At 59.0% G+C, this 46,725-nt stretch carries 49 protein-coding genes and 1 tRNA gene (1 of these 50 running past the window's edge); 29 read left to right on the top strand and 21 right to left on the bottom strand.

Features of this window, described 5'->3' with window-relative positions:
- Positions 1–126: 126 nt before the first annotated feature.
- Both WBK19_RS05735 and WBK19_RS05730 read right to left on the bottom strand, forming a co-directional pair.
- A complete protein-coding gene (locus tag WBK19_RS05735) occupies positions 127–1,041 on the bottom strand; it encodes a metallophosphoesterase (protein ID WP_511287782.1) in 915 nt (304 codons plus the stop codon).
- Between the two features lie 75 nt (positions 1,042–1,116).
- Positions 1,117–1,263: a hypothetical protein gene (locus tag WBK19_RS05730; protein ID WP_511287780.1), complete on the bottom strand. Its 147-nt coding sequence runs from the start codon at positions 1,261–1,263 to the stop codon at positions 1,117–1,119.
- Between the two features lie 437 nt (positions 1,264–1,700).
- Here WBK19_RS05730 and WBK19_RS05725 point away from each other — a divergent pair, with 437 nt between their 5' ends.
- From WBK19_RS05725 to WBK19_RS05705, 5 genes are all read left to right on the top strand, one after another.
- A complete protein-coding gene (locus tag WBK19_RS05725; RefSeq protein ID WP_511287779.1) occupies positions 1,701–2,729 on the top strand; it encodes a mechanosensitive ion channel family protein in 1,029 nt (342 codons plus the stop codon).
- Positions 2,726–3,775 carry a glucokinase gene (locus WBK19_RS05720; RefSeq protein ID WP_511287777.1) on the top strand — a complete coding sequence of 350 codons (1,050 nt, stop codon included), beginning with the start codon at positions 2,726–2,728 and terminating at the stop codon, positions 3,773–3,775. Before WBK19_RS05725 ends, WBK19_RS05720 begins: the two co-directional genes overlap by 4 nt.
- Positions 3,776–3,887: 112 nt before the next feature.
- The gene (locus WBK19_RS05715) at positions 3,888–6,119 is read left to right on the top strand and encodes an alpha,alpha-trehalose-phosphate synthase (UDP-forming) (RefSeq protein WP_511287775.1); all 2,232 of its coding nucleotides are present in this window, start codon (positions 3,888–3,890) and stop codon (positions 6,117–6,119) included.
- Complete coding sequence (otsB, locus tag WBK19_RS05710) at positions 6,116–6,865, top strand: trehalose-phosphatase (protein WP_511287773.1); 750 nt, start codon at positions 6,116–6,118, stop codon at positions 6,863–6,865. The genes WBK19_RS05715 and otsB overlap by 4 nt, the downstream gene beginning before the upstream one ends.
- A complete protein-coding gene (locus WBK19_RS05705) occupies positions 6,862–8,640 on the top strand; it encodes a glycoside hydrolase family 15 protein (RefSeq protein ID WP_511287772.1) in 1,779 nt (592 codons plus the stop codon). The genes otsB and WBK19_RS05705 overlap by 4 nt, the downstream gene beginning before the upstream one ends.
- A gap of 82 nt (positions 8,641–8,722) precedes the next feature.
- Here WBK19_RS05705 and mutS read toward each other — a convergent pair whose 3' ends face one another.
- Genes mutS through menD form a run of 3 tightly spaced genes read right to left on the bottom strand, consistent with a single transcriptional unit; the run spans position 8,723 to position 13,844 of the window.
- Positions 8,723–11,317, bottom strand: coding sequence for a DNA mismatch repair protein MutS (gene mutS, locus WBK19_RS05700; RefSeq protein ID WP_511287770.1), 2,595 nt, complete (start codon positions 11,315–11,317; stop codon positions 8,723–8,725).
- Between the two features lie 37 nt (positions 11,318–11,354).
- Complete coding sequence (queF, locus tag WBK19_RS05695; protein ID WP_511287768.1) at positions 11,355–12,206, bottom strand: NADPH-dependent 7-cyano-7-deazaguanine reductase QueF; 852 nt, start codon at positions 12,204–12,206, stop codon at positions 11,355–11,357.
- Between the two features lie 24 nt (positions 12,207–12,230).
- Positions 12,231–13,844 (bottom strand): 2-succinyl-5-enolpyruvyl-6-hydroxy-3-cyclohexene-1-carboxylic-acid synthase, encoded by a 1,614-nt coding sequence (menD, locus tag WBK19_RS05690; RefSeq protein WP_511287766.1) that lies wholly within the window; start codon positions 13,842–13,844, stop codon positions 12,231–12,233.
- 118 nt (positions 13,845–13,962) lie between these two features.
- Between menD and WBK19_RS05685 the strand changes: the two genes are divergently transcribed.
- Both WBK19_RS05685 and WBK19_RS05680 read left to right on the top strand, forming a co-directional pair.
- Positions 13,963–14,039, top strand: a tRNA-Asp gene (locus WBK19_RS05685).
- 142 nt (positions 14,040–14,181) lie between these two features.
- Positions 14,182–14,589, top strand: a complete 408-nt coding sequence (locus tag WBK19_RS05680; RefSeq protein ID WP_511287764.1) for an Hpt domain-containing protein — start codon at positions 14,182–14,184, stop codon at positions 14,587–14,589.
- Between the two features lie 12 nt (positions 14,590–14,601).
- Here WBK19_RS05680 and WBK19_RS05675 read toward each other — a convergent pair whose 3' ends face one another.
- Together WBK19_RS05675 and smpB are read right to left on the bottom strand one after the other, a co-directional pair.
- Positions 14,602–15,243: a response regulator gene (locus tag WBK19_RS05675; protein WP_511287762.1), complete on the bottom strand. Its 642-nt coding sequence runs from the start codon at positions 15,241–15,243 to the stop codon at positions 14,602–14,604.
- Positions 15,244–15,355: 112 nt separating this feature from the next.
- The gene (gene smpB, locus WBK19_RS05670; RefSeq protein WP_226405405.1) at positions 15,356–15,805 is read right to left on the bottom strand and encodes an SsrA-binding protein SmpB; all 450 of its coding nucleotides are present in this window, start codon (positions 15,803–15,805) and stop codon (positions 15,356–15,358) included.
- 58 nt (positions 15,806–15,863) lie between these two features.
- On the opposite strand from smpB, the gene WBK19_RS05665 reads away from it, so the two are divergent.
- Both WBK19_RS05665 and WBK19_RS05660 read left to right on the top strand, forming a co-directional pair.
- On the top strand, positions 15,864–16,307 hold the full coding sequence (locus WBK19_RS05665) for a type II toxin-antitoxin system RatA family toxin (RefSeq protein WP_511287761.1): 444 nt from the start codon (positions 15,864–15,866) through the stop codon (positions 16,305–16,307).
- A complete protein-coding gene (locus WBK19_RS05660) occupies positions 16,300–16,623 on the top strand; it encodes an RnfH family protein (RefSeq protein WP_511287759.1) in 324 nt (107 codons plus the stop codon). Before WBK19_RS05665 ends, WBK19_RS05660 begins: the two co-directional genes overlap by 8 nt.
- A 14-nt stretch (positions 16,624–16,637) precedes the next feature.
- Here the strand turns inward: WBK19_RS05660 and WBK19_RS05655 are convergent, their stop codons facing one another.
- Positions 16,638–17,078, bottom strand: coding sequence for a DUF4124 domain-containing protein (locus tag WBK19_RS05655; RefSeq protein ID WP_511287757.1), 441 nt, complete (start codon positions 17,076–17,078; stop codon positions 16,638–16,640).
- Between the two features lie 111 nt (positions 17,079–17,189).
- Here WBK19_RS05655 and guaB point away from each other — a divergent pair, with 111 nt between their 5' ends.
- A complete protein-coding gene (gene guaB, locus WBK19_RS05650; RefSeq protein WP_494648803.1) occupies positions 17,190–18,653 on the top strand; it encodes an IMP dehydrogenase in 1,464 nt (487 codons plus the stop codon).
- Positions 18,654–18,713: 60 nt separating this feature from the next.
- A complete protein-coding gene (gene guaA / locus WBK19_RS05645) occupies positions 18,714–20,348 on the top strand; it encodes a glutamine-hydrolyzing GMP synthase (RefSeq protein WP_511287756.1) in 1,635 nt (544 codons plus the stop codon).
- A 70-nt stretch (positions 20,349–20,418) separates the two neighbouring features.
- On the opposite strand, the gene WBK19_RS05640 is transcribed toward guaA, so the two are convergent.
- Genes WBK19_RS05640 through WBK19_RS05625 form a run of 4 tightly spaced genes read right to left on the bottom strand, consistent with a single transcriptional unit; the run spans position 20,419 to position 23,695 of the window.
- Positions 20,419–21,462, bottom strand: coding sequence for a COX15/CtaA family protein (locus WBK19_RS05640; protein ID WP_511287755.1), 1,044 nt, complete (start codon positions 21,460–21,462; stop codon positions 20,419–20,421).
- Between the two features lie 7 nt (positions 21,463–21,469).
- Positions 21,470–22,360, bottom strand: coding sequence for a heme o synthase (gene cyoE, locus WBK19_RS05635; protein WP_511287753.1), 891 nt, complete (start codon positions 22,358–22,360; stop codon positions 21,470–21,472).
- Between the two features lie 10 nt (positions 22,361–22,370).
- The gene (locus WBK19_RS05630) at positions 22,371–22,931 is read right to left on the bottom strand and encodes an SCO family protein (RefSeq protein ID WP_511287751.1); all 561 of its coding nucleotides are present in this window, start codon (positions 22,929–22,931) and stop codon (positions 22,371–22,373) included.
- Positions 22,928–23,695: an SURF1 family protein gene (locus WBK19_RS05625; RefSeq protein ID WP_511287749.1), complete on the bottom strand. Its 768-nt coding sequence runs from the start codon at positions 23,693–23,695 to the stop codon at positions 22,928–22,930. Before WBK19_RS05625 ends, WBK19_RS05630 begins: the two co-directional genes overlap by 4 nt.
- On the opposite strand from WBK19_RS05625, the gene WBK19_RS05620 reads away from it, so the two are divergent.
- The gene (locus tag WBK19_RS05620) at positions 23,694–23,894 is read left to right on the top strand and encodes a twin transmembrane helix small protein (protein WP_511287748.1); all 201 of its coding nucleotides are present in this window, start codon (positions 23,694–23,696) and stop codon (positions 23,892–23,894) included. The two genes, WBK19_RS05625 and WBK19_RS05620, sit on opposite strands and share 2 nt — an antisense overlap.
- On the opposite strand, the gene WBK19_RS05615 is transcribed toward WBK19_RS05620, so the two are convergent.
- The 5 genes from WBK19_RS05615 to coxB are packed head-to-tail and all read right to left on the bottom strand — an operon-like array spanning position 23,882 to position 28,222.
- Positions 23,882–24,754, bottom strand: a complete 873-nt coding sequence (locus tag WBK19_RS05615) for a cytochrome c oxidase subunit 3 (RefSeq protein WP_511287746.1) — start codon at positions 24,752–24,754, stop codon at positions 23,882–23,884. The genes WBK19_RS05620 and WBK19_RS05615 overlap by 13 nt on opposite strands.
- Complete coding sequence (locus WBK19_RS05610) at positions 24,751–25,362, bottom strand: cytochrome c oxidase assembly protein (RefSeq protein WP_511287745.1); 612 nt, start codon at positions 25,360–25,362, stop codon at positions 24,751–24,753. The genes WBK19_RS05615 and WBK19_RS05610 overlap by 4 nt, the downstream gene beginning before the upstream one ends.
- A 4-nt stretch (positions 25,363–25,366) precedes the next feature.
- Positions 25,367–25,504, bottom strand: coding sequence for a hypothetical protein (locus WBK19_RS05605; protein ID WP_511287743.1), 138 nt, complete (start codon positions 25,502–25,504; stop codon positions 25,367–25,369).
- Positions 25,501–27,096 carry a cytochrome c oxidase subunit I gene (gene ctaD / locus WBK19_RS05600; RefSeq protein ID WP_511287741.1) on the bottom strand — a complete coding sequence of 532 codons (1,596 nt, stop codon included), beginning with the start codon at positions 27,094–27,096 and terminating at the stop codon, positions 25,501–25,503. Before ctaD ends, WBK19_RS05605 begins: the two co-directional genes overlap by 4 nt.
- A 10-nt stretch (positions 27,097–27,106) precedes the next feature.
- Positions 27,107–28,222, bottom strand: a complete 1,116-nt coding sequence (coxB, locus tag WBK19_RS05595; RefSeq protein ID WP_511287739.1) for a cytochrome c oxidase subunit II — start codon at positions 28,220–28,222, stop codon at positions 27,107–27,109.
- A 175-nt stretch (positions 28,223–28,397) separates the two neighbouring features.
- Between coxB and WBK19_RS05590 the strand changes: the two genes are divergently transcribed.
- The 3 genes from WBK19_RS05590 to WBK19_RS05580 all read left to right on the top strand — a co-directional run bounded on the left by WBK19_RS05590 (position 28,398) and on the right by WBK19_RS05580 (position 30,065).
- On the top strand, positions 28,398–28,982 hold the full coding sequence (locus WBK19_RS05590) for an SCO family protein (RefSeq protein ID WP_511287737.1): 585 nt from the start codon (positions 28,398–28,400) through the stop codon (positions 28,980–28,982).
- 121 nt (positions 28,983–29,103) lie between these two features.
- Positions 29,104–29,586 (top strand): tRNA adenosine(34) deaminase TadA, encoded by a 483-nt coding sequence (gene tadA / locus WBK19_RS05585; RefSeq protein ID WP_511287735.1) that lies wholly within the window; start codon positions 29,104–29,106, stop codon positions 29,584–29,586.
- Positions 29,583–30,065 carry a L,D-transpeptidase family protein gene (locus WBK19_RS05580; RefSeq protein ID WP_511287733.1) on the top strand — a complete coding sequence of 161 codons (483 nt, stop codon included), beginning with the start codon at positions 29,583–29,585 and terminating at the stop codon, positions 30,063–30,065. The genes tadA and WBK19_RS05580 overlap by 4 nt, the downstream gene beginning before the upstream one ends.
- Here the strand turns inward: WBK19_RS05580 and WBK19_RS05575 are convergent.
- Positions 30,035–30,784: an NRDE family protein gene (locus tag WBK19_RS05575; protein ID WP_511287731.1), complete on the bottom strand. Its 750-nt coding sequence runs from the start codon at positions 30,782–30,784 to the stop codon at positions 30,035–30,037. The genes WBK19_RS05580 and WBK19_RS05575 overlap by 31 nt on opposite strands.
- A gap of 17 nt (positions 30,785–30,801) precedes the next feature.
- Positions 30,802–31,818 carry a CAF17-like 4Fe-4S cluster assembly/insertion protein YgfZ gene (ygfZ, locus tag WBK19_RS05570; RefSeq protein ID WP_511287729.1) on the bottom strand — a complete coding sequence of 339 codons (1,017 nt, stop codon included), beginning with the start codon at positions 31,816–31,818 and terminating at the stop codon, positions 30,802–30,804.
- Between the two features lie 92 nt (positions 31,819–31,910).
- On the opposite strand from ygfZ, the gene mltG reads away from it, so the two are divergent.
- From mltG to xdp1, 8 genes are all read left to right on the top strand, one after another.
- Positions 31,911–32,906 (top strand): endolytic transglycosylase MltG, encoded by a 996-nt coding sequence (mltG, locus tag WBK19_RS05565; protein ID WP_511287726.1) that lies wholly within the window; start codon positions 31,911–31,913, stop codon positions 32,904–32,906.
- Complete coding sequence (gene tmk / locus WBK19_RS05560) at positions 32,903–33,517, top strand: dTMP kinase (RefSeq protein WP_511287724.1); 615 nt, start codon at positions 32,903–32,905, stop codon at positions 33,515–33,517. The genes mltG and tmk overlap by 4 nt, the downstream gene beginning before the upstream one ends.
- The gene (holB, locus tag WBK19_RS05555; protein ID WP_511287722.1) at positions 33,514–34,533 is read left to right on the top strand and encodes a DNA polymerase III subunit delta'; all 1,020 of its coding nucleotides are present in this window, start codon (positions 33,514–33,516) and stop codon (positions 34,531–34,533) included. Before tmk ends, holB begins: the two co-directional genes overlap by 4 nt.
- 6 nt (positions 34,534–34,539) lie before the next feature.
- Positions 34,540–34,902, top strand: coding sequence for a PilZ domain-containing protein (locus tag WBK19_RS05550; RefSeq protein ID WP_511287721.1), 363 nt, complete (start codon positions 34,540–34,542; stop codon positions 34,900–34,902).
- Positions 34,903–34,911: 9 nt separating this feature from the next.
- Positions 34,912–35,685 (top strand): TatD family hydrolase, encoded by a 774-nt coding sequence (locus tag WBK19_RS05545; protein ID WP_511287719.1) that lies wholly within the window; start codon positions 34,912–34,914, stop codon positions 35,683–35,685.
- Positions 35,682–36,350 (top strand): ankyrin repeat domain-containing protein, encoded by a 669-nt coding sequence (locus WBK19_RS05540; protein WP_511287717.1) that lies wholly within the window; start codon positions 35,682–35,684, stop codon positions 36,348–36,350. Before WBK19_RS05545 ends, WBK19_RS05540 begins: the two co-directional genes overlap by 4 nt.
- Positions 36,351–36,504: 154 nt before the next feature.
- Positions 36,505–39,357: an XrtA/PEP-CTERM system TPR-repeat protein PrsT gene (prsT, locus tag WBK19_RS05535; RefSeq protein WP_511287715.1), complete on the top strand. Its 2,853-nt coding sequence runs from the start codon at positions 36,505–36,507 to the stop codon at positions 39,355–39,357.
- A 141-nt stretch (positions 39,358–39,498) separates the two neighbouring features.
- The gene (xdp1, locus tag WBK19_RS05530) at positions 39,499–40,332 is read left to right on the top strand and encodes an exosortase-dependent surface protein XDP1 (RefSeq protein ID WP_511287713.1); all 834 of its coding nucleotides are present in this window, start codon (positions 39,499–39,501) and stop codon (positions 40,330–40,332) included.
- 72 nt (positions 40,333–40,404) lie between these two features.
- Here the strand turns inward: xdp1 and WBK19_RS05525 are convergent, their stop codons facing one another.
- Positions 40,405–40,674 carry a phosphopantetheine-binding protein gene (locus WBK19_RS05525; protein WP_511287711.1) on the bottom strand — a complete coding sequence of 90 codons (270 nt, stop codon included), beginning with the start codon at positions 40,672–40,674 and terminating at the stop codon, positions 40,405–40,407.
- A 2-nt stretch (positions 40,675–40,676) separates the two neighbouring features.
- On the bottom strand, positions 40,677–42,440 hold the full coding sequence (locus WBK19_RS05520) for a serine hydrolase domain-containing protein (protein ID WP_511287709.1): 1,764 nt from the start codon (positions 42,438–42,440) through the stop codon (positions 40,677–40,679).
- Positions 42,441–42,570: 130 nt separating this feature from the next.
- On the opposite strand from WBK19_RS05520, the gene cysE reads away from it, so the two are divergent.
- The 6 genes in view from cysE to iscA are tightly spaced (at most 57 nt apart) and all read left to right on the top strand, a layout consistent with a single transcriptional unit that may run on beyond the window.
- Positions 42,571–43,326 (top strand): serine O-acetyltransferase, encoded by a 756-nt coding sequence (gene cysE / locus WBK19_RS05515; protein ID WP_511287707.1) that lies wholly within the window; start codon positions 42,571–42,573, stop codon positions 43,324–43,326.
- A 57-nt stretch (positions 43,327–43,383) separates the two neighbouring features.
- Positions 43,384–43,887, top strand: a complete 504-nt coding sequence (gene iscR, locus WBK19_RS05510; protein WP_511287705.1) for a Fe-S cluster assembly transcriptional regulator IscR — start codon at positions 43,384–43,386, stop codon at positions 43,885–43,887.
- 10 nt (positions 43,888–43,897) lie between these two features.
- Positions 43,898–45,058, top strand: coding sequence for a cysteine desulfurase family protein (locus WBK19_RS05505; protein WP_511287787.1), 1,161 nt, complete (start codon positions 43,898–43,900; stop codon positions 45,056–45,058).
- Positions 45,059–45,092: 34 nt separating this feature from the next.
- Positions 45,093–46,304 (top strand): IscS subfamily cysteine desulfurase, encoded by a 1,212-nt coding sequence (locus WBK19_RS05500; protein WP_511287703.1) that lies wholly within the window; start codon positions 45,093–45,095, stop codon positions 46,302–46,304.
- Between the two features lie 21 nt (positions 46,305–46,325).
- Positions 46,326–46,709 carry a Fe-S cluster assembly scaffold IscU gene (iscU, locus tag WBK19_RS05495; protein WP_226405456.1) on the top strand — a complete coding sequence of 128 codons (384 nt, stop codon included), beginning with the start codon at positions 46,326–46,328 and terminating at the stop codon, positions 46,707–46,709.
- Positions 46,710–46,711: 2 nt separating this feature from the next.
- Positions 46,712–46,725, top strand: the 5' end (the start) of a protein-coding gene (iscA, locus tag WBK19_RS05490) for an iron-sulfur cluster assembly protein IscA (protein ID WP_226405457.1). 310 nt of this gene lie beyond the right edge of the window; only the first 14 of its 324 coding nucleotides appear in the window; it begins with the start codon at positions 46,712–46,714; the stop codon falls past the right edge of the window.

Here is a 46,725-nt window from a genome sequence, read left to right as displayed (position 1 = left end):
GATCGTTGTGGGCTGGTGTCGCTGCTCGATACGACGCGACGACTCCAGTGCCTTACATGAACCGCCGTATGCGGAACCGCACGTACGGTGGTGTGAGAGGGCGACGGGGGCAACCCCGTCCCCTACTCAATGCTGTTTGGGCGGCCAGGGATGGGTTTCGAACCGGAAGAGAGCAGGCGATTTTGTGTCGATGATGCCGCGCGTCCAGCCCATGATCGGGTAGCCGTGGGTTTCGACCCGCGTGAAATTGCCCATCGGCCGGCCTTGCTTGTCCCGAAGAGGATGATCTATCCGGCTGATATGCGAGTCGCCATGGACGACGACGACCTGTCCAGTGAATTGCGACGTTTCGTGGCGTAGCAACTCCAGAAGTTCCAGGTAACCATGGTGGCCAAATCCCTGGTTGAAGTGTGTGAAGCCTGGGTTGGCCTGAAAAAGCAGGACGATACCGGTCAGCTTATCGCGTCGGGCCAGTGCGAAATTTTCCTTGAGCCATTCAATGGCGACCGGATTGCGGTTCAGAAATTCCGCACTCGGTTGGCCGGTCATCCCCCAATTATTGTTGCCACCTGGCAGATTTACGGTCACGAACAGTACCGGACCAAGACGAAAGCGGGCGTGTTCCGGATAGTTGCCGGGCTGTTGCTCAAGCGTCATTTTTTTCTGGCCGAGGGATAGGCCATCGCGCCAGAACAGGCTGCGCAGCTTGGTCAGGCGCTCCAGAGGGGCGTAGCTGCCATTCGACACGCGATCGCAGTCGGACCACTCGTTATCGCCAGGAACAAAAACAAACGGCACGCGCGAGGTGTTGAAGACGCCATGGCGATCAGCGAATAGGCTGTCGTCGCAGCGATCCTTGCCGGACTTGATGTCACCGATATGGGCCACGAATTCGACCTGATTGTCGGCGATGGCCTCGAGCATTTTCGGTAGTTCGGCCCGCTCGTAGTCGGAATAGGGCGTGTCGCCAATGACGGCAAAGCGCCAGACATCAGCTTGGGCCTGGGATATCGCGCCGATGAACAGCAGCGCCCATTTCATTTTTGGCCAAAATTTCCGGTTGACCGTGGAATCCACTACTTATCCTTTCAATGGCGTGAATGCATCAACGCAATTTTACGTATCGAGCGCTTTGCGGGGGAGGGCTGTCAGGAAGACGGTTTTTAGCATGTCGTGGCACCGCCTGACGCCGCCCGGGACGCAGCTTACCGCAAAGCCAAAATCCATTGCCGCAATGCGCCAGATCAAACGCTGTTTCTCCATGGGGAACTCCCGGTCGTCGCTTCTGTCCAGTAAATATCAGTCTTGAAAAAACGACAAGCATTTGGAAGGCGTGTTCCGGTGTGTGAGTTAACTGCATGTTATTAAATATGAAATTGGTCAATTTTAAGCATGGGTTTTCAAGTCTGACGGGTATGTCATTGGTTTTTGTTATGGACTTTCTTGCTGTAGGATGATCCGCTCTGTCTTTAGTCGAGCGAATTGCATGGACTTGAAGACACTCTTGAGTTGCCATCGTTTTCCCTGCCATTCCAACGGAACCGGCAATCCTGGCAGCAGTCCGAAAAGCGGAACCTGTACCTGAACAACAGGCTGCAATCCGCCTGGAACTATTCCTGGAGGAAACCAAACCGGTGCCGAACTGGCTGGAATTTCCCGTAACAATTGCAAATCCATGGTTGGAGCTGGGGGGAGCGTGCGTGCTGGCGGCGCTGCTTGGATTGCTCCTCCATTCCGCTCTGCATCGTCTGGCACGTCGTCTGGCAAGCGGGTTCGTGATGATCAGCAGTCTCGTCACCTACGCCCGGCATCCCATGCAATTGCTACTGCCGCTGCTCTTTGTTCACGTCGTGGTCGGTGGCGCCCCGGATTCGCTTTTCCTGATCAAACCGTTGCGCCATGTGCTTAATATCGTGCTGATCGCCAACCTGACTTTCCTCTGTATTCGTCTGGTCAAGGCGGTGGCCGAGGCCGTCATCAGCATGCATCCAGCCGATGTCGCCGACAATCTGCGGGCACGCAGTGTGCAGACGCAGAGCCGGGTCTTTTCGCGCGTCGTCATGACGCTGGTTGGCCTGATCGGCGTCGCGTCGATTTTGATGACCTTTCCCGGTGTCCGCCAGATCGGGGCCAGCCTGCTTGCCTCGGCCGGTGTTGCCGGTCTGGTTGCCGGTATCGCCGCCCGGCCGGTGTTGGGCAACCTGATTGCCGGCCTGCAGATTGCCTTGACCCAGCCGATACGGATCGACGATGTACTGATCGTCAAAGGCGAGTGGGGACGCGTCGAGGAAATCACCGGCAGCTACGTCGTGGTGCGCATCTGGGATGATCGCCGCATGATCGTGCCACTCGAATGGTTCATCCAGAATCCATTTGAGAACTGGACGCGAGCCGCGTCGCAAATTACCGGCTCGGTCTTTCTCTGGGTCGACTACGCCATGCCGCTCGAGCCGCTACGTCAGGAGCTTGAACGCATCTGCCACGCCGCCCCGGAGTGGGATGGTCGGGTCTGCGGACTGCAGGTGACCGAGTCCAGTGAAAGGGCGATGCAGCTACGCATCCTGGTCAGCGCCGGCGATGCCGGTAAAACCTGGGATTTGCGCTGCCGGGTTCGCGAGGGGCTGGTGCACTTCATTCAGCAAAATTATGCCGCCTATCTGCCGCAGTTGCGGGCTTCAGTCGACAACATTTCGGCATTCTCCGATGCCTTGCCGGAGGTCGCTCGATGACCAGTCTGGCGCCTACAGCGCTCCTGACTGCAGACATCGGCGGCACCTTCGGGCGCTTCTGCCTGTTCCAGGCGGGCCGACCGATCAGTGAAGTGCACACTCTGCAGCGGCAGAGTGCCAGCGATCTTGCCGCACTCTGCACTCAGGCCCTGCACGACTTCGGACAGCCCGTCTCGGGAGCCGCAATTGCCGTTGCCGCCCCCTTGAGCGCCGGCCATGCCCGGATGACCAACGCCGGTTGGGAGGTGGACGAGCAACAACTGGCCCAGGCCCTCGGCCTTGACCGCCTGCTCCTGATCAACGATTTCGCCGCTCTTGCCTGGTCGCTGACGGCGCTCGAGCCGACCGACGTATTGACTGTTCCCGCAGTCACCGAGCGCATCCCGAGCGATTCACAGGAAGAATCCGACCGTGCGCCGCGTGTCGTTTTCGGACCGGGAACCGGGCTCGGCGTAGCGGCGCTGGTGTATCACGACGGTCGACCACAGCCCATCGTTAGCGAAGGCGGTCATATCGGTTTTGCCCCGGCCGACGAATTCGAGCAGCGTGTACTCGAATTCGCCCAAACCCGCTTTGCCCGGGTTTCATGGGAGCGCATCCTGTCCGGCCCAGGGCTGGAACTCATCGATGAAGTCAGCTGCCTGCAACTCGGCGTAGCCGGCCCAAATCGTTCCGCCGCACAAATAGTAGCCGCCGCCCAGGCTGGGAACTGTCCGGCGGCGGCACACAGCATTGCTTGTTTCGCTGGCCTGCTCGGCAGTTTTGGTGGCGATCTGGCTCTGATGTTCAGGACCAACGGCGGCGTCGTGATCGGCGGCGGCATCGCGCTGCGTATAGCCTCGCTTGTTTCTCTCGCCGAGATACGCCAGCGCTTTGCCCGGAAGGGGCGCTTCACCGGCTGGCTGGAAAATCTTCCTCTGTCCATTCTGCGCAGCCCGAATGCGGCGCTGCTTGGGGCCGCGCGCGCCTACGCCGAACATTTCCCGGAGTCTGCCACCAGCGATCATCTTGACGCAGGGAGGCGACAGCTGGCGACCGGAAATTGATTTTGTATTGAGCAACCAAAGGAGCAATAAATGAGCACGATATTCTGGAACTACCAGATCATCAGCCTTGGTTACGGTATTGGCGTTGCCGGCAGATTGCGAGCGTAACCCGATGCGTTTATCTCTCCGCTTCGTCTTGCCCCTGATCCTGGTTCTGGCCGGAATTGCCTACGCCGTCGCCCCGCTGGTCGACAAACTGACCCTGAGCTGGTTCATTCGCGATCTGGACACCCGTTCGTCACTGATCGCCAAGGCCATCGAGGGGCCCTTGCAGGAACAACTGGCGGCTGGCCAGAAAGCCAAAGTCAGTGAGTTTTTCAATCACATTACCCAGGATGAGCGGCTGTTTGCCATTGGCTACTGCACGTCAGCACAAGGAAGGCCGCTGGCAAGCCGCTCACTGCCGGTGGAAATCAATTGTGCCGACCTTGATCGTCTGGAAGAGCCTGGCGAACACCTGTTGGCGAGCTCGCGTGGCCCCCTGCATGTGGCCGTAAAACCGCTAGCCAGCGAGTTGGCGCCGGATGGTCGTCTGGTCCTGGTGCACGACATGAGCTTCGTGACGCGCCGCAGCGAGGAAACCAAGCGTTACGTTTTCTATTTCTTCATGGGGCTGGCAGCGCTCATTTCGCTGGTCACGGTGGTCATTGCCCAATTGTCGTGGCGTGGCTGGATGACCGGGATGCGCTCGCTGCTCCGCGGAGAGGGGCTGCTGCGCGAACCGTCGGTTGAGGCTGGCCCGGAACGGCCGGAATTCAAACCGATTGCTCGCGACCTGCAGCTTCTTATCCGTGAACTGGAAGCCGAGACCAGGGCGCGTGACGAGAGTCAGATTACCTGGACGGCGGACGCGCTGCGCGCCATTCTGCACGGTGAATTACGCGGCGAGGATGTGCTCGTGGTTTCCAATCGTGAGCCTTACATCCATCAGCATCGCAACAATCATATCGACGTGCAGCGCCCGGCCAGTGGCGTGGTGACGGCGCTCGAGCCGATCATGCGCGCTTGTTCGGGCACCTGGATTGCCCACGGCAGCGGCTCCGCTGATCGCGACGTGGTCGACAAAAACGACCGGGTTGCCGTGCCGCCGGAAAACCCGGCTTACCAGATCCGGCGCATATGGCTGAGCGAAGAAGAAGAGGCCGGTTATTACTATGGCTTTGCCAACGAGGGACTCTGGCCCCTTTGCCACATTGCCCATGTGCGGCCAATCTTCCGTTCGGCGGACTGGGCGCAGTACGAGGCGGTCAACCGCAAGTTTGCCGAGGCGGTGGCCAGCGAGGCGAAGACAGATGCGCCGATAGTCCTTGTCCAGGACTACCATCTGGCCCTCTTGCCGCAAATGATCCGCGAGAAATTTCCCGATGCCACGATCATCACCTTCTGGCACATTCCATGGCCCAATCCCGAGTCTTTCGCCATTTGCCCATGGCGCGACCAGGTGGTGACCGGTTTGCTCGGCAGCAGTATCGTCGGCTTTCATACCCAGTCGCACTGCAATAATTTTGTCGATACGGTCGATCGTTTTCTCGAGGCGCGTGTTGATAGGGAAGCCTTTACCGTGACGCTGGGCGGCAAACTGACCGCCGTGCGGCGCTACCCGATTTCCATTGCCTGGCCGCCAGAGCCGGAGATGTTGGCGAAGAGCGTGGCCGATTGCCGAACAGATATCCGCAAGCAGAATGATCTGCCCCCCGAACACAAGTTTGGTATTGGTGTTGATCGCCTCGACTACACCAAGGGCATCGTCGAACGTTTTCGTGCCATCGAACGTCTGCTTGAACTGAATCCGGACTGGATCGGGAACTTCACCTTTATCCAGATCGCAGCGCCGACACGCTCCGGAATCAACGAGTATCAACATCATGAACAGGAAGTGCGCGCCGCCGCCATACGCATCAACAGTCGTTTCGAACATCAAGGTGCGCCGCCCATCCTGCTCAAGGTCGAACACCATGAGCCAGCCCAGGTGTACGAATACTTCCGCGCCGCCGACCTGTGTTTCGTCAGTAGCCTGCACGACGGGATGAATCTGGTTGCCAAGGAATTCGTCGCCGCCCGCGACGACGAGCGCGGCGTACTGATTCTCTCGGAATTTACCGGCGCCGCCCGGGAACTGTCCGAAGCTCTGATCGTCAATCCTTACGATGCCGACCAGTGTGCCGCTGCCCTGCATCTGGCGCTGACCATGCCGCTCGCCGAACAGCGTGACCGCATGCGCCTGATGCGCGGCCTGATTGCAGAATTCAATGTTTTCCGCTGGGCCGGGCGCATGCTGCTCGATGCCGCAGCCATGCGTCGCCGCAGTCGTCTGACCAGCAAATCGGAGAGTGGACGTCCATGACAAAATCACGTAACCGGAGGCCACCGACGCCGGAAGCCGGCTGGGCCTATTTTCTTGATGTCGATGGCACGCTGATCGATATCGCCGAGACGCCGGACGCCGTTCTCGTCGACAAGCAACTGCTCGACTTGATCGCCCAGTTGCATCGGGCCAGTGGCGGTGCGCTGGCACTGGTCAGCGGGCGGACCATCTCCGACCTCGAAGGACTGCTCGGCATGTCCCTGCCTATGGCCGGGCTGCACGGCCTGGAGCGCAGGGATGTGGCCGGCCGTCTGTGGATCCATGCCGCCCCACCGGATGCCAAGTGCGCCATCAAGGCGGCGCTGTTGCCGATCCAGGAGCGCCACCCGGGGCTCTTGCTCGAAGACAAGGGGCTGACGCTGGCCCTGCACTACCGGCAGGCACCGACCCTGGCCGCCTATGTTCATCGCCTGATGCGTCAACTCGTACTCACAGCTGGCGAAGGGCTCGAAGTGCAGTGCGGCAAAAAGGTCGTCGAGATCAAGCCGGCCGGCATCGACAAGGGCTCGGCGGTCAGCGAATACCTCAACGAACCGCCATTTTCCCAACGTCGCCCGGTCTTTATCGGCGACGATCTCAATGACGAACACGGTTTTGCCGAGGTCAATCGTCTCGATGGCATTTCGATCAAGGTCGGTCCGGGCAAGAGTTGCGCCCGCTATCGCCTGGCCGATGTTGCTGCCGTCCGCAACTGGTTGGGCGAAGCCCTGAAAGGCCTGTCATGAGCAGCCTGGACCTGGCCCTGATCGGCAACTGCACCATCGGCGCTCTGATCGACGAACAGGCAAAGCTCGTCTGGGGCTGCTTTCCCCGGTTTGATGGCGACCCGGTTTTCTGCGCCCTGCTCAAAGAGAACGCGGAAGATGGCTTCTTTGCCATCGAACTGGCCGATTGCCAGCGTTCCGAACAGCACTATCAGGAAAATACCGCCATCCTGGTGACCCGTCTCTACGACGAGCATGGCGGCGCCGTCGAAATCACCGATTTCGCACCCCGTTTCGGCCAGTTCGGCCGAATGTTCCGGCCGATGATGCTGGTCCGCCGGGTCGTCCGCCTGAGCGGCAGCCCGCGCCTCACCGTGCGGCTGCGCCCGACCCACTCCGATGGTGCAGGCAAGCCGGAACTGACCTGGGGCAGCAACCACATCCGCTATGTCGCGCCGACCGTCACCCTGCGCCTGACCACTGATGCCTCGCTAACCGCCATCCTGCAGGAAACCTCGTTTTTCCTCGAGGACAGCATCACCTTGTTGCTGGGCGCTGATGAAACGGCGCACGAAGGCGCTGCCGAGATCGGTCGCCGCTTCCTGCACGAAACGACGCAATACTGGTACGAGTGGGTACGGTCGCTGGGCATTCCCTTCGAATGGCAGGACGTGGTGATTCGCTCGGCCATCACGCTCAAGCTCAATGCCTTCGACGATACCGGCGCCATCGTTGCCGCCATGACCACCTCCATTCCCGAGTCGGCCGGCAGCGGGCGCAACTGGGATTACCGCTACTGCTGGCTGCGTGACGGCTATTTCGTCATCAATGCGCTGAACCGTCTAGGCGCAACGCGCACCATGGAACGCTACCTCGCCTACATCGTCAATATCGCTGCCCATGCCGCCGGCGGGCCGCTGCAGCCAGTTTTCGGCATCGATGGCCGCAGCAATCTGGACGAGCGCGAAGTTCCGTCCTTGTCCGGCTATCGCGGCATGGGTCCGGTGCGCATCGGCAATCTCGCCTATCGCCAGGTCCAGCACGACGTCTATGGCTCGGCCATTCTCGCCGCCACGCACATTTTCTTCGACCAGCGCCTGACCCGCCGGGGCGACGAAGCGCTCTTCCGGCGCCTCGAGTTTCTCGGCGAGCAAGCCAGACAGTGCTACGACCAGCCCGATGCCGGGCTCTGGGAGTTGCGCGGCAGTGCCCGCGTCCATACCTTTTCAGCCGTCATGTGCTGGGCCGCCTGTGATCGCCTGGCGCTCATCGCCACCAAGCTCGAACTGGCCGAACGTGCCGTCTACTGGCGCGACCAAGCCAACCTGATTCACGCAACGATCAGCCAGCGCGCCTGGAACAAGGCGTGTTCCAGCTTTGTCTCCACCTTTGAGGGCGAGGCCATGGATGCCAGCCTGTTGCTGCTCGCCGAGGTCGGTTTTCTCGACCCGGCCGACCCGCGTTTTGCCACGACGGTGGCGGCCGTCGAAAAGGATTTGCGACGTGGCGATTTCATTTTTCGTTATGTCGAAAAGGACGACTTCGGGGAACCGGAGAACGCCTTCCTGGTGTGCACCTTCTGGTACGTCAACGCCCTGGCGACGCTGGGCCGGCGCGATGAGGCACGTGTGTTGTTCGAGAAACTCCTGGCCTGTCGCAACAAACACGGCTTGCTGGCCGAACACATCGATCTGCGGACTGGCGAGCAGTGGGGAAACTTCGTGCAGACCTACAGCATGGTTGGGCTGATCAATGCGGCGATCCGGCTGTCAGTACGCTGGGATCAGGCGTTTTAGTGAGGCCGGAAATAGGGATCTTCGCAACATTTCATTTTTGGCCAAAATTTCCGGTTGACCGTGGGAATCGCCGGCTAGCCGCTCAACGGAGCAAACCCTTCAGGGCATAGAGCGCATCGAGGGCTTCGCGCGGTGTCAGGCTGTCCGGGTCGATGGCGGCGAGGTGGTCGAGGGCCGGGTGCGGTGCCGCTTCGGCTGGCTCGGGCGCTTCTGGCGAAAAATCCTGGGCGAAGAGGTCGGGTTGCAGCGGATCGACCGTGGCCCGTTGCTCGAATTCGCGCAGCTGCTTGCGGGCGGCGCGGACGACGGCGGTGGGGATGCCGGCTAGTGCGGCGACCTGAATCCCGTAGCTCTGGTTGGCCGGGCCTTCTTCGACGGCGTGCATGAAGACGATGCGGTCGTTGTGCTCGACGGCGCCGAGGTGGACGTTGGCCAGTTCGGTGTATTCGTGCGACAGCCGGGTCATTTCGAAATAGTGCGTGGCGAACAGCGTCAGGCAGCGGTTCTTGTCGATCAGATGGCGCAGGATGGCGAAGGCCAGGGCCATGCCGTCGAAGGTCGAGGTGCCGCGGCCGATTTCGTCCATCAGGACAAGGCTGTTGGCCGTCGCGTGGTGCAGGATGGCGGCAGCTTCGGTCATTTCGACCATGAAGGTCGAACGGCCGGAAGCCAAGTCGTCGGAAGCCCCGATGCGGGTGAAGATGCGGTCGAGCGGGCCGAGCACGCAGCGGTCGGCCGGCGTGTAGCAGCCGATGTGGGCGAGCAGGGCGATCAGCGCCACCTGCCGCATGTAGGTCGATTTACCGCCCATGTTCGGGCCGGTGATGAGCAGCAGGCGGCGGTTTTCAGCTAGCAGGCAGTCGTTGGCGATGAAGGTTTCGGCATTGTTGGCCAGTTCACCCTCGACCACCGGATGGCGGCCGCCTTCCACGGTCAACCCGATTTCTTCGGCAAATTCGGGCTTGCACCAGTTGCGCTTGAGGGCCGTTTCGGCGAAGCCGGCCAGCAGATCGAGATGGGCGACGGCGCGGGCGATGATTTGCAGTGTCGGAATGACCGGTTGCAGTTCGTCGAGAATGGCTTCGTATAGCAGCTTTTCGCGGGCTAGCGCCCGTTCCTGCGCCGACAGCGCCTTGTCCTCGAAAGCCTTGAGTTCAGGCGTGATGTAGCGCTCGGCATTCTTGAGCGTTTGCCGGCGGCGGTAGTCTTCCGGGATTTTCTCGGTATTGGCGTGCGTGACTTCAATGTAGAAGCCATGCACCTTGTTGTACTCGACCTTGAGGCTGCTGATGCCGGTGCGCTCGCGTTCGCGGGCTTCCATGTCGACCAGGTAGGCGCCGCAGTTTTCGTTCAGCGAGCGGTATTCGTCGAGGTCAGCGTCGTAGCCCGGGGCGATGACGCCGCCATCGCGAATCTGGGCGGCCGGTTCGGCACCGATGGAACGGATCAGCAGAGCTAGCGTGGCTTGTGGCGTATCGAGATCGGTAAACAGTTGCGCCACCAGCGGCGAGAAGGCGCCTGCCAGCGGGGCACGCAGGCCATCGAGGCGGGCCAGCGATTCGCGCAGACTGGCTAGATCGCGCGGACGGGCGTTGCGCAGGGCGATACGGCCGGCGATGCGCTCGATGTCGGCGATGCCACGCAGGCCGCGACGGATTTCGCCGGCGATGCGGCCGTAGTCGTCGAGCAGGAATTCGACGGCACCATGGCGAGCGGCAGGAAGATCGCGTTCGCGCAAAGGATGATGCAGCGTGTGCCGGAGCAGGCGCGAGCCCATGCTCGTCACGCAGTTGTCGAGCAGCGAGAACAGCGTCGGCGACGGCTGGCCGCGCAGGGTTTCGGTTAGTTCCAGATTGCGCCGGGTGGCCAGATCGAGGCCGAGGTAGGCGCCTTCTATTTCCACGGTCAAGCCGCGCAGATGGGTCAGTTTTCCAGCCTGCGTTGCCTGCGCGTATTGGAGCAGGGCTCCGGCCGCGGCGACGGCCGGCTTCAGGCCTTCGGCCCCGAAACCGGCGAGGGAAGCAACTTCAAACTGATCGCAGAGCAGGCGGCGGGCCGAGTCGAATTCGAAATACCAGTCCGGCTGGCGGGTGCGGGCGACGTCGAGGCCGAAATTGGGCGTCCAGCTCTCCGGGTAAAGGATTTCGGCCGGACGGATGCGCTCCAGCGCCGCCGGAATCTGGTCGGCCGAGACTTCGAGCAGCACAAATTCGCCGCTGGCCAGATTGAGCCGGGCCAGACCGGCGGTGTTGCGCAGCGTGGTGACTGCGAGTAGCCAGATATCCTGTTTGTCGTCGATCAGCGCCGCATCGGTCAGCGTGCCGGGCGTTACGATGCGCGCTACGGCGCGTTCGACCGGCCCCTTGCTGGTTGCTGGATCGCCGATCTGCTCACAGATCACGGCAGATTCGCCAAGCTTGACTAGGCGGGCGAGGTAGGGTTCGAGCGAATGGAAGGGAATGCCGCACATCTTGATCGGCACGCCGGCCGACTGGCCGCGCGTCGTCAGCGTAATGTCGAGCAGGCGCGCCGCCTTTTCTGCGTCTTCATGAAAAAGCTCGTAGAAATCGCCCATCCGGTAGAACAGTAAAGTGTTCGGGTGGCTGGCCTTGAGCGCCAGATATTGGCGCATCATCGGCGTGTGTTTGGATAGGTCGGGCGCGGCGTCTTTAGTCATGAGCTTGTCGTTTGTTATTTTTTTCAGCGGGCGAAAATTACTGGCGGATTTCGCGGATATTTTCCGGTCGACCGTAGCAATCGCCGCTGCTGCGGAAGGGATTGATGTCGAGGCCGCCGCGCCGGGTGTAGCGGGCGTGGACGGCCAGCGCCTCGGGCGCGCAATGCTTCTGGATGTCGGTGAAAATCCGCTCGACGCACTGTTCGTGGAATTCGTTGTGATTGCGGAAGGAAACGATGTAGCGCAGCAGCCCGGCCCGGTCGATGGGCTGACCACAGTAGCGGATGACAACCATCGCCCAGTCCGGCTGGCCGGTGACCAGGCAGTTGGATTTGAGCAGGTGGGAGAACAGCGTTTCTTCGACGACTTCGCCGGCTTGTGTAGTCAGCAGTTCAGGGGCTGGCTGGTAGCGGTCGCAGGCAATATCCAGATTGTCGAGACAGATGCCTTCCGGGATGCCGATCACGGCTTGCGGGCGGTCGGCGAGCGGTTCGAGTGTGACGCCGAGCGGCTTGCCGGCGGCGGCCGAGAGGTCGCGTTCAAGCGTCTTCGAGACGGCTTTTACGTCGGCGAAAGTGCTCTGGTTGAAGGAATTCAGGTAAAGCTTGAAGGACTTCGATTCGATCAGGTTCGGGCTGTCGGCCGGCACGCGGAAGGTGCCGACAGCAACCACCGGTTTGCCCTTCGGGTTGAGCCATGACAGTTCATAGGCATTCCACAAATCCTCGCCGACAAAGGGCAGGGCGCCATCGGCAATGCCTAGTTCGTTGCGCTTGAGCTGGCGCGGAATGGGGTAGAGCAACTCGGGTGTGTAGTGGCTCTGGTATTCCGTGGCCTTGCCCAAGGGCGAGGCACTGCTCGGGTCGGTTGCGTTGATCGAGAAATTCATGGGGGCCGATTTTACCGCAAGGCCTCAAGGCATCTGCAGTTCGATCAGATGCGGGCCACCGGCGGCGAGCGCCGCGCGCAGGGCCTTTCTGAATGCATCAATCGACTCGGCGCGGCCAAAGCCAAGACCGAAGGTCAGCGCCGCATGTTCGAAGCTGATTTGTTGCGGGGTACGCCAGCCACGCTCGAACTCGGGTAATTGGCGCTGGGGCAGGTGATCGAAAATGCCGCCCCCGGCGTTGTTGACCACAACAATCACCGCATTTCGACCCTGGGCCAGCGCCAGTCCGCCGAGGTCATGCTGGGTGGTCAAGTCGCCGAGCAGGGCAACGACATTGCCATGAACTGCGGCAATCCCCATGGCAGTCGATATGTTGCCGTCAATGCCGCTGGCACCACGGTTGCCGTAAAAGTGGATGGCTTTTTCGCCGCAGCCTGACAGGCTGTCCATCTGGCGGATGGCCAGCGAATTGCCGATGAAGAACGGCGTGGCATCCGGAATTTCTTCGAGCATGACTGCAATGTGGCCAGCGTCGGCCCCCTTCGCTGCGGCAGCCTCTTGGTCGACAAAATCCTGCCGCCAGCTACCGGGGGCGGCAACGAGCGATTCTGCCAACAGTGCGGTACAGAATTCGCCAGGCTCAGCGCGGAACAGATGGGTCAGCCGATGGGCGGGATCACTCCAGCCTGGCCATGGTTCGACCACGGCGTGGGTCTTCCGGATTTCGCTCACGTAGTTTTGCAGGTTGCGGGTAACCGGGAAGGCACCGAAGCGCAGGACCCATTCCGGTTGGTGCTGGTCGGCGAATGCCTGATTGCTCAGCCAGTGGTTGTAACGAACGCACAGATGCGAGCGATCAAGATCGCCGTAGCGCAGTCCGGACAGCGGTTCGGCGAGGATCGGGGCATTGAGCCGTTCGGCCAGGGCGGCAATGGCATTGCAGTTTTCGCGATGTACCGGCAATTCGCCGCAGACTATGATGCCGGGACGTCCGCTGATGCGGCTGGCGAAGTCGCGCATATCCTCCTCGACTGGCTGCAGCGCCGGGTGCGCAACGCGGATGGCTTCCGGTATTTCCGCCTCGGCGGTATCCGCCAAAGGATGCAGTGGCTCGCGGAACGGCTGGTTGATGTGGACAGGGCCTGGGTGAGGCCAGGTCGCCTGCTCATAGGCGCGGGCGGCGAGGCGGTGCAGGTAAGCCGGATCAAATCCGTCATGCGGAGTGCCAAGCGCGTGGCTGGCGCGGACGTGGGGGCCGAAAAGCCCGATCTGCTCGATGGTCTGATTGGCCCCGCAACCCTGCAGTTCCGGTGGACGGTCAGCCGAAATCAGGAGGAGCGGTACGCCGGACTGGCTAGCCTCGATCACGGCCGGCAGCCAGTTGGCCGGGGCTGTGCCGGAGGTGGCCAGGATCAGTACTGGTCGCCGGCTGGCCTTGGCGATGCCAAGCGCAAAAAAAGCCGCGCCTCGCTCGTCGATCACAACATGGCAGCGCAGTCGGGGCTGGCGCAACATGGCCAGCGCCAGCGGCGTCGAGCGCGAGCCGGGGGATATGACGGCATCGCTGGCGCCCGCAGCGACAAAGCCGGCGACCATGGCTTGCGACCAAGAGAAGTTGAGCGTACCGGTATCGGTCATCGTTTCCGTTGCACGGCTGAAAACGTCAAATTGTAGTCGTAGCCGGGCACCCGGAACCATGGCCCCGTGCTATTATTCGCCGCTCGTTGCCGCCCGCCAAAACCGGGCGCCATGATACGGAGTGGTAGTTCAGTTGGTTAGAATACCGGCCTGTCACGCCGGGGGTCGCGGGTTCGAGTCCCGTCCACTCCGCCAACTACCGTCAAGCCCGAAAGCTTCTGCTTTTCGGGCTTTTCTGTTTCTTGGGTGGCTTCCCTAGGGTAACACCGGGTTCCCTGCCTTTTTCCGCAGGCATAAGCTATGACCGAATAATACAAATAAGCCAAGGTATTCGGTAATGTCTGAGAGCGGCAGTAATCGTAACGGTAGCGACTTCTGCAATCTGGAGTATTTGCTGGTTAATCTGGGACGAAACCAGGCGGCTGCAGAACGACTGGTTAACATATTTCTTGAGAATGCCCCGACCTTATGTCGGCGGCTGGAAGACGCAGCAAAACAAGGCGATCTGCCGGCTCTGAGGGACGTGCTGCATGACATTCGCAGTAGCTGTGTGCTGTTCTCAGGGAACCAATGTCTCGATCAGGCTCGTGAGATCGAACAACTGGTTCGCCAACAACTTCTCGAAGCGCCGATTGGTAATTCCGCACCAGTAGCTGACTGGCCGTCGATGTCGGCCCCCTTGAGTCATTGCTTACAGTGCATGGCAGCAGAACTGGCTGGCTTTCTGGTAGAGAGGGAAGACTGAGTCGCTATCCGTTCAGGGGCAACTGACGATGCCTGTATGGAGCGCAAATCGTGTCAAGCCGGTTACGTCGTGGACGCCTATTTTTTCCATCAGGCGACTGCGGTGAAACTCGACGGTTTTCGGGCTGATGCCCAGTTCGCGGGCAATTTCCTTGGTGGTTCTGCCTGATGCGACATGGCGGAGAATCTCGGTTTGCCGCGTGGTCAGTCGAGAGTTCTGTCCGGAATCGTTTTCGGCTTCCGAGCGCAAGTTCATTGCACTGAGCTTTGGCGACAGGAAGCTTCCTCCATCGAGCATCATGGTCAAGGCCTGAACCAGCTCGGCAAGAACGAAGTCCTTTAGCAAATAGCCATTGACGCCAGCAGCAAGCGCCTGTTCGACAATTTCCTGGCGGTCAATGCTGGACAGCACAAGGATTCTGGTTTCCTGATCGAACTGGCGGATAGTACGCGCCACCTCAATGCCTGATGGTCCGGGCATGGCGATATCGAGCAGGACAACGTCGGGTTGGCAACTGCGGATGGCCGCGATAGTTTCATGGCCATCGGCACATTCGGCTTCAATCAGATATCCAGGAAGTGTCTCGATAATCGCGCGGATCCCGGCGCGTATCAATAACTGGTCATCTGCGAGAACAATTCGTATCGTTTTCATGGTCATCACAAGGATAAGCCAAAGTTCCGCAGCCTGGGGTGCTAAACGCCATAGTCATTTGTGCGTATGGCAATACGACGAACAAAAATGATACAGCTAAAACCGGCTGGTTTTAGTGAAGGCGTTCTTTCATGGCGCGCTGAGCTTCCCGCTTCGAGTCTTTATCCAGCGCATCGGCACGTTTGTCGTGCTGTTTCTTGCCCTTGGCCAGGCCGATTTCAAGCTTGATCCGTCCACGCACGAAATGCAGGTCGATGGGAACCAGAGTGTAACCAGCCCGCTCAACCTTGCCGATCAGCTTGCCGATTTCGTTGGCATGCAAGAGCAGCTTTCGCGTGCGTATCGGGTCATGCTGGTTGTGCGTGGAGGCGGTCGCCAGCGGGCTGATATGCATTCCAATCAAGTAGATTTCGCCACTCTTGATGATGACGTAGGATTCCTTGATATTCATTCGGCCGGCACGAATGGCCTTGACCTCCCAACCTTCGAGGGCGATCCCGGCTTCGTACTTTTCTTCGACAAAGTAGTCGTGAAAGGCTTTTTTGTTGACCGTAATGCTCATGCTACCGGCTGTTCCTTTAAAATCGCGATTCTACAGGAAACAGGAATACTGCCGCTGCATGGCCCTCGTTGAAAAGACCGTCTTGATCGAGCAATCCGCCGAACGCATGTTCGAGCTGGTGGACCGTTGCGAGGATTACCCTGCGTTCCTGCCCTGGTGCAGCCATACCGAGGTGAAGTGTCGGGATGCGGTGAAAACAGTTGCCACGTTGCACATCAATTACCATTCGGTTAAGTCCAGTTTTACGACGGAAAACGACAAGGAATTTCCTCTGCTGATGAAAATTCGCCTGGTTGATGGTCCGTTTCGTCATCTGGAGGGGTCATGGCGTTTCAGGGCGCTGGCTGAAAATGCCTGCAAGATTGAGTTCCAGTTGCACTATGAGTTTTCCAGCAAATTGTTCGAGAAGGTGATCGGCCCGGTGTTCAGCCATATTGCCAATACGTTCGTCGATGCCTTCGTGCGCCGTGCCACGCAGGTTTTTGGAGTCAGCCATGGCTGAAATGTTGAGTGTCGAAGTTTGCTACGCCCTGTCAAACAAGCAGGAACTTGTCCGCCTCAAATTAAATGACGGGGCTACCCTGCAGCAGGCGCTAGAGGCTTCCGGGTTGCTCGAGAAATATCCTGAAATTGACCTGAAGAAAAACAAGTTCGGTATCTGGAACAAGCTTTCAAAACCTGACTCTGTGCTGCGCAATCTGGATCGAGTCGAAATTTACCGGCCGCTGATCGCCGACCCCAAGGAGGTTCGGAAGCAACGCGCGGCTGAGGGCAAGGTAATGAAAAAAGGCGCCGGGGATTCCGACGCCGAGGCTTGAGTCGCGATTCCTGCTTATTTGCAGGAGTCAGCCATAACCTTGCGAGCGCGCTCGATTTCCTGATCACGCTGTGAGGTGTCCATCACCTTGCGCTCGCCGTTGTCGTCGAGGGTGCTGATCGGCTGATTTGATTCGAGTGTTGCTACACTGCGCCGGGCCCGTTCGCAGTTCTCGCGTTTTTCTGATTCAGCTGCCAGTTTGTCGGCTTTCTCCCTAGCCTCCTGCTGCCTTTTTTTGAAGTCGAGATCTTTTTCCGCCGTAGTCTTCGGCGCGTCGGCGACTTTGGGCGCGTCGCCTGTTTTTTCAGGAAGGGCCTCAGAAACAACCGCTGGTTTCATGCCGCCGATGGATCGTCGTCCCTTGGCCGTGGCCGGTGGCGGCACGTCTGAAACCACCGTCTGGCCGTTGCTGTCCTTCCACTGAAATGTTTCCGCGTGGGTGGAAAAGCTTGCCACGGTCAACGGGAAAAACAGGGCAAAAATGAAGGTAGATCTCGAGGTCATCTGGGTTTCCTTGGCTTTTCTGTATAATACGATTTTGTGACCTTGGATTAAAGGCTAAAGGCCATGCGACTGCTGCAAAAAGCACTGACTTTCGACGACGTACTGCTCGTCCCCGCACATTCCCAGATACTTCCCCGCGATGTTAGCCTGGCTACCCGGCTGACCCGCAACATTACCCTGAACCTGCCCTTGCTCTCCGCCGCCATGGATACCGTGACGGAAGGCCGCCTCGCCATTGCGATGGCGCAGGAGGGCGGAATCGGCATTATTCACAAGAATCTGTCACCCAAGGCACAGGCGGCCGAAGTGGCCAAGGTGAAGCGTTTTGAGTCTGGTATCCTCAAGGATCCGATCACCGTTTCGCCGACCATGACCGTGCGTGATGTGATCGAGATCACTCGCCAGTACAAGATTTCCGGACTGCCGGTGATCGATCGTTCAGGCAAGGTTGTTGGCATAGTCACCAATCGCGACCTGCGCTTTGAGACCAATCTCGATCAGCCGGTCAAGGCCATCATGACGCCACGCAAGCGTCTGGTTACCGTCCGGGAAGGCGCCAGCGTCGAGGATGCCAAGGAGCTGATCCGCAAGCACCGTCTTGAGCGCGTGCTGGTCATCGACGATGAATGGCATATGCGTGGTCTGATCACCGTCAAGGACATTCTGAAGTCCACTGAACATCCGCTCGCCAACAAGGATTCGTCCGGACGCCTGCGCGCCGGCGCTGCAGTCGGCGTCGGGGCTGGTACCGAAGAGCGTGTCGAATTGCTGGCCGAAGCCGGTGTTGACGTCATCGTGGTCGATACTGCCCATGGCCACTCGCAAGGCGTCCTTGATCGTGTCCAGTGGGTCAAGAAAAACTATCCGCAGATTGAAGTTATCGGCGGCAATATCGCTACCGCCGATGCAGCGCGGGCGCTGGTTGATATGGGTGCCGATGGCGTCAAGGTCGGTATTGGCCCGGGTTCGATTTGCACGACGCGAATCGTTGCCGGTGTCGGCGTGCCTCAAATCACCGCCATCCAGAACGTTTCCGATTCGCTCAAGGGTACGGGCGTACCGATGATTGCCGACGGCGGCATTCGTTACTCCGGTGACATCGCCAAGGCGATTGCAGCGGGTGCCGATACGGTCATGCTCGGTGGTCTGTTTGCCGGTACCGAAGAAGCACCGGGCGAAGTCGAACTGTTCCAGGGGCGTTCCTACAAGTCCTACCGTGGTATGGGCTCGCTGGGTGCCATGCAGGCCGGTTCGTCGGATCGCTATTTCCAGGAAACGACATCCAATGTCGACAAGTTCGTGCCAGAAGGTATCGAGGGTCGCGTTCCCTATAAGGGCTCCGTGCTTGCCGTGATCCACCAGTTGATGGGTGGCCTGCGTTCGTCGATGGGTTATCTTGGTAGCCCGACCATCGCCCACATGCATGACAATGCCTGTTTCGTCGAAATCACCTCGGCTGGCATCCGCGAATCTCACGTCCACGACGTGCAGATCACCAAGGAAGCGCCGAACTACCACCTCGACTGATCTTTTCCGTGTTACTGAGGGCGGCTCCGGGAGCCGCCCTTTTTATTCAAGGTTTTGAAAATGGCTCACCAGAAAATCCTCATTCTCGATTTCGGTTCCCAGGTCACCCAGTTGATCGCCCGGCGCGTCCGCGAAGCCAAGGTGTTCTGCGAAATTCATCCGTACGACGTTTCGGACGAGTTCATTCGCAGCTACGGCGCCCAGGGCATCATCCTGTCCGGTGGCCCTAGTTCGGTTACTGAAGGTGATACGCCGCGTGCTCCGGAAATCGTTTTCCAGCTGGGTGTTCCGGTGCTTGGCATTTGCTACGGCATGCAGACTATGGCCCAGCAACTGGGTGGCCAGGTGATGACCGCCGAAGCGGCGGGTAAGTCGCGCGAATTTGGCTATTCGGAAGTCCGTGCCCATGGTCACACGGCACTCCTTAACGATATCGCCGACTTCTACAGCCCGGAAGGCCACGGCATGCTCAAGGTCTGGATGAGCCACGGCGATTCCGTGATGGAGCTGCCGGCAGGCTTCGTCAAGATGGCGTCGACCGCTTCGTGCCCGATTGCCGCGATGGCCGACGAGAGCCGCAAGTTTTACGCCGTCCAGTTCCACCCTGAGGTGACACACACGCAGCAGGGCCGCGCCATTCTCGAACGCTTCGTGCATGGCATTTGCGGCTGTGGCACGGATTGGGTCATGGGCGACTACATCGCCGAAGCCGTCGATGCTATCCAGCGCCAGGTTGGTGATGAGGAAGTCATCCTCGGCCTGTCCGGTGGCGTCGATTCCAGCGTTGCCGCGGCGCTGATCCACAAGGCGATCGGCGACCAGCTGACCTGCGTCTTCGTCGATCACGGACTGCTGCGCCTGAACGAAGGTGACATGGTCATGGACATGTTCGCCCGCAACCTTGGCGTCAAGGTTATTCGCGTCGATGCAGTTGAGGACTTCATGGGCAAGCTGGCCGGCGTTTCCGACCCGGAGCAGAAGCGCAAGATCATCGGCAAGGAATTCGTCGAGGTGTTCCAGGCTGAATCCAAAAAATTGCCCGCAGCCAAATGGCTGGCTCAGGGCACCATCTACCCGGATGTCATTGAGTCGGCCGGCAAGGGCAAGAAGGGCGCCCATACCATCAAGAGTCACCACAACGTCGGTGGTCTGCCGGAAGACATGCATCTCAAGCTGCTCGAACCGCTGCGTGAACTGTTCAAGGACGAGGTTCGCGAACTCGGCGTGGCGCTTGGTTTGCCGCGCGAGATGGTCTATCGCCATCCGTTCCCCGGGCCGGGGCTGGGTGTCCGTATTCTTGGCGAAGTTACGCTGAAAGCCGCTCATCTGCTGCAGCGTGCCGACGCCATTTTCATCGATGAATTGCGCGCGACGCATGCTACCGAGCGTGATGTGGCTGCTGGTGCCTGTACTGCGGCCGATATCGGCAAGAGCTGGTACGACCTGACCAGTCAGGCCTTCGCCGTCTTCCTGCCGGTCAAGAGCGTTGGCGTGATGGGCGACGGGCGTACCTACGAAAACGTGGTTGCCTTGCGCGCCGTGGTGACCAGTGATTTCATGACGGCCCACTGGGCGCACCTGCCCTACGAACTGCTCGGTCGCGTCTCGAATCGGATCATCAACGAAGTCCGTGGTCTGAACCGGGTTGTGTACGACGTTTCTGGCAAGCCGCCGGCGACGATCGAGTGGGAATGAGCTAGCGCCACAGGCAGAAAAGACAGAGCCCGGTTTTTCCGGGCTTTGTCTTTTTCCAACCGGAAATCATTCAACCGGCTGCGGTCTTTGATGTGCCGCTCAGGGCTGACGCACCCGATGCCGGGAGGCGCTGGCGATAGAGGCTGATATTGAGCGTCAGCGTCGCCGTCAGCAGCAGCGCGGCGCCGAGGTTATGGGCGACGGCGATGGCCAGTGGCAGGCCGAGCAACACGTTGGCAATGCCTAGGCTGAGTTGTGCCAGCAGTAGAAGCGCCAGCAAGCCGCCCCATACTTGCCAATGTCGCCTGCCGGTTTTGAACAGGGTGAGCGCGAGCAGGCCGACCACCAGTGAAACCAAGGCAGCGCCCAGACGGTGGCTCCAGTGAATCGCCGTCAGGGCGGTGTGCGGCAGTAACTGGCCATCGGCCGTCTCGCCCAGTTCGCGGTGCAGGCTGAAGGCGTGGGCAATATCCATCTCCGGCTGCCATTGGCCCTGACAGGTCGGGAAATCCGGGCAGGCGAGAGCGGCGTAGTTGCTGCTGACCCAGCCGCCGAGGGCGATCTGGATGGCAATTGCCAGCAAGGCAGCGGCCGCTAGCAGGCGCATGCCGGGACTGACAGCGGAATCCGGCCTTGCATCGCGTCCGGCTACGCTCATGCCGACGAGGATGGAGAGCGTCGCTATGCCGCCGATCAGGTGCAGGGTAACGATGACAGGCTTGAGCAAGAGGGTGACAGTCCACATTCCCAGCGCCGCCTGCACGGCAACGATGCCGAGCAGCGCGGTCGGCAGGGCCGGCGACTGGCGGCTGCGGTATTCCTTTCGCCAAGCGAGGATGCACAGCGCCAGAATCAGCAGGCCCAGGGTGCCGGCAAGATAGCGATGGAGCATTTCCTTCCATGCCTTGCTGGTATCGAGCGGTCGGTCCGGGTAGGCTTGCGCGGCCGCTTGCTGTTCGTGGTGTGCCTCGGGGACGCCCAGCCAGTGGCCGTAGCAGCCTGGCCAGTCGGGGCAGCCGAGGCCGGCGTCGGACAGGCGGACGTAGGCGCCGAGGGCGATGACGGCGAAGGCGAGCAGGGTAGCGACGAGCAGCAGGCGGCGGTAGAGGCGCATTGGTGGATCAGAACAGGCGGTCGATGAAGAGGGCGGCGAAGAGCAGGGTCAGGTAGAGGATGGAGTAGCGGAAGGTGCGGCGGGCCAGGGCGTCGCTGTAGTTGCGGCAGAGGGCGATGGCGTAGCCGAGGAAGACGAGGTCGAGGAGGCTGATGGCGATCAGGTAGAACGTGCCGCTCATGCCGAGCGAGACCGGGATCAGGCTGGCCGCGGCGAGCATCACGGTGTACCAGAGGATGTGCTGGCAGGTGAATGTGATCCCGTGGGTGACCGGCAGCATGGGCAGGCCGGAACGGGCGTAGTCGTCGCGCCGGTAGCAGGCCAGTGCCCAGAAGTGTGGCGGGGTCCACAGGAAGATGATCAGGAAGAGAACCAGCGGTTCGGCCGAGACATGGCCGGTCATCGCCGTCCATCCGAGCAGCGGCGGCATGGCGCCGGAAGCACCGCCGATGACGATGTTCATGGGCGTCGCCGGTTTGAGGATCAGCGTGTAGATGACGGTATAGCCGACGAAGGTGGCCAGCGTCAGCCACATGGTCAGGTCGTTGATGAAGTTGTGCAGCAGCCACAGGCCGGTGGCGCCGAGGGCGGTGGCTAGCGTGATCGTTTCAAGTGGCGAGATGTCACCGCGCGCAGTGGCGCGCCAGCTGGTGCGGGCCATCTTGGCATCGACGGTCCGCTCGACCAGGCAGTTCAGTGCGGCGGCAGCGAAGGAGACCAGCGCGATGCCGAGCGAGGCGACCGTGAAGCGCAAGAGCGGCGGGAAATCCGGCGTCGCCAGGCACATGCCGATCATTGCGGTGAATACGATCAGGCTGTTGACCCGTGGTTTGCACAGGTGGCTGAAGGCGGCCAGACGCTGGCCGAGGCTCAGGGTGGGTGCTGTCGCGGTGTGCATGGAGATTCTCCTAGCCGGTCCAGGCGTATTTGAGCAGGCGCTCGAGGTCGGCGCGCATGCCTTGGGGGCTGGCGTCGGGGGGGTAGGTCATGATCACGAGCCCCTGTGGATCGATCAGCAGCACGGGATCGGATATTTCTGCCAATGTATCGGGCGAGGCGGTCAGCACCGTAAGGTCGGGCTGGCTGACGTGCAAGGCGAGCAGGGCCGGGTCGTTTGGCTGGTCGGTCAGCACGGCGCGGCTCAGGCGGCCCATGTTTTTGTAGAGGGCGACGTGGATGCGGCGCATTTCGTCGAGACGGTTCGTGCAGTCGGCGGCACAGGGGCCGCTGACATGGAGCACGAGTTTCCATTTTTCGGCATTTTTTCCGGTTGACCGTAGGATTTGCTCTGGCAGGTGCCGAGGCGGGTTGAGCAGGTGGCCGTGATGCCCAATCCGGGATGGTTGCCAGCCACCGAAGTAAAGGCCGGCGCCGATGACGAAGGGCAAGGCCAGCAAGCCGACGATCAGCGCCAGCATCAGCCGACCCTGGCGCTGGTTGGGGAGCGGATGGATGGCGACGCTGCTCATGGCCGGCGAAACAGAAAATAGCCCCAGATGCCGAGGCTGGCGATGGCAAAGCCGAACCACTGGAAGGCGTAGCTGCGGTGGCGGTCGGCCCGTTCGTCGGGGCGCGGCCAGTCACGGACATAGCCGCCCGGCGCCGTCGGGTCGAGCTGAATGATCAGGCCTTGCAGGGGATAGGGCACAGCCGAGCGGAAGCGTTCGATGTCGAGGTTCTGCCAGACCGGTGCCCAGCCGCTGGTCGGTTGCGGCGCCAGGTTGAAGAAGCGCTGGGTGGGCAGCACGGCGATGCCGCTCAGTTCGATTTCGCCGGCCGGCACCTCGGCCGCCGGCTGATGCTGATGGTCGGCTGGGGCAGGTAGCCAGCCGCGATTGACCAGCACATGCATGTTCGATCCGGCCAGTTGCAGGGGCGTGATGACGTGATAGCCGGCCTGTTCCTGATACAGGCGGTTGTCGATCAGCACCTGATGGGCGGCGTCGTAGCTGCCGCGCAGGATGACCCGGTGGTGACGCAGGGAATGAACATTGGCCAGCGTGGTCGGCATGGCAATGGCCGCATCGTGGCTGCGGGTGTTGAGTTCGCTTTGCTGCGCGGTTTTCGTCTCGGCCTTGCGCCACTGCCAGAGGCCGAGCGAAATGAAGGCCGGCAACAGGAAGGCAAGCAGCAGCCCGCCGAGGATCGCTGACTGCTTGCGGCTGGACCTTGCCGCTCGGCCCGGCCGGCGCGCATACTGAGGCACGGAAATCCGCTCGGAGGCGTCATCCATGCTCAAGCTACTGGTCGTTTTGCTGTTGTTGGCCATAGTTGGCAGCCTGTTCTCCGGGCTCTTCTATCTCTACCGCGACCAGGGGGCCGGCGAGCGGACGGTGCGGGCGCTGACCCTGCGCATCGGGCTGTCCATCGCGCTCTTTCTGGTGTTGCTGGCCGGGTTCAGGTTCGGTCTCATTCCCGGCTACACCCAGTAAACGAAGACGAAGAGGATCAGCCAGACCACATCGACGAAGTGCCAGTACCAGGCCACCGCCTCGAAGGCGAAGTGGCGCTCGGCGCTGAAATGGCCGCTCAGGCTGCGCAGCAGGATGACCGCCAGCATGATGGTGCCGAGCGTGACGTGGAAACCATGGAAACCGGTCAGCATGAAGAAGGTCGCCCCGTAGGCGCCGGCGCCCATGGTCAGACCGAGTTCGTTGTAGGCGTGGTGATATTCGTAGGCCTGAAAGCCGAGGAAAACGCTACCGAGCAGGACCGTGGCCGCGAGACCAAGGATGAGATGGCTACGCTGGTTGCGCAGCAGCCCCCAGTGCGCCCAGGTGACGGTGGCGCCGGAACTCAGCAGCAGGGCGGTATTGAGCGCCGGAATGCCCCAGGCACCCATTGGCGTGAAGGGGGCGCCTTTCGGGCCGCTGGTCGGCCAGGTCCCGGCGAATTCGGGCCACAGGCTGAAGCCGTGGGCGCCTTCCATGCCGCCCAGGGTCGGAACCGAAATGACCCGGACGTAGAACAGCGCGCCGAAGAAGGCGGCGAAGAACATCACCTCGGTGGCGATGAACCAGATCATGCCGTAGCGGAAGGATCGGTCCTCCCAGTCGCGGTAGGATCCGCTCTGCGATTCGCCGATGACCTTGCCAAACCAGCCGAACAGCACATAGAGGATGACAGCCGTACCGCCGAACATGACCCATTTGCCGGGGCCGAAATTGTTGATGAGCTGAATGAAGCCCAGGGCAAGCAGGAACATGCCGGCCGAAAGGATGACCGGGTACAGGCTGGGTTGCGGAACGAAGTAATGTTCCTCGGTTGTGGCATGGGCTGAACTGGTTTTCATCGGGGCTCCCCGCTACTGGTCAGTGTCTGGCGTTGTCCATCGATGCTGAAAAAGGCGTAGGACAGGGTGATGTGGCGGATGTTGCGGTCGACCTCTGGTTTGACGATAAAAGCCAGTGGCATTTCGCGCGCTTCACCCGGCCCCAGCGTCTGTTGCGAAAAGCAGAAACACTCGATTTTTTCGAAATGCTGGGCCGCCTGGCCGGGGGTTACGCTCGGCACGGCTTGTCCGACAATTGTGCGATTCGACGTGTTGCGCACCAGGTAGCTGACCTGCTGCAACTCACCCGGATGGATGTCGAGGCTGATCGTCAGTGGTCGCATGTCCCAAGGCAGGCCGGGCATCACGGTGCCGGTGAATTCGACACGGACGGTGCGCCCGGTATCGACCTTCGAGGCTGGGCCAGCAGCGGTTTGCAGGCCACCTACGCCGAATCCGTCGCGGATCACGCTAGGCCCGGCTGTCTTGCCATTGAAGCCCGTGGCTGCGCAAAGCACGTCATAAAGCGGCACCAGCGCGAAGGCAAAAACGAAGGCCCCGGCCACCATCAACAGCAGCTTGCCGATCAGGCGATTGTGGCTGGCTGGGGTGGGTTGGGCCTGTTCCATGGTGCTAACGCTTGATGAACAAGCCGATGAGGTAAATGACCAGAACGACGGCGCCAAGAAGCCAGCCAAGGCGGCGCGATGCGGCACGGCGGCGGGCGAGATCGGCATCGGTGAAGGCCGGGGTCATGTACTCCTCGCTCATTTGATCACCGGCTGGATTTCCCAAGTATGGTGGGGCGGCGGCGAGGGCAGCTCCCATTCCAAGCCTTCCGCCCCCTCCCAGACTTGGTTGTCGACCTTGGTCCCACCGCGCACGCAACACCAGATGTTCCAGGCAAAGAGCAACTGGCTGATGCCGAGGACAAAGGCGCCGACGGTCGATATGGCATTGAATTCGGCGAACTGCAGCGCATAGTCGGGAATGCGCCGCGGCATGCCGGCCAGGCCGAGGAAGAATTGGGGAATGAAAGTCAGGTTGAAAGAAAAGACGGTCAGCCAGAAATGCAGCTTGCCGAGCTTTTCGCTGTACATGTGGCCGGTCCATTTCGGCAGCCAGTAATAGACCCCGGTCATCACGCCCATGATGCCGCCGGCGAACAGCGCGTAATGGAAGTGGGCGACGACGAAGTAGCTGTGATGGTACTGGGCGTCGGCGGCGACGTCGGCGAGGATCAGACCAGTCAGGCCGGCGATGCCGAACAGCACGATGAAGCCGACGGCGAACAGCATCGGCGTCTCGAAAGTCATCGCCCCCTTCCACATGGTGGCGATCCAGCAGAAGAACAGCACGGCCAGTGGCAGCGAAATGGCCATGGTGCTGAACATGAAGTAGATCAGGGCTGGCACCGGCAGGCCTGCGGTGAAGAAGTGGTGCGCCCAGACCACCACCGAAAGCAGGCCGATGGCGATGAAGCTGTAGACCTGTGCCTTGTAGCCGTAGGTCGGCTTGCGCGAGAAGGTGGACAGCACGTGCGGCATCAGCCCCCAGACCGGCAGCAGCAGGATATAGACCTCGGGGTGGCCGAAGAACCAGAACAGGTGCTGGAAGAGAATGGGGTCGCCGCCACCGGCGGCATCGAAGAAATGCGTGCCGAAATGGCGGTCGGTGAGCAGCATGGTCACCGCGCCGGCCAATACCGGCAGCGTGGCGATCAGCAGGAAGGCGGTGATCAGCCAGCCCCAGGCGAAGAGCGGCAGCTTCATCATGGTCATGCCCGGCGCCCGCATGTTAAAGATGGTGACGATGATGTTGATCGAGCCCATGATCGATGAAATACCAAGGATATGCACGGCCAGGATGGCGAAATCGACGCCCATGCCGCCCTGCACTGAGAGCGGCGCGTAGAAGGTCCAGCCGGTGGCCAGCGCGCCGTCGCCGATGCCGAACAGGGCCAGTGTGAAGGGCAGGGTGAGCAGGATGGCGGCCGGCGGCAGCAGCCAGAAACCCCAATTGTTGAGACGGGGTAGCGCCATGTCGGGCGCGCCGATCATCAGCGGCAGCATCCAGTTGGCGAAGCCGGTGGCGGCCGGCATCAACGCCGCGAAGATCATCACCAGTGCGTGTACGCCAATCAGCTGGTTGAAGAATTCCGGCTTCATCAACTGCAGGCCGGGCTGGAACAGTTCGGCGCGGACGGCGAGAATCATCAAGCCGCCGACGAAGAACATGATCAGCGAGAAAGTCAGGTACATCGTGCCGATGTCCTTGTGATTCGTCGTCGTCAGCCAGCGCATCAGGCCGCCGGGGTAATGTTCGGTCGGGTGTTCGGCGGCGTGGGTGGTGGCTGTGCTCATCGCTCGTCTCCTAGCGCAGGGACTTGATCTGGGCAGGCTGGATCATGTCGCCCATCTGGTTGCCGAAACTGTTGCGTTCGTAGGTGATGACGGCCGCCAGCTCGACATCGGACAGGCTGGCGCTGAAGGCCTGCATCGCCGTGCCGGTCTTCCCGTGCAGCACCCGGTCAACATGGCTGTCCTTGATCACCTTGCCGTTCATGTCGAGCAACGGCCCGCTGACGATCTTGCTGCCGGCCAGCGCCGGGAAGGCTGGGGGCAAACCCTTGCCATCCGGCTGGTGGCAGGCGGCGCAAACCTTTTCGTAGACTGCCTTGCCCTCGGCGACCAGTTCGTCCTTGCTCCAGGTACGGTCGGCTCCGCCTGCCGCTGTTTTGGCCTCGGCTTTTTGCGCCTCGACCCAGGCGAGATACTCGGGCTCCGGCACGGCATGGACGACCACCGGCATGAAGCCGTGGTCCTTGCCGCACAGTTCGGCGCACTGGCCGCGGTAGATGCCGGGCTTTTCGATCAGCACCCAGGTTTCGCGCAGGAAGCCGGGAATGGCATCGCGTTTGACGCCGAATTGCGGCACCCACCAGGTGTGGATAACGTCAGTTGAGGTGAGCAGGATGCGCACCTTCTTGCCGACCGGCAGCACAACCGGCTTGTCGACTTCGAGCAGGTAGTGTTCGCCCTTGGCCTCGGAATTGCTGATCTGGTCGCGTGGCGTGGCCAGCGTGCTGATGAATTTGACCCCGGATTCCGGGTACTCGTACTGCCACTTCCATTGCATGCCGGTGACCTTGAGGACCATGTCGGCCTTGGTCTGGGTGTCTTCCATGTTGATGATGGCCTGCACGGCCGGGATGCCCATCAGCACGAAGTCGATGAAAAGCAGGATGGCGAAGGGGATGAATGCCCAGAACCATTGCAGCGCGCCTGTCGGCCCGGAGAACTTGGCCGGCGCGTGGCCGCTGCTCTTCCTGTGCTTGATCATCGAGTAGATCATGATGGCGAACACCACCACGAACAGGATGGTGATGATCAGCATGAACTCGTTGTGGATGTGCAGCGTTTCCCGGGCGATGGGCGTGACCGGCTCGGGGAAATTAAACTTGTACTCAGCGCTGGCTACAGCTGGCAAGAGTAGGGCGGAAGGAGGGAAAAGGCTGCGTAGCAGCCGGACAACAGAATTTACCTCTGCGCTTTGCGCAGCCTGAGTCTCAAGCGTACAACTCGCCATTCCGTTCCCTCCCCTTGTGAGAACCGACCTCTAGCCTGAGAATCAATGTTCCTGAAATAGTTCAGAAAAAATTGTCATGATGAATCGCCGTCTCTTTCTCGCGCTGTCCATGGCTGTCTTGCTCTCCTGCAAGCGGCTGCCGGTGACATTTCGAAATACCGATCTGACCGGCGCCACTTTCGGGCGTCAGCTGGCGCTGGTCGACCATCATGGTCTGCCGCGCTCGCTGACTGACTTTCAGGGCAAGGCGGCGGTGGTCTTCTTCGGCTATACCTCCTGCCCGGATATTTGTCCGACCATGCTGGCCAAGCTGGCTGATGTAATGAAGGCACTTGGCAGCGACGCCGAACGGGTGCAGGTGCTGTTCGTCACGGTCGATCCTGAGCGCGATAGCGCCGACCGGCTGAAGGATTTCGTGCCGTGGTTCAACCCGACATTTCTTGGCCTGCGTGGAGACTACGCGCAAACCACGGCTGCGACCGAAGAGTTTCGCGTCTTCGCGGCTCGTAAGCCGGTTGAAGGTGAACTGGGCTATGTCATCGATCATTCGACGGGCGCCTATGTCTTCGATCCGGCCGGTCGCTTGCGGCTCTATGTCAAGGACACGAGCAGCGTTGATGACATTACTGCCGACATCCACCTGTTGCTGCAGGGCAACTAGGGCGAGCCCACCCTGCGGCGCTATACTTGCCGGCCTTCCGAACCCCATTTTTTGGCCACAGCTTTATGAATGATCCAGTTTTTCGCCTGCCGATTTTTCCCGTTTTTGCTGGCAATTTGGCATGAGCGACGAAGCAGCACTTGGTCTCAGCGACGAGTTTTTCATGCGCGAAGCGATGTCCTTGGCGCGCGCTGCCGAGTGCCTCGGCGAGGTGCCGGTTGGCGCCGTCGTGGTCCTCAACGGCGTCATTGTCGGTCGCGGCTTCAACTCACCCATCGGCGAGAGCGACCCGACAGCCCATGCCGAAATTGCCGCCTTGCGCGATGCGGCACGCGTGCTCGGCAACTACCGTCTGCCGGGGTGCGAACTGTTTGTCACGCTGGAGCCTTGCGCCATGTGCGCCGGGGCCATCATGCATGCGCGGATCAGCCGCGTCATTTACGGTGCGCGCGACGCCAAGACCGGCGTGCACGGCAGTGTCGTGGACCTGTTTGGTGTTGAGCGGCTGAATCATCATGCAACGGTCGAAGGTGGCGTGCTGGCGGATGAATGCAGCGCCATGTTGTCCGCCTTTTTCGCTGGCCGGCGCAAGAAATCATCATGAAACTGCATATTTCGGTGGCACGCCAGGCGATGACCGTCTTCGACGATCAGGGCGAGATTCTCCGCGAGTACCCGGTTTCGACGGCCAAGGCCGGGGTCGGCGAGGTGTCCGGTAGCTACCAGACGCCGCGCGGTCGACACATCATTCGGGCAAAAATCGGTGCCGATCAGCCGGAAAATACGGTCTTCGTTCGTCGTCGCCCGACCGGCGAACTCTGGTCACCCGCGCTGGGCGAGGAATTCCCCGGTCGCGACTGGATCCTGACACGCATTCTCTGGTTGTCAGGTCGCGAAGCCGGCTGCAATCGGCTGGGCTGTGTCGATACCATGCGCCGCTATATCTACATCCACGGCAGCCCGGATTCGGCGGAAATGGGTTTGCCTGGTTCGCATGGCTGTGTTCGTATGCGCAACGCCGACATCGTCGACTTGTTCGACTTGGTGCCTTGTTATTCGGAAGTCGAGATCACCGAGGACTGAATCGGCTGGCCGTTCGGGCCAAAACTGTTTTCGTGAACCGTGATATTGCCGTCAGCGTCTTGCCAGACCAGCGTCGAGGCACGCGTGCCATAGCTTTCCGATTTGACGAAGATGGCTGACAGCAGACGTTCCCATTCGATTGGAACGCCTGTGCTCGGCAGGTTTTCATCGGCAACGATGGTTTGGTCGGCTAGCAGTTCGAAAAATGCCGACTCATCCGGCAGGCGCGGCAGGGCTTCGGCAAACCGCTGGCGGGCGGTGAGCAGTTTGGGCCAGGGGCTGTCGAGCAGGTGATTCGATAACCCGTAAATGCCCGGTGCCAGCGGACGTGGCTTGCCATCGCGATTCGAGCAATAGACGAGCGTTTTGCCGTCACCCAGCAGCAGGTTGAAGCCCGAATATTGCGTGCCATCGATATGCGCAGCGTATTCCTCCGCCGACGAGCAGGCAGTCAGGAAACCGCGCGTCAGCGCGCCGCGAGACTGCGCACCCTTGGCCATACCCGGTTCACGGACGTTGGTGACCGCTGCGAGGCGTCCGGATTCGCCGATCCCCAGCCAAGTGCCACCGGCCTCTAGATCAAGCCCGCCGATGATTTGCGGCGCATCAGGCCAGCGCGCCAGGGGCGCGGTTGGCCTGGCGTAGAACTCGTCACGATTGGCCGCGACGACCAGCGGGTAATCCGGATGAACCCGCCAGCCGACAACGATCAGGCACATTTCATTTTTGGCCGTTTTTACGGGTTGACCGCAGCAGCCTGGATGGAAGGGCCGTCCAGCGAACCAAGACGGACATTGCCAGCGAAATTGCTCTGGATGACGGCCAGTGCTTCGTAACCGCCGGCCGGTGACGGTGCAACGGTCATCACCGTGCCGCAGGACTGATCCGGGTTGTCGGGCGAATGCAGAACGTCGCCGGCCTTGAGTTCCTGCGCGCTGGTCACGCGATGCAAATGGCGTTTGACCTTGCCGAGGTACTGGGTGCGGGCCACGATTTCCTGACCCGGATAACAGCCCTTGTGGAAACTGACGCCGCCAATCTTTTCGAAATCGGCCATTTGCGGGACGAACTCTTCCTTGGTGGCCAGAGTGACGAGAGGGAAAGCGGCCTGGATATCGAGCCAGCGCCAGGCGGGGAGGCCTGCCGGGCGAGCTTTGACGGAGAGTTTTTGCCACAGCGCGGCCATCGCCGACTCGGGTGCCACGACCATGAAACGGGTAGCGTCGAGGCGAATGACGGTCGTGCCGTCGGTTGCCGAGGTGCTCATCACTTCAGCCGGGCAGGGCAGTCCCGCGTCAGCCAGTGCCTCTTCAGCCTGTGGCCCGGAAAGGCCAAGCATGATGGAAGTGTCGGTTTGCGCGGCCAGTTTTACTTTGGCCCGTAAAACAAACATTTGCAGGCGTTTTTGCGTTGCTTCCAGGAGGTCGGCGGCCAGTGCCAGGAAATAGCGCTCGCCCTGGCGCCAGACGACGAAACTCGCCTGCATGCGGCCCTTGGCGTTGCACCATCCGGAGTGCTGCGCCTGGCCATCACTCAGATGATTGATATCACTGGTGAACTGGCTGTGCAGGAAGGCCTTGGCCTCTTCACCCGTGGCTTCGACAAGGCCAAGGTGGGTGAGCGGAACGACGACGGTCTGCTGCGTTGCGGCAAGTAGTTCGCCGGCGGCATCGCCGAAGTTGAGAAGCTCGGTCGAATCGTTGTCGAAGACACCTTCGGTCGATTCCAGAAAGCTGCGCCAGTGGGGATTCATGAGGGCTCCTGAGGGGGTTTCGGATATTATATCGCTCGTTATAACGTGCTCGTTCCACACGGGCAAGACCTGCTTGCTCCCTTCGAGTTCCCGTGCGCTTCCTACTCAAGATTTCCCTCCCGATATTTTTGCTGTTGGTGGCCGCGGCCGGTGGCCTGTGGTGGTGGGCTAATCAGCCCCTGCAACTGAGCAATTCGCCGCTCGATTTTCGGGTGACAGCCGGCAGCAGCCTGCGTTCAGCCATCACCCAGATGCGCGATGCGGGCATCGCCGTCGAGCCAACTTTGCTCGCCACCCTTGCTCGTCTCAACCGCGCCGATACGGCGATCAAGGCGGGGAGTTATGCGGTTAAAACGGGGGTTACCCCCATGCAACTGCTCAACAAGCTGCTCAAAGGCAAGGTGACGCAGGGCGAACTGACCTTGGTTGAAGGCTGGACTTTCCGCCAGTGGCGCGGACGCATGGATAAGCATCCCGATCTGAGCCACGAAACGAGCGGCATGAGCGAAGCCCAAATCATTGCGCAATTGGGGCTCAGTGTCAGGAGTCTGGAAGGCCAGTTGTTTCCGGATACCTACCTTTTCGACAAGCAGTCGAGTGATTTGGAGCTACTGGCTCGGGCCAATCGGGCCATGCTGCGCAAACTCGATGCCGAGTGGGCTCAGCGTGCGGCCGGGTTGCCCTACAAGACGCCAGATGAGGCGTTGGTCATGGCCTCGATTGTCGAAAAGGAAACCGGGCGCGAAGCGGATCGGAATCTGGTCGCTGCTGTATTCGTCAATCGCCTGCGCAAGGGTATGTTGCTGCAAACCGATCCGACGGTGATCTATGGTCTGGGTGAGAGCTTCGACGGAAATCTGCGAAAGCGCGACCTGCTAACCGACACCCCGTACAATACCTACACTCGCCCCGGCCTGCCGCCGACGCCGATCTCCATGCCCGGGCAGGCTTCCTTGCGCGCAGCGCTCAATCCGGCTCAAAGCGAGGTTCTTTATTTTGTCGCACGTGGCGATGGCAGTAGCCAGTTTTCGCCGACGCTGGATGAACACAACAACGCAGTCAATAAATATCAGAGGGGTGGGAAGTGAAAGGTAAATTCATCACTTTCGAAGGCATAGATGGCGCAGGAAAAAGTAGTCATGTCGAGTGGCTGGCCCAATTCCTGCGAGCACGCGGTGTTGTCGTCCAAGTGACGCGCGAACCGGGTGGTACCGAGCTGGGCGAAAAACTGAGGGAATTGCTGCTCAACGAGCCGATGCATCTGGAGACTGAAACCCTTCTGATGTTTGCCGCCCGTCGTGAGCACCTGGCCAAATTGATCGAACCGGCGCTGGCCCGTGGCGAATGGGTAATCTGTGACCGCTTCAGCGATGCCACCTACGCCTATCAGGGCGGTGGCCGCGGGCTGGATCGCGCCAAGTTTCTGATTCTGGAGCATTGGGTGCACGAACATCTGCAACCTGATCTGACGCTATTGTTCGACCTTCCGCTCGACATTGCCCGCGAGCGGATCGTGCTGGCTAATCGGGTGCTCGACAAGTTCGAACAGGAGCGGGTCGATTTCCATGAACGTGTTCGTCAGGCTTATCTGGAAAGAGCACATGCGAGCCCGAGCAGAATGCGCGTTGTTAACGCTGATAACACCATTGAAAATATTCGCGAACAACTTGAACAAATTATTGCAGTTATTTGTTTATGAACGTTATTGATCTTCATTCGAAGGTCTGGGCAGGATTGCAGGCAAGGCGGAAGCAATTGCCGCATTCGCTGTTGCTGGTTGGCCAAAAAGGCTTGGGAAAATATGAGTTGGCGAGGCGTTTCGCGGCCAGTTTGCTCTGCGAATCGCCATCAGTCGACGGCTTGGCTTGCGGGAAATGCCTGGCGTGCAATTGGTTCGAGCAGGGCAACCATCCCGATTTTCGCTTGCTGCAGCCCGATGCGCTCGGTGAAGAAGCTGAGGTCGAGGATGGCAAGAAAAAGCCTAGCCAACAGATCACTATCGATCAGGTGCGGGGACTCGATGAATTCTTCAACATCGGTACTCACCGCGGCGGATTGCGGATCATTCTGGTCAACCCAACCGAGGCAATGAACCGCAGTACAGCAAATTCACTTCTCAAAACACTTGAAGAACCCGCTCCAGATACATTGTTTTTAATGGTTTCAAGCGAACCGATGCGTTTGCTGCCCACCATTCGCAGCCGCTGTCAGGTCGTGCCAGTGCCGGTGCCTTCAATGAAACTCGCGGAGAAGGTTTTGGTTGACGATGGTGTCGCCCAAGCTGAACGCTGGTTGGCTCTAGCGGGTGGTTCACCTGGGTTGGCACTGGAGCTTGCAGCATCCGGGCAAGGTGCGTGGCTTGAGTTGCTGACAACCCGATTGGGGGCAGGCCGCAAGGGTGACCCAATGACAACCGCAGCCGAACTCGAAAAAGCCGTCAAGGACAGCAAAGGCAAAGTGGCGTTGAAACACGTTACCGAAGCTTTGCAGAAATGGATGGTCGATTTGACGCTCGCAAGGAATGGCCTGCCTGTCCGATATTTTCTGCCGCAACAAGCCATTATTTCAGGCTTGGCTGATATGATTCCCCCTGCACGCCTGATTCAGTCCTATCGGGCCCTGATTACACGTCGCCAGGAGGCCGAGCAGCCGCTCAATGCGCGCCTCTTCCTGGAAAGCCTTTTTCTGGATTATCGAGCACTGTTTGCCAATTGATCAACGATGAGTGAAGCAAAATCCGCTCCGCAGCGCCCTAGCGTTCTCTCGCTGAACATTAATTCGAAATCCGCGCTTTACGCCGCATTCATGCCTCATTTGCGCAGCGGCGGAATCTTCATTCCGACGACTCGCAGTTACACCATCGGCGATGAAGTTTTCATGTTGTTGTCGCTGATGGATGATCCTGCCAAGTTGCCAATCGCCGGCACTGTCGTCTGGATCACCCCGGCTGGCGCCCAGAATGGCCGGGCGCAGGGAATCGGTGTGCATTTCAACAATGACGAAAGTGGCCAGGAAGCACGGCGCAAGATTGAAGGCCTGCTTGGTGGCGTCATGCAGTCGGCTCGTCCCACGCATACGCTCTGATTGACCGGCATGCTGGTCGACTCACACTGTCACCTTGATTTTCCCGATCTGGCCATTCGTATGCCGGACGTCCTGCAGCGCATGCAGGAAAACGAGGTCGGTCTGGCGGTCTGCATTGGCGTCAATCTGGAAGATTTGCCGCAGGTGATCGCCCTGGCAGAGCAGCATGTGCAGCTCTATGCCACCGTGGGTGTGCATCCCGAATATACGGATGTCGAAGAACCGGATGAGGAGAGGCTTCTGATCCTCGCCGCGCACCCGAAAGTGATTGCTATCGGCGAAACCGGGCTCGACTATTACTGGCAGAAGGATCAGCCTGAGTGGCAGCGCGACCGTTTCCGGACTCACATTCGGGCAGCCAAGCGTTGCGGCAAGCCGCTGGTGGTGCACACCCGTGATTCTGCTGCCGATACCTTGCGCGTACTGAAGGAAGAGGGCGCTGATACGGTCGGCGGTGTCATGCACTGCTTTACCGAAAACTGGGATATCGCCCGTCTGGCGCTTGATCTTGGCTTCTATCTCTCGTTTTCGGGAATCGTTACGTTCAAGAACGCTTCCGTCGTCAAGGAGGTGGCGCAGAAATGTCCGTTGGACCGCCTTCTCGTCGAAACCGATTCACCCTATCTGGCGCCGGTCCCGTATCGCGGCAAACCAAACGAGCCGGCCTATGTGCGCTATGTTGCCGAGGAAATCGCCAAGCTACGTTCGCTCACTATCGATCAAGTTCATCAGGCGACAACTGACAATTTTTTTTCGCTGTTCAAAGAGGCAAAACGGCCATGAAAATTAGCCAAAATTTCCGGTTGACCGTAGCAATTGCCCTTGCTGTTCCGGCCATCGTCGGCGCTGCTACCTACGACGATCTGATCGCCTCGGCCAAAATGGGCGACGTCAAGGAAATCGCGCAGCTTACCGCTAAGGGAGCATCTCTCGACACCACTGATATCGAAGGCAACACCCTGTTGATGCTTGCGGCCCGGGATGGACACGCCGAAACAGTCGATTTCCTGATCAAGAACCGTGCCAAACTTAACGCTCGCAATTCTGCTGGCGACACGGCGCTACGTCTGGCTGCCTTTCGCGGGCATCAGAAAGTTGTCGAGTTGTTGCTGGCGGGTGGTGCGGCAGTTAACATGCAAGGCTGGACGCCACTGGCCTACGCAGCATTCAGCGGCCATCTCGAGATTGCCAAGCTGCTCATCAAGGCTGGTGCCGATGTGAACCTAGCGTCCGAGAATGGCACGACGCCGCTAATTGCGGCGTCGCGCGGCGGGCACATTGATGTCGCCCAACTTCTGATCGCCAATAACGCTGATCTTGGCCGCGCCCTCGATAGCGGCGAAACAGCCCTTGATATCGCGCTGCGATTCAACAACACGGACATCGGAAACGTGATTCGCAAGGCAGGTGGTAAGTCAGGGAAATCAGTCAGTATAGAGGTTCGCTAGAAGCGGGGGGCGCGGCTTCATGAACCTAGACAACAAATCGCCAGGAATCCGTGAAATAAGCCCATTCGCTGCTTGGTGGAGATGGGTAGCATATTATTGGCATTTTGTTATTTTCCGGTTTTGCCAATCAATTCACTCAAGCATTCGGACCACGATGAGCCGCCAAACACGCACCAGCCTGCCTTTTGATCAATCTTCGACACGGCGACGCGTTGATCTCGCAATTCGCCTATCTGCTGCATTAGTAACGAGTATGGGGTTGGTGACCAACGGATCAGCAACACCCGAAAAGGCATCGATCTACTATGAAGACGCGCTAAAGAGATACGAAAAAAACGAAATGCCGGGCGCGGTCATTCAGTTAAAAAATGCCCTTCAGCAAGATTCAAAGATGCTTGCAGCCCACCTGCTACTCGGCAAGGCATTGCTCAGAAACGACGATCTCAAAGGTGCTGAGGCAGCATTTGAAGAGGCGCTGAAGCAGGGCGTAAACCGCGGCGAAGTTGCACTTCCTCTCGGGCAGGTTTATCTTGCCCTTGGACGACCGGAAGCAGTTATTGAAAAAATATCCGCATTGGGTTTGTCGCCAGCCTTGCAGGTCGAAGTCTTGACCATGCGCGCCAATGCCTATTTCGAGCAAGGGAAAGCCGTTCCTGCCACTCAGAGCCTTGAAAATGCACGGGCAATTGATCCTAAGTCAGCATCGCCGCTGATTGCCGAAGTGCCGATGCTGCTTGCAGCGGGCAGGCTTGATCTAGCCAAGGAAAAAGCAGCCAAGGCGCTGGAATTGGCCCCCAATAATGCCTACGCCTGGAACATGAAGGCCTCCGTGCTGCACGCCGCATTCGATGTTGGCGGTGCGCTGGCAGCCTACGACAAGGCTCTGTCCCTGCTGCCAAATCATGTCGATGCCAGAATTGCCCGCGCCGCGCTGCTGATCGACCTGAAGCGCGATGCCGAAGCTCGTAAAGATCTTGATTTTCTCCAAAAAGCAGCAGAAGACGAGCCTCGCGCCGCCTACCTGCGGGCGGTGCTGGCCGGCCATCAGGGTGATGGCCCGTTATTGTCAGCCGCGTTGACCGAGGTTACGCGAACCATCGACGCCTTGCCACCAGCGTGGCTGGCGCGCCGCGAGCAACTACTGATGGCTGCAGCCCTGGCGCACCATGGGCTAGGCAACTACCAAAAAGCCCGTGAGTACCTGGATGTTATCGTCGCCCGAAGTCCTCGCAACATAGGCGCGAAAAAGCTGCTCGCCTCAGTATATATTGAGGCAAAAGATTATGGACGTGCCCTCTCGTTACTCGAGTCGCTAAACCGGGCTACGCCAGATGACCCGCAAGTCATGTTCATGCTCGGTACTCTGCATCTGACTCAAAAACACTATGCCCAAGCCAGCGAACTACTTGAGAGAGCCGCCGCACGGACCAATTCAGCGGAAATGAAGCGGTCACTTGCCTTCAGCCAACTTGGGCTGGGACAGAACGAAAAAGGTATCGGCAACCTGGAAAAAGCCTTTGCTGCCAATCCTGGCGATACTCAGGCCGGCATGTCACTGGCCATGATCTACATGCGCCAGACGAAGACCGATAAGGCAATCAAGACAGCGGAAGCGATGGTAAAGCGTGATCCCGACAACTTGACTGCATTAAACTTCCTCGGGTCGCTAAAGGGTGCGACTGGCGATAAGGCCGGCGCCCGAACTGCATACACTCAAGTTCTGGCCAGGGATGCCGAATTCACCCCTGCAGCGATGAATCTGGCGCGGCTTGATATGGGCGAGAAACGTTTCGACGAAGCGCGGCGCAGACTCGATGCCTTGTTGAAAAAGCGCAACGATAATTACCAGGTACTCTATGAGTACGGCTTGCTCGAACAACGGGCAGGGAAACCAGTCGAAGCCATTCGCCATTTGACCAAGGCTGGTGATGTGCAGCGTACCGATCCGACACCTTTGCTGGCTTTGGTTGATCTGCACCTGAATCAGGGACAGGGCGATCTGGCGCTGAAAGTGGCTAAGGCTCTCGCCATGAACTTCGCCACTAACCTGCAAGTTCAGCTCACTTTGGCGCGAACCTATCTGGCTAATGGTGATGCAGCGAGTGCGCGAACAGTATTGGCCGGCGCCACACGATTGGCTGAATTCAATGCGAAATCCCAAGTCGCTATTGCCCGCATGCAATTGGCTGCCGGTAATCCAGATGGTGCCGCCTATAGCATCAGCAAGGCACAGCAGGATAGCCCCGGCGACCTGGCAGCTATGGTCCTGGCCGTTCAGGTAGAGACGCGACGCGGTGATGCCGTCAAGGCTGATATTGCGCTCAAGACGCTAACTGCCAAATATCCGGTATCGCTTGAGACGGCACGTGCCAGCGCCGATCTGGCGATGTCGCGTGGTCAATTTCCAATAGCCATCGCCGGCTACCGCAAAGTTCTTGCAGGTGCGGAAAATACCGGCAATGCACTGGCCCTTGTTCAAGCGCATATGGCCGCTGGTGAGGCCGGCAAGGCCGCAGCTTTTCTTGAAACCTGGGTAAAGAGCCGCCCAAATGACATTGCTGCACAAAAAGCACTTGCTGAAACTCAATTTCGTTCTGGCCAGTTGGTTGCAGCACAGCAGAGCTATCAGCGAGTGATTTCTGGCGATCCCGAGGATGCCTCGGCGCTAAACAATTACGCTAACCTGCTCCTGCAAGTGAACGATCCGGGGGCTCAGGAGGCCGCTGAAAAGGCACTTAAATTAGCCCCTACTCATCCCGCCTATGCTGATACGCTCGGTTGGATACTGGTTAGCAAGGGCCAAGTTGAAGCCGGCCTGCGTTATCTTCGCGAGGCCCGCCTGCGTAACCCGGGAAATGGCGAAATTAGATTCCACCTTGCGTATGCATTAAACAAGATCGGTCGCAAGGATGAGGCGCGTGAAGAGTTAAGCGCCGCACTTACTGGTCCGGGGCGTGTATCGAACAGTGTGACGGTTGGCCAGTTGAAGAAAGATTTGGGACTCTAAGCTGTGCGTCCGAGTGTCGGAATTTTTTACAATTTATAATTTTGATTTTACTTAACTCGTCCAACCCAATGAAATATATAGTGAAAGTTGTTTGGCCTGATTTTTGCTAATGTTGGTTAAGTATTTATTTCGGGGAAAACCATGAAATACCAATTCAAAGTATTGTTCAGCGCAGTGACGCTCGCTTTGGCGGGGCAGGTATCAGCGACGCAAACATGGAATTTGGCTGGAGCCTTATCTACAGGGGTAACAGTTAACGCCTACGCTAATACTGATGGCACGAACAATGCAACGAATGCTGCCAATAATGGAGCACTTCAAACAATTCAAAATGCAAACTGGGTTGGGCAAAGTGCTGGCTACGGTGGGGTTTCAAATGCCGATGGCTGCACGACTGGCTCCTATTGTGATCTGAATGAAGGGAGTTCCCCTGAGCACGCAATTGACAACAATCAGCGCTATGACATGGTTTTGGTCAGCTTCGCATCAGTAGTCAATTTGCAATCCTTGACCATGTCTTGGCGTAATAACGACTCTGACTTTACCGTGATGGCTTACACCGGATCGGCCACCGATCTTGCTGGCGTCAAGGCATCTTTGGTGGGCGATAAATACAACGCATTGACCGGGTGGACAGTAGTTGGAAGTTATGACGGTGCAGATCTTGGTGCAGGCGTTACCAGTACTGCTTCCACCACCTATCAGATTACTTCTGCCACCAAAACATTATCATCGTGGTGGCTGATAGGTGCCTACAACCCATTGGTTGGCGGAAGCAACACGGCTGCCGGGGTCGATAGTGGGACCGTTGCAACATATGATCACTTTAAGCTTGCATCGGTCTTTGGGTGCACTTCCACTGAAACCGGTTGCGGTGGAGGTGGTGGTGGCAAGGTTCCTGAGCCGGGTTCGCTGGCATTGATGGGGCTTGGTTTGATCGGTCTGCTTCGTATGCGTAAGGCTCAGCAAGGCTGATTGGATTCCTTCTCGTGGCAGTGGATGACGGCACCCTAGGGTGCCGTTTCTATTGGTGGGTATGGCAACGGCTTAGGTGCTCTTGCTACAGAGCTCCTCTATTAACGACGCTAACGTGGCGACTGAACGTAAGTGTAGGCGAGTTGCTTCGTCGTTGGCATCAAGCGCTACGCCGTATTTCTTCTTCAAGGCAAGTACTAGTTCAAGAGCATCAATCGAATCCAGTCCAAGGCCATCATTGGTGAAGAGTAAGGTGTCATTACCAATGTCTTCCGGCGTAGTGTCTTCGAGGCTCATCGTTTCGATGATGAAGATCTTCAGTTCCTGATGTAAGTCGCTCATTATTAATTCAGTTTTTTGCGTAATTGAATACCGGAAAAACCCAGCATGGTTTCGTCTCCTGAGTCAATCAGGTGTAGTGTATCGCCGCGGCCAGTACCGAGGCCAGCTGTTACCACTTCGCTGTCGGAGACTGCATTGAAAGCGATCTGCAAAAGGAGGTCAGGAACTTCCGGGAAATGTGCTACACCGACCAGCAGGCCGTTATCTTCCTTGAGTAGGAGGCGGTCTGGCGATGGGCCATCGATCTTGCCGATGATCTCGTAGTTGCCTAGATTTTTCCAAAACCGTTCGGGTATCGTCGTTGGTTTGAGCTTTTCGCCGAAAATCAGCGATTCGGCGCCGATTCGACCGACGATAATTTGCCGTCCGTCGACATTTGCCATCGACAGGTGAATATCTTCGAAGGCGCCAACGCGCACGGCCATCATGCCAAATAATCGGTACTTGATGGTTAGCAGCCCGTCTTCGTGCGGAACTAGCCGGAATTGATGGCCGGCTGCCTCAACGTCGATCTGGCCATTTTTTGTGCTGATTCTGGCCAGACCAACCATGGTGTCGAAATTGCCGTCGAACTGCCGCAACTCATCGGTAGTCGGGGCGCGCTCGACGGCTCGCACAGGTGGCGTGGCGTCCTGGCGAATGCCCGTCTTGGCTTCAAGCATCAGGCGGAGGGCCTCTGTCGCGATTTTCGAGACGGCGACGTGGGATGACGACGAATTGGAGAGTACAACGATACCCAGTTTGTGCTCCGGCAGGATCGCCATCATGCTGTGCGAGTCAGGAAGTGATCCGCCATGGCTGGCAACGGTACCGCCTCCCGGTACATCAATGCCGCTCATCATCCAGCCCAGGCCGACGTATTGCCCAAAGGTCATCGGGAAATTCTTGTTCTGGATGCGCACCATTTCCTGGGCTGATGCTGCCGAGAGAATCTGGTGTTGGCCAGCCTTGCCGTTGCCGAACTGCATTTTGAGGAACTGGCTGAGGTCGACTACGTTGCTCAGCAGATTGGCGGCAGGCATGTCGCGTAGTGAAAAGACCTCGATTTCCTTGTTGCGGTCGTAGGCCTTGGCGATCGGGCGCGGCACGAAACTGCTCTGCGTCATGCCCAGTGGCTGGAAGAAGCTGCGATCCATGTAGGCCTCGAAGGGCTCGCCGCTGACTTTTTGAATCGCCGCACCGAGCAGTGCCATGCCAAGGTTGGAATAGGAAAATACGTAGTTTGGCGGGAAGGCCTGGTATTCGTCGCGGATGTTGGCAACCACCGTCTCGAAACGGTCTGGTTCTCTGACAAAAAGACCTTGCAGGAAATTCGATGGCAGCCCGGAGTGATGGCACATGATGTTGCGGGGTGTCACCGGATCGGCGTTTGGAAAACGGCTTCGGATGGAAAACTCAGGCAGGGCAACGGCCAGTGGCTGGTCGATGTCAAGGTTTCCCTGTTCAGCCAACTGCATGGCCGCTGCTGCCGTAAAGACCTTGGCGATTGATCCGGCGCGATACACTGTTTCCGGTGTGGCCAATACTTTGTTTTCCAGGTCGGCATAGCCAAAGCCTTGCTGCCAGACTATTTTCTGGTCATCGACCAGGGCGATACTGATGCCGGTGATCTCGTTTTGTGCCATTTCACGGTCAACCAGCCATGAAAGGTATTTTTGGGTGTGGCTGTAATCGCCGCGCGTATTACTAGTCGCGATCGGTGCTGGCGTTGCGCAACCAGTAAGCAAAATGATGGCAATAAGTAGCGATGCAAGGCGATTGGGCATGGAGAACTAGCGAATTGCGGCAAGTGCCGGATTATAAACTTATACGATGTTACAGCCTCCGGGAAAATAGCTGACAAATTCAGTCGAGTATTCTAAAATCGCCCTCCATTCAACAGGGAGATCAGGTTTCATGTTCCGGTATTTGCGTGAGGACATCCGTGCGGTTTTTGACCGCGATCCGGCCGCCCGCTCATTCTGGGAGGTGCTTACCTGCTATCCCGGCATTCACGCCCTGATCATGCATCGCTTGGCGCACTGGCTGTGGCGGCACCGCCTTCGTTGGCTGGCCCGCTTCACGGCTCACTTGTCACGGATGCTGACGGGCATTGAAATTCACCCAGGCGCCACTATCGGTCGCCGTTTCTTCATCGATCATGGCATGGGTGTTGTGATCGGCGAAACGGCTGTGATCGGTGATGACGTCACGCTCTATCATGGCGTCACGCTCGGTGGCACCTCGTGGAACAAAGGCAAGCGTCACCCCACTCTGGAAAATGGCGTAGTTGTTGGCGCCGGAGCCATGGTGCTGGGTCCGATTACCATCAGTGCTGGCGCCAAGATTGGCTCGAATGCCGTGGTCACCAAGCCAGTGCCTGCTGGATCTACCGCAGTTGGCAACCCGGCGCGGATACTTGATAACAACGAGCAGACTCGTCAACGTGAGGCTCAGGCTGAAAAGCTGGGCTTTTCGGCTTACGCCGTTGGTCGAGATCAGGATGATCCGCTGGCCAAGGCTATCCACGCGTTGCTTGACCATGCTGCCGAGACTGATCGACGTCTGGCTTCGCTGGTCAAGGAGCTCGATGCTCAAGGCGTCAAGTGCGATCAAGAGGTGGAGCAGTCCGATGCATTCGATCCGAAATACCTGAGTAAAATAGTTGACTAAATTTGTCTGGTTTGGATATAGTTGACTACAACACTAGGTTATTAGCAGAGGTTCGGAATGCGTTTGACAACCAAAGGACGTTTCGCCGTGACGGCCATGATGGATCTCGCTATGCGAGGCGAGGACGGGCCCGTGGCGCTGGCCAGCATCAGTGAACGGCAGCAGATATCGCTGTCCTATCTGGAGCAGTTGTTTGGCAAATTGCGTCGCCACAAATTGGTCGATAGTGTACGCGGTCCTGGAGGCGGCTATTGCATTGCTCGTCCGTTCGATCAGGTTGCCGTTGCCGACATTATTCGTGCGGTCGACGAACAACTCGATGCCACCCAATGTGGTGGTCGCGAGAACTGCCATGATGAACACCGTTGCATGACGCATGATCTGTGGACAACGCTGAATACAAGAATGTTTGACTACCTTGCTTCTGTATCGCTCGCTGAACTCGTCGAGCGTGAAAAGGCAAAGCGTGCTCCCGGTGCGATCGTGCTTGAGGATAAACGCAGACTTGGTCCGCAGCCGCGTGGTCGTGCCGGGCGCGACAAGTTGCCGGCGGTTGCCTGAGCGCAATACGATGTTTAGCCCCATTTATCTCGACCACAATGCCACGACACCGCTCGACCCGACGGTGCTGGCAGCGATGTTGCCCTGGCTTGAAAGTCAGTTCGGCAACGCGTCGAGCCGCCACGAATATGGTCGGCGGGCACGACAGGCCATCGACGAAGCGCGGCAAAAGGTTGCATCGGCAGTCCATGCTCATCCGACCGAGGTGGTATTCACCAGTGGGGGCAGCGAAGCCAATAACCTGTTCCTTAAAGGGGCTGCTGCGAGCCTCAATGCAGGTCTGCTTGCAGTCAGTGCCATTGAGCATCCTTGCGTACTCAAACCGGCCGCCCAGCTAGCTCGTCAGGGGTGGCAGGTCAGGCATCTTGCGGTCGACGGCGCAGGACGGGTAAGAGTCGAGGACTATGCCGAAGCACTGCTCGACAAACCGAAGCTGCTCTCGATCATGTTCGCCAATAATGAAACAGGTGTCGTGCAGGATGTCGCGGCACTAGCGAACGCAGCAAGGACCTCCGGGGCTTGGTTCCATTCCGATGCCGTCCAGGCATTTGGCAAGCTGGATATCGATTTCCGCGCTTTAAACGCGGCTGGCGTTCACGCCATGACGCTGTCTGCACACAAGGCTGGCGGACCCAAAGGCGCGGCGGCGCTGGTTCTCGACAAACGAGTAGAGTTGCAGCCATTAATTGCTGGCGGTGGCCATGAGCGAGGACTTCGCTCTGGCACCGAAAATGTGCCGGCGATCGTTGGATTTGGCGTTGCCGCGGAACTTGCCGCGGCGCGCGTTGCCGAACTAACGGCTTGCATGCGGGCCATGCAGGTGAAGCTGGAAGCAGGGCTGGCTGGATTGGGCGCCCATATTTTTGCGACGGAAGTGACGCGTTTGCCGAATACCAGCTATTTCGCCTTCCCGAATATTGATGGCGAGACGCTGGTCGGCAAGTTGGATCGTGAAGGGTTTGCCGTGGCTAGCGGGGCTGCATGCTCGAGCGCGAATCCTGAACCGTCGCATGTTCTGCGCGCCATGGGGGTAGCCCCGGAAATCGCTCGTGGAGCAGTGCGAGTAAGCCTCGGCGGTGGCAATACGGCAGCCGAGATCGAACAATTTATCAATGCCTTGCGGGTGACAGTCGGACGCCTGCGGGGACTGACCGCTCTTGCGACGCATTGAGCTGTCTGAACAACCCGACTTAGCGAGAATGACGATGAAACTCCCCATTTACCTGGATTACTCGGCAACCACCCCGGTCGACCCACGTGTCGCCGCAAAAATGATTCCCTATCTGTGCGAGCACTTTGGCAATCCCGCTTCGCGTTCGCACAGCTTCGGCTGGGTTGCCGATGCGGCGGTCGAGGAAGCTCGCGAGCAGGTTGCCGCGCTGGTCGGCGCTGATCCCAAGGAAATCGTCTGGACCTCCGGCGCTACCGAATCCAACAATCTCGCCATCAAGGGTGCGGCCAATTTCTACGCTGGTACCAAGGGCAAGCACATCATCACGGTGAAGACCGAGCACAAGGCCGTACTCGACACCGTGCGGGAAATGGAGCGCCAAGGATTCGAAGCGACCTATCTCGATGTCAAGGAAGACGGTCTGCTTGATCTGGAAGTCTTCAAGGCGGCCATCCGTCCGGATACCGTTCTGGCCTCGGTAATGTTCGTCAATAATGAAGTCGGTGTCATCCAGCCGATCGCTGAACTGGGCGAAATCTGCCGCGAGAAGGGTATTGTTTTCCACGTTGATGCCGCCCAGGCGACCGGCAAGGTCGATATTGACCTGAGCAAGCTCAAGGTTGATCTGATGAGTTTCTGTGCTCACAAGACCTACGGCCCGAAAGGCATTGGCGCGCTGTATGTCCGCCGCAAGCCGCGTATTCGTCTTGAGGCGCAGATGCACGGCGGTGGTCACGAGCGTGGTTTCCGTTCTGGCACCTTGCCGACGCACCAGATCGTCGGTATGGGCGAATGCTTCCGTTTGGCCCGGGAAGAAATGACCGAAGAAAACAAACGTGTGGGTGCTTTGCGCGACAAGTTGCTGAAAGGCTTGCAGGACATTGAGGAAACTTTCGTCAATGGCGACCTGACGCAACGGGTGGCGCACAATCTCAATATCAGCTTCGCTTACGTTGAGGGTGAATCGATGATCATGGCGATCAAGGATCTGGCAGTCTCTTCCGGCTCCGCCTGCACCTCGGCCAGTCTGGAGCCGTCCTATGTGTTGCGCGCCTTGGGGCGTGATGATGAGTTGGCCCATAGCTCCATCCGTTTCAGCATCGGTCGTTTTACGACAGAGGAAGAAATAGACTATGCAATCAAATTGTTGCATACGAAAGTTGGTAAATTACGTGAGCTTTCTCCGTTGTGGGAAATGTTCAAGGACGGCATTGACCTGAGTACCGTTCAATGGGCTGCACACTAAAGAAACTCAAGGAGAAACAGCATGAGCTACAGCATAAAAGTCATTGATCATTATGAGAATCCGCGCAACGTTGGTTCCTTCGGCAAGGAAGATGATGACGTAGGTACCGGTATGGTCGGCGCACCGGCCTGCGGCGACGTCATGAAACTGCAGATCAAGGTGAACAAGGCCGGCGTGATTGAGGATGCCAAGTTCAAAACTTACGGCTGCGGTTCGGCCATCGCATCGTCTTCGCTGGTGACCGAGTGGGTCAAGGGCAAGACGGTCGATCAGGCCTTGTCGATCAAAAACACGGAAATTGCCGAAGAATTGGCCTTGCCGCCGGTTAAAATTCACTGTTCGATTCTGGCCGAGGATGCCATCAAGGCAGCTGTGGCCGATTACAAGAAAAAGCACGGAGAATAAGCATGGGCGTCACCTT

It is taken from the genome of Azonexus sp. (assembly GCF_049652925.1).
GTDB lineage: Bacteria > Pseudomonadota > Gammaproteobacteria > Burkholderiales > Rhodocyclaceae > Azonexus.
The sequence above is the reverse complement of the archived record's forward strand: the minus strand, read 5'-3'. Positions and strand labels throughout refer to the sequence as shown.

Coding starts and splice junctions, on each gene's coding strand:
- cysE (WP_511287707.1), top strand. CDS start 42,571: ATGTTCCGGTATTTGCGTGAGGACATCCGTGCGGTTTTTGACCGCGAT.
- WBK19_RS05715 (WP_511287775.1), top strand. CDS start 3,888: ATGCGTTTATCTCTCCGCTTCGTCTTGCCCCTGATCCTGGTTCTGGCC.
- WBK19_RS05675 (WP_511287762.1), bottom strand. CDS start 15,243: ATGAAAACGATACGAATTGTTCTCGCAGATGACCAGTTATTGATACGC.
- WBK19_RS05665 (WP_511287761.1), top strand. CDS start 15,864: ATGGCCCTCGTTGAAAAGACCGTCTTGATCGAGCAATCCGCCGAACGC.
- cyoE (WP_511287753.1), bottom strand. CDS start 22,360: ATGCACACCGCGACAGCACCCACCCTGAGCCTCGGCCAGCGTCTGGCC.
- holB (WP_511287722.1), top strand. CDS start 33,514: ATGAACGTTATTGATCTTCATTCGAAGGTCTGGGCAGGATTGCAGGCA.
- WBK19_RS05620 (WP_511287748.1), top strand. CDS start 23,694: ATGCTCAAGCTACTGGTCGTTTTGCTGTTGTTGGCCATAGTTGGCAGC.
- WBK19_RS05590 (WP_511287737.1), top strand. CDS start 28,398: ATGATGAATCGCCGTCTCTTTCTCGCGCTGTCCATGGCTGTCTTGCTC.
- WBK19_RS05610 (WP_511287745.1), bottom strand. CDS start 25,362: ATGGAACAGGCCCAACCCACCCCAGCCAGCCACAATCGCCTGATCGGC.
- WBK19_RS05680 (WP_511287764.1), top strand. CDS start 14,182: ATGTCTGAGAGCGGCAGTAATCGTAACGGTAGCGACTTCTGCAATCTG.
- WBK19_RS05605 (WP_511287743.1), bottom strand. CDS start 25,504: ATGAGCGAGGAGTACATGACCCCGGCCTTCACCGATGCCGATCTCGCC.
- mutS (WP_511287770.1), bottom strand. CDS start 11,317: ATGACTAAAGACGCCGCGCCCGACCTATCCAAACACACGCCGATGATG.
- WBK19_RS05625 (WP_511287749.1), bottom strand. CDS start 23,695: ATGGATGACGCCTCCGAGCGGATTTCCGTGCCTCAGTATGCGCGCCGG.
- WBK19_RS05505 (WP_511287787.1), top strand. CDS start 43,898: ATGTTTAGCCCCATTTATCTCGACCACAATGCCACGACACCGCTCGAC.
- menD (WP_511287766.1), bottom strand. CDS start 13,844: ATGACCGATACCGGTACGCTCAACTTCTCTTGGTCGCAAGCCATGGTC.
- prsT (WP_511287715.1), top strand. CDS start 36,505: ATGAGCCGCCAAACACGCACCAGCCTGCCTTTTGATCAATCTTCGACA.
- queF (WP_511287768.1), bottom strand. CDS start 12,206: ATGAATTTCTCGATCAACGCAACCGACCCGAGCAGTGCCTCGCCCTTG.
- WBK19_RS05630 (WP_511287751.1), bottom strand. CDS start 22,931: ATGAGCAGCGTCGCCATCCATCCGCTCCCCAACCAGCGCCAGGGTCGG.
- tadA (WP_511287735.1), top strand. CDS start 29,104: ATGAGCGACGAAGCAGCACTTGGTCTCAGCGACGAGTTTTTCATGCGC.
- guaB (WP_494648803.1), top strand. CDS start 17,190: ATGCGACTGCTGCAAAAAGCACTGACTTTCGACGACGTACTGCTCGTC.
- WBK19_RS05500 (WP_511287703.1), top strand. CDS start 45,093: ATGAAACTCCCCATTTACCTGGATTACTCGGCAACCACCCCGGTCGAC.
- WBK19_RS05520 (WP_511287709.1), bottom strand. CDS start 42,440: ATGCCCAATCGCCTTGCATCGCTACTTATTGCCATCATTTTGCTTACT.
- WBK19_RS05705 (WP_511287772.1), top strand. CDS start 6,862: ATGAGCAGCCTGGACCTGGCCCTGATCGGCAACTGCACCATCGGCGCT.
- WBK19_RS05640 (WP_511287755.1), bottom strand. CDS start 21,462: ATGCGCCTCTACCGCCGCCTGCTGCTCGTCGCTACCCTGCTCGCCTTC.
- WBK19_RS05660 (WP_511287759.1), top strand. CDS start 16,300: ATGGCTGAAATGTTGAGTGTCGAAGTTTGCTACGCCCTGTCAAACAAG.
- iscU (WP_226405456.1), top strand. CDS start 46,326: ATGAGCTACAGCATAAAAGTCATTGATCATTATGAGAATCCGCGCAAC.
- guaA (WP_511287756.1), top strand. CDS start 18,714: ATGGCTCACCAGAAAATCCTCATTCTCGATTTCGGTTCCCAGGTCACC.
- otsB (WP_511287773.1), top strand. CDS start 6,116: ATGACAAAATCACGTAACCGGAGGCCACCGACGCCGGAAGCCGGCTGG.
- WBK19_RS05730 (WP_511287780.1), bottom strand. CDS start 1,263: ATGGAGAAACAGCGTTTGATCTGGCGCATTGCGGCAATGGATTTTGGC.
- WBK19_RS05580 (WP_511287733.1), top strand. CDS start 29,583: ATGAAACTGCATATTTCGGTGGCACGCCAGGCGATGACCGTCTTCGAC.
- xdp1 (WP_511287713.1), top strand. CDS start 39,499: ATGAAATACCAATTCAAAGTATTGTTCAGCGCAGTGACGCTCGCTTTG.
- WBK19_RS05545 (WP_511287719.1), top strand. CDS start 34,912: ATGCTGGTCGACTCACACTGTCACCTTGATTTTCCCGATCTGGCCATT.
- WBK19_RS05575 (WP_511287731.1), bottom strand. CDS start 30,784: ATGTGCCTGATCGTTGTCGGCTGGCGGGTTCATCCGGATTACCCGCTG.
- iscR (WP_511287705.1), top strand. CDS start 43,384: ATGCGTTTGACAACCAAAGGACGTTTCGCCGTGACGGCCATGATGGAT.
- ctaD (WP_511287741.1), bottom strand. CDS start 27,096: ATGAGCACAGCCACCACCCACGCCGCCGAACACCCGACCGAACATTAC.
- WBK19_RS05615 (WP_511287746.1), bottom strand. CDS start 24,754: ATGAAAACCAGTTCAGCCCATGCCACAACCGAGGAACATTACTTCGTT.
- smpB (WP_226405405.1), bottom strand. CDS start 15,805: ATGAGCATTACGGTCAACAAAAAAGCCTTTCACGACTACTTTGTCGAA.
- WBK19_RS05540 (WP_511287717.1), top strand. CDS start 35,682: ATGAAAATTAGCCAAAATTTCCGGTTGACCGTAGCAATTGCCCTTGCT.
- WBK19_RS05525 (WP_511287711.1), bottom strand. CDS start 40,674: ATGAGCGACTTACATCAGGAACTGAAGATCTTCATCATCGAAACGATG.
- WBK19_RS05550 (WP_511287721.1), top strand. CDS start 34,540: ATGAGTGAAGCAAAATCCGCTCCGCAGCGCCCTAGCGTTCTCTCGCTG.
- WBK19_RS05735 (WP_511287782.1), bottom strand. CDS start 1,041: ATGAAATGGGCGCTGCTGTTCATCGGCGCGATATCCCAGGCCCAAGCT.
- ygfZ (WP_511287729.1), bottom strand. CDS start 31,818: ATGAATCCCCACTGGCGCAGCTTTCTGGAATCGACCGAAGGTGTCTTC.
- WBK19_RS05720 (WP_511287777.1), top strand. CDS start 2,726: ATGACCAGTCTGGCGCCTACAGCGCTCCTGACTGCAGACATCGGCGGC.